The sequence below is a fragment of the Streptomyces sp. NPDC093598 genome (assembly GCF_044764825.1).
Taxonomy (GTDB): Bacteria; Actinomycetota; Actinomycetes; order Streptomycetales; family Streptomycetaceae; genus Streptomyces.
On record NZ_JBIWIV010000016.1, the window covers coordinates 1 to 57,671 of the forward strand.

The 57,671-nt window shown below is 70.6% G+C and carries 48 protein-coding genes and 1 pseudogene (1 of these 49 running past the window's edge); 35 read left to right on the top strand and 14 right to left on the bottom strand.

Going from position 1 to position 57,671, the window contains the following annotated elements; genetic code table 11:
- Positions 1-142: 142 nt before the first annotated feature.
- The 3 genes and pseudogenes from ACIRDU_RS31895 to ACIRDU_RS31905 form a co-directional block, all read right to left on the bottom strand.
- Positions 143-2,416, bottom strand: coding sequence for a helix-hairpin-helix domain-containing protein (locus tag ACIRDU_RS31895; protein ID WP_403585979.1), 2,274 nt, complete (start codon positions 2,414-2,416; stop codon positions 143-145).
- A complete protein-coding gene (locus ACIRDU_RS31900; protein ID WP_403585982.1) occupies positions 2,413-3,399 on the bottom strand; it encodes an aldo/keto reductase in 987 nt (328 codons plus the stop codon). The genes ACIRDU_RS31895 and ACIRDU_RS31900 overlap by 4 nt, the downstream gene beginning before the upstream one ends.
- 60 nt (positions 3,400-3,459) lie before the next feature.
- A pseudogene (locus ACIRDU_RS31905) lies at positions 3,460-4,560 on the bottom strand (polysaccharide lyase family 1 protein); the annotation flags it as partial.
- A 209-nt stretch (positions 4,561-4,769) separates the two neighbouring features.
- Between ACIRDU_RS31905 and ACIRDU_RS31910 the strand changes: the two are divergent.
- Positions 4,770-5,825 (top strand): LLM class F420-dependent oxidoreductase, encoded by a 1,056-nt coding sequence (locus tag ACIRDU_RS31910; RefSeq protein ID WP_362048448.1) that lies wholly within the window; start codon positions 4,770-4,772, stop codon positions 5,823-5,825.
- A gap of 262 nt (positions 5,826-6,087) precedes the next feature.
- Positions 6,088-6,876 carry a ferritin-like domain-containing protein gene (locus ACIRDU_RS31915; RefSeq protein ID WP_403585985.1) on the top strand — a complete coding sequence of 263 codons (789 nt, stop codon included), beginning with the start codon at positions 6,088-6,090 and terminating at the stop codon, positions 6,874-6,876.
- Positions 6,877-6,886: 10 nt separating this feature from the next.
- On the opposite strand, the gene corA is transcribed toward ACIRDU_RS31915, so the two are convergent.
- Positions 6,887-7,882 (bottom strand): magnesium/cobalt transporter CorA, encoded by a 996-nt coding sequence (gene corA, locus ACIRDU_RS31920; protein WP_403585988.1) that lies wholly within the window; start codon positions 7,880-7,882, stop codon positions 6,887-6,889.
- A gap of 61 nt (positions 7,883-7,943) precedes the next feature.
- Between corA and ACIRDU_RS31925 the strand changes: the two genes are divergently transcribed.
- The 4 genes from ACIRDU_RS31925 (at position 7,944) to mshC (ending at position 11,414) form a co-directional block, all read left to right on the top strand.
- Positions 7,944-8,630 carry a histidine phosphatase family protein gene (locus ACIRDU_RS31925; RefSeq protein WP_403585991.1) on the top strand — a complete coding sequence of 229 codons (687 nt, stop codon included), beginning with the start codon at positions 7,944-7,946 and terminating at the stop codon, positions 8,628-8,630.
- Between the two features lie 78 nt (positions 8,631-8,708).
- Positions 8,709-9,296 (top strand): DUF3090 domain-containing protein, encoded by a 588-nt coding sequence (locus ACIRDU_RS31930; RefSeq protein ID WP_033311881.1) that lies wholly within the window; start codon positions 8,709-8,711, stop codon positions 9,294-9,296.
- Positions 9,260-10,090: an SCO1664 family protein gene (locus ACIRDU_RS31935; protein WP_403585993.1), complete on the top strand. Its 831-nt coding sequence runs from the start codon at positions 9,260-9,262 to the stop codon at positions 10,088-10,090. Before ACIRDU_RS31930 ends, ACIRDU_RS31935 begins: the two co-directional genes overlap by 37 nt.
- 94 nt (positions 10,091-10,184) lie before the next feature.
- Positions 10,185-11,414 (top strand): cysteine--1-D-myo-inosityl 2-amino-2-deoxy-alpha-D-glucopyranoside ligase, encoded by a 1,230-nt coding sequence (gene mshC / locus ACIRDU_RS31940; RefSeq protein ID WP_403585996.1) that lies wholly within the window; start codon positions 10,185-10,187, stop codon positions 11,412-11,414.
- A 65-nt stretch (positions 11,415-11,479) separates the two neighbouring features.
- Here the strand turns inward: mshC and ACIRDU_RS31945 are convergent, their stop codons facing one another.
- The 6 genes from ACIRDU_RS31945 to ACIRDU_RS31970 form a co-directional block, all read right to left on the bottom strand.
- Positions 11,480-12,463 carry a PAC2 family protein gene (locus ACIRDU_RS31945; protein ID WP_403585998.1) on the bottom strand — a complete coding sequence of 328 codons (984 nt, stop codon included), beginning with the start codon at positions 12,461-12,463 and terminating at the stop codon, positions 11,480-11,482.
- Positions 12,464-12,621: 158 nt separating this feature from the next.
- Entirely contained in the window at positions 12,622-13,293 is a 672-nt protein-coding gene (locus ACIRDU_RS31950) for a FadR/GntR family transcriptional regulator (RefSeq protein WP_403586001.1), read from the bottom strand.
- 126 nt (positions 13,294-13,419) lie between these two features.
- Positions 13,420-15,036, bottom strand: a complete 1,617-nt coding sequence (locus ACIRDU_RS31955; RefSeq protein WP_403586004.1) for an FAD-dependent oxidoreductase — start codon at positions 15,034-15,036, stop codon at positions 13,420-13,422.
- A gap of 8 nt (positions 15,037-15,044) precedes the next feature.
- A complete protein-coding gene (gene glpK / locus ACIRDU_RS31960) occupies positions 15,045-16,583 on the bottom strand; it encodes a glycerol kinase GlpK (RefSeq protein WP_403586006.1) in 1,539 nt (512 codons plus the stop codon).
- 84 nt (positions 16,584-16,667) lie between these two features.
- On the bottom strand, positions 16,668-17,462 hold the full coding sequence (locus tag ACIRDU_RS31965) for an MIP/aquaporin family protein (RefSeq protein ID WP_403586008.1): 795 nt from the start codon (positions 17,460-17,462) through the stop codon (positions 16,668-16,670).
- A gap of 262 nt (positions 17,463-17,724) precedes the next feature.
- Positions 17,725-18,489, bottom strand: coding sequence for an IclR family transcriptional regulator (locus ACIRDU_RS31970; protein ID WP_403586010.1), 765 nt, complete (start codon positions 18,487-18,489; stop codon positions 17,725-17,727).
- A gap of 303 nt (positions 18,490-18,792) precedes the next feature.
- Between ACIRDU_RS31970 and metH the strand changes: the two genes are divergently transcribed.
- The 4 genes from metH (at position 18,793) to ACIRDU_RS31990 (ending at position 26,838) form a co-directional block, all read left to right on the top strand.
- A complete protein-coding gene (metH, locus tag ACIRDU_RS31975; RefSeq protein ID WP_403586012.1) occupies positions 18,793-22,308 on the top strand; it encodes a methionine synthase in 3,516 nt (1,171 codons plus the stop codon).
- A 123-nt stretch (positions 22,309-22,431) separates the two neighbouring features.
- A complete protein-coding gene (locus tag ACIRDU_RS31980) occupies positions 22,432-23,133 on the top strand; it encodes an HAD family hydrolase (protein ID WP_403586014.1) in 702 nt (233 codons plus the stop codon).
- 409 nt (positions 23,134-23,542) lie between these two features.
- Positions 23,543-25,147, top strand: a complete 1,605-nt coding sequence (locus ACIRDU_RS31985; RefSeq protein WP_403586016.1) for an ABC transporter substrate-binding protein — start codon at positions 23,543-23,545, stop codon at positions 25,145-25,147.
- Between the two features lie 107 nt (positions 25,148-25,254).
- A complete protein-coding gene (locus ACIRDU_RS31990; RefSeq protein ID WP_403586018.1) occupies positions 25,255-26,838 on the top strand; it encodes an ABC transporter substrate-binding protein in 1,584 nt (527 codons plus the stop codon).
- A gap of 87 nt (positions 26,839-26,925) precedes the next feature.
- Here the strand turns inward: ACIRDU_RS31990 and ACIRDU_RS31995 are convergent, their stop codons facing one another.
- Together ACIRDU_RS31995 and ACIRDU_RS32000 are read right to left on the bottom strand one after the other, a co-directional pair.
- On the bottom strand, positions 26,926-27,597 hold the full coding sequence (locus ACIRDU_RS31995) for a response regulator transcription factor (protein WP_020141342.1): 672 nt from the start codon (positions 27,595-27,597) through the stop codon (positions 26,926-26,928).
- A gap of 54 nt (positions 27,598-27,651) precedes the next feature.
- Positions 27,652-28,623: a RecB family exonuclease gene (locus ACIRDU_RS32000; protein ID WP_403586021.1), complete on the bottom strand. Its 972-nt coding sequence runs from the start codon at positions 28,621-28,623 to the stop codon at positions 27,652-27,654.
- A gap of 199 nt (positions 28,624-28,822) precedes the next feature.
- Between ACIRDU_RS32000 and ACIRDU_RS32005 the strand changes: the two genes are divergently transcribed.
- From ACIRDU_RS32005 to ACIRDU_RS32015, 3 genes are all read left to right on the top strand, one after another.
- Positions 28,823-30,544: a site-2 protease family protein gene (locus ACIRDU_RS32005; protein ID WP_403586024.1), complete on the top strand. Its 1,722-nt coding sequence runs from the start codon at positions 28,823-28,825 to the stop codon at positions 30,542-30,544.
- Positions 30,545-30,776: 232 nt separating this feature from the next.
- Positions 30,777-31,679 (top strand): tRNA (adenine-N1)-methyltransferase, encoded by a 903-nt coding sequence (locus tag ACIRDU_RS32010; protein ID WP_403586026.1) that lies wholly within the window; start codon positions 30,777-30,779, stop codon positions 31,677-31,679.
- A gap of 318 nt (positions 31,680-31,997) precedes the next feature.
- Positions 31,998-32,576: a hypothetical protein gene (locus ACIRDU_RS32015; RefSeq protein ID WP_403586029.1), complete on the top strand. Its 579-nt coding sequence runs from the start codon at positions 31,998-32,000 to the stop codon at positions 32,574-32,576.
- A gap of 59 nt (positions 32,577-32,635) precedes the next feature.
- Here the strand turns inward: ACIRDU_RS32015 and ACIRDU_RS32020 are convergent, their stop codons facing one another.
- Positions 32,636-32,941, bottom strand: coding sequence for a ferredoxin (locus tag ACIRDU_RS32020; RefSeq protein WP_403586031.1), 306 nt, complete (start codon positions 32,939-32,941; stop codon positions 32,636-32,638).
- A 245-nt stretch (positions 32,942-33,186) separates the two neighbouring features.
- Here ACIRDU_RS32020 and arc point away from each other — a divergent pair, with 245 nt between their 5' ends.
- From arc to prcA, 5 genes are all read left to right on the top strand, one after another.
- A complete protein-coding gene (gene arc / locus ACIRDU_RS32025; RefSeq protein WP_403586033.1) occupies positions 33,187-34,953 on the top strand; it encodes a proteasome ATPase in 1,767 nt (588 codons plus the stop codon).
- Positions 34,954-35,187: 234 nt separating this feature from the next.
- Complete coding sequence (gene dop, locus ACIRDU_RS32030) at positions 35,188-36,699, top strand: depupylase/deamidase Dop (protein WP_403586036.1); 1,512 nt, start codon at positions 35,188-35,190, stop codon at positions 36,697-36,699.
- A 178-nt stretch (positions 36,700-36,877) separates the two neighbouring features.
- A complete protein-coding gene (locus ACIRDU_RS32035) occupies positions 36,878-37,096 on the top strand; it encodes a ubiquitin-like protein Pup (protein WP_031108679.1) in 219 nt (72 codons plus the stop codon).
- A 336-nt stretch (positions 37,097-37,432) separates the two neighbouring features.
- Entirely contained in the window at positions 37,433-38,278 is an 846-nt protein-coding gene (prcB, locus tag ACIRDU_RS32040; RefSeq protein WP_402615431.1) for a proteasome subunit beta, read from the top strand.
- Positions 38,279-38,346: 68 nt separating this feature from the next.
- Positions 38,347-39,090: a proteasome subunit alpha gene (prcA, locus tag ACIRDU_RS32045; RefSeq protein WP_403586039.1), complete on the top strand. Its 744-nt coding sequence runs from the start codon at positions 38,347-38,349 to the stop codon at positions 39,088-39,090.
- A 397-nt stretch (positions 39,091-39,487) separates the two neighbouring features.
- Here the strand turns inward: prcA and ACIRDU_RS32050 are convergent, their stop codons facing one another.
- Complete coding sequence (locus ACIRDU_RS32050; RefSeq protein ID WP_403586042.1) at positions 39,488-40,540, bottom strand: LacI family DNA-binding transcriptional regulator; 1,053 nt, start codon at positions 40,538-40,540, stop codon at positions 39,488-39,490.
- Between the two features lie 55 nt (positions 40,541-40,595).
- On the opposite strand from ACIRDU_RS32050, the gene ACIRDU_RS32055 reads away from it, so the two are divergent.
- The 17 genes from ACIRDU_RS32055 to ACIRDU_RS32135 form a co-directional block, all read left to right on the top strand.
- On the top strand, positions 40,596-41,855 hold the full coding sequence (locus tag ACIRDU_RS32055) for an MFS transporter (protein WP_403586044.1): 1,260 nt from the start codon (positions 40,596-40,598) through the stop codon (positions 41,853-41,855).
- A 9-nt stretch (positions 41,856-41,864) separates the two neighbouring features.
- A complete protein-coding gene (pafA, locus tag ACIRDU_RS32060) occupies positions 41,865-43,226 on the top strand; it encodes a Pup--protein ligase (RefSeq protein ID WP_403586046.1) in 1,362 nt (453 codons plus the stop codon).
- 193 nt (positions 43,227-43,419) lie between these two features.
- Positions 43,420-44,400, top strand: coding sequence for an FKBP-type peptidyl-prolyl cis-trans isomerase (locus tag ACIRDU_RS32065; RefSeq protein WP_403586049.1), 981 nt, complete (start codon positions 43,420-43,422; stop codon positions 44,398-44,400).
- A 56-nt stretch (positions 44,401-44,456) separates the two neighbouring features.
- Positions 44,457-44,828 (top strand): FKBP-type peptidyl-prolyl cis-trans isomerase, encoded by a 372-nt coding sequence (locus tag ACIRDU_RS32070; protein WP_403586052.1) that lies wholly within the window; start codon positions 44,457-44,459, stop codon positions 44,826-44,828.
- Between the two features lie 129 nt (positions 44,829-44,957).
- The gene (locus tag ACIRDU_RS32075; RefSeq protein WP_403586055.1) at positions 44,958-45,935 is read left to right on the top strand and encodes a helix-turn-helix transcriptional regulator; all 978 of its coding nucleotides are present in this window, start codon (positions 44,958-44,960) and stop codon (positions 45,933-45,935) included.
- Between the two features lie 17 nt (positions 45,936-45,952).
- Positions 45,953-47,023 (top strand): helix-turn-helix transcriptional regulator, encoded by a 1,071-nt coding sequence (locus ACIRDU_RS32080; RefSeq protein WP_403586057.1) that lies wholly within the window; start codon positions 45,953-45,955, stop codon positions 47,021-47,023.
- A gap of 64 nt (positions 47,024-47,087) precedes the next feature.
- Positions 47,088-47,384 carry a hypothetical protein gene (locus ACIRDU_RS32085; protein ID WP_403586060.1) on the top strand — a complete coding sequence of 99 codons (297 nt, stop codon included), beginning with the start codon at positions 47,088-47,090 and terminating at the stop codon, positions 47,382-47,384.
- A gap of 45 nt (positions 47,385-47,429) precedes the next feature.
- Positions 47,430-47,624, top strand: a complete 195-nt coding sequence (locus ACIRDU_RS32090; protein ID WP_403586062.1) for a hypothetical protein — start codon at positions 47,430-47,432, stop codon at positions 47,622-47,624.
- 259 nt (positions 47,625-47,883) lie between these two features.
- On the top strand, positions 47,884-48,165 hold the full coding sequence (gene tatA, locus ACIRDU_RS32095; RefSeq protein ID WP_403586064.1) for a Sec-independent protein translocase subunit TatA: 282 nt from the start codon (positions 47,884-47,886) through the stop codon (positions 48,163-48,165).
- A 47-nt stretch (positions 48,166-48,212) separates the two neighbouring features.
- Positions 48,213-49,175: a twin-arginine translocase subunit TatC gene (gene tatC, locus ACIRDU_RS32100; protein WP_403586066.1), complete on the top strand. Its 963-nt coding sequence runs from the start codon at positions 48,213-48,215 to the stop codon at positions 49,173-49,175.
- A 31-nt stretch (positions 49,176-49,206) separates the two neighbouring features.
- Positions 49,207-50,097, top strand: a complete 891-nt coding sequence (locus tag ACIRDU_RS32105) for a diacylglycerol kinase (protein ID WP_403586069.1) — start codon at positions 49,207-49,209, stop codon at positions 50,095-50,097.
- 40 nt (positions 50,098-50,137) lie between these two features.
- Positions 50,138-52,987 carry a DEAD/DEAH box helicase gene (locus tag ACIRDU_RS32110; protein WP_403586071.1) on the top strand — a complete coding sequence of 950 codons (2,850 nt, stop codon included), beginning with the start codon at positions 50,138-50,140 and terminating at the stop codon, positions 52,985-52,987.
- Positions 52,988-53,361: 374 nt separating this feature from the next.
- Positions 53,362-55,002 (top strand): sensor histidine kinase, encoded by a 1,641-nt coding sequence (locus tag ACIRDU_RS32115; protein ID WP_403586074.1) that lies wholly within the window; start codon positions 53,362-53,364, stop codon positions 55,000-55,002.
- The gene (locus tag ACIRDU_RS32120) at positions 54,999-55,406 is read left to right on the top strand and encodes a roadblock/LC7 domain-containing protein (protein WP_390990839.1); all 408 of its coding nucleotides are present in this window, start codon (positions 54,999-55,001) and stop codon (positions 55,404-55,406) included. The genes ACIRDU_RS32115 and ACIRDU_RS32120 overlap by 4 nt, the downstream gene beginning before the upstream one ends.
- On the top strand, positions 55,403-55,801 hold the full coding sequence (locus ACIRDU_RS32125; protein ID WP_403586076.1) for a DUF742 domain-containing protein: 399 nt from the start codon (positions 55,403-55,405) through the stop codon (positions 55,799-55,801). Before ACIRDU_RS32120 ends, ACIRDU_RS32125 begins: the two co-directional genes overlap by 4 nt.
- Positions 55,782-56,402, top strand: a complete 621-nt coding sequence (locus ACIRDU_RS32130; RefSeq protein ID WP_403586078.1) for a GTP-binding protein — start codon at positions 55,782-55,784, stop codon at positions 56,400-56,402. Before ACIRDU_RS32125 ends, ACIRDU_RS32130 begins: the two co-directional genes overlap by 20 nt.
- A 62-nt stretch (positions 56,403-56,464) precedes the next feature.
- Positions 56,465-57,671, top strand: the 5' portion of a protein-coding gene (locus ACIRDU_RS32135; protein ID WP_403586081.1) for a cytochrome P450. It continues 329 nt past the right edge of the window; only the first 1,207 of its 1,536 coding nucleotides appear in the window; the start codon lies at positions 56,465-56,467; the stop codon falls past the right edge of the window.

Here is a 57,671-nt window from a genome sequence, read left to right on the forward strand (position 1 = left end):
GGCCCCCGCCCCGCCCCCCCCCCCGCGGCCCCCCCCCCCCCCCCCCCCCCCCCCCGGGCGCCCCCCCCCCCCCGCCCCCCCCCCCCCCCGCCCCCCGGGGGGGGGGGCCCCCCCCCCCCCCCCCCCCCCCCCCCCACCCCCGTCACGCGGCGCTGATCTGCGGCGCGAGCAGCACCGGGAGCCGGGTCGTCCGCGGCTTCGCCGGAACCTCGGCCACAGCCCGGGGGAGTGCCTGTTCCACGCCGTGCACCACGGACAGATGCCGGTCGGCCCGCCCGAACGCCGTGTACACCCACGGCCGGCTGAGCGCCTGCGCCGCATCGCCGGGCAGCACCACGACCACCGCGGGCCACCGGCTCCCCACCGCCTGGTGTGCGGTCAGCGCCCACCCGTGCCGCACCAACTGCTCCACCCGCTCCTTCGGCACGACGACGGCCTCGCCCTCACACGACAGGTGCAGCCCCTCGGCGTCCGCCTTCACCACACGGCCCGGCAGCGCACGCCCCGGCACGGGCGAGTAGACGATCCGGTCACCGGGGTCGAAGCCGCCGAAGCGGCCCGGGCCCGGGTTGAGCCGTTCCTTCAGCGCCGCGTTCAGCGCACGCGTCCCCACGGCGCCGCCGTGCCCCGGCGTGATCACCTGGGTGTCCTCGGCCGGTACACCGATCGCCCGTGGCACCGAGTCCACCACGAGCTGCACCGTCCGGTGCACGGCCTCGCCCGCGTCGCGCACCGGCACGATCACGACCTCCTTGCCGGGGGCCTCGACCTGGTTCAGCTCGCCGATGCCGATGCCGGAGACCAGCTCGCCCAGTGGCCCCGGATCCGGCCGACGCGAGGCCACTTGGGGGCAGATCCGCGCAGCGAGCAGATCCGCGAACACCCGGCCCGGCCCCACGGACCACAGCACCGCCGGGTCCCCGGCCAGGACCAGCCGCGCCCCGTCCGGCAGGGACTCCGTCAGCAGAGCCGCCGTCTCGACATCCAGCTGCGGTGCGTCGAGCACGACGAGCAGATCGAGGTCGAGGGCCCCGTCCGTGTCCCGGCCGGGCCCTTCGAGGCCGGCGAGCAGCCCGGAGACGGTGACGACGGGGGAGCCGTCGGGTGTCTCGTCCGCTTGCCCGGGGACGTCCGCTGCCTGGCCGGACCGCCGCAGCAGATGCGCGAAACGGTTGCGGCCGATCGGGCCGTGCGTGGCCGCCCAGGCCCGCAGCCCGAGGGACCGCGCGGCGTTCAGCAGGGCCGCGGGCTCCGCCAGGGACGCCTCGCCGCCGGTGTGCAGCACCAGGCCCTGACCGGCGACCGCGCGGATCAGCTCGGCCGCCGACCCCTGGACCGCGGCGGCGGCCCGCTCCCAGTCCTCGGCCGAACCGTCCTGCTTGGGCACCGAGTTGACCAGCCGGGCCAGCCCGTCGGCCAGGCTCTCCTCCGCCAGCGCGTACCGCTCCAGCCCGACCAGGACACGGACCGGACGCTCCTCGTCCTCCTCGGCGCCTTCCTCGTCGCTCCGGGCCGGGGCACCGGTTGTGTCCTCCAGGGCGTCCTGGAAGACCAGCGCCTCCCCCTCCGCGATCGCGTCCTGCACGGCACTGTCGGGCTCCGGCACGCCCCGCTGGGCCAGGGCCGCGAGGAGCGCCGGCATCTCCAGGGCGGTGTGCCCGGCCAGCGCCGCCTGCTCCAGGAGCCAGCCGGTGACGGCCCGGCCGCGCCGCTCGTCGTCCGGGCCGCACTCGGCGCCGAGCAGGGCCCGCGCGAAACCGTCGGCCTGCTCGGGCCGCACGCCGGGGATCCGCAGCAACTGCCAGGGGTCGGCGCGCAGCTGCTCGTCCGCACCCTCGCCGAGTGCGGCGACGATCTGCGGTGCGAGCACCTCCGGGGCGCCGCCCTCGACGAGTACCTGCCGCACGGCCTGTACCGCCCCCGGCGCGGGGGCCGCCGAGGCGGCGACGGGCTCGGGCGCCACCGGCTGCGGCCGCCGTTGCGGCTCGGGGGCGGAGCGGCGGGGGGCGGGCCGGGGTTCTTCGAACACCGTGGCCACCGGCTTCTCGCCGCTCTCGACGGCCCGTACGGCCGCGAGCAGATCGGCGGCCTTGCCGCTCAGCTTGGTGCCGCTCTCGATCGGCGCCGTCTTCCCCGCCTTGCGCTGCTCGATGCGCTCCCGCTCGGCCTGCTGGGCCCGCAGCTCGGCCTCGGCCTCGGACACCTGCCCGGCACCGGCTTCAGCACCTTCGGCGCCCGCGTCAGCACCCTCTGCGCTCGCGTCAGCACCTTCGGCGTCCGCGTCAGCGCCCTCGGTGCCGGGCCCCTGTCCGGCGCCGCCTGCACCACTGTCGGTCTCGGCCGCACCGGCCGGTGTGCTTTCGGCGCCCGGCGTCCCCGGCTCGGCGTCCTCCGTGGTCTCGGGCTCCGTGCTCACAGCGTGCTCCAGTCGTGATCGGGATAGCGGTGCACGGGCGCCGACACATCGTCGAGCGCCCGGCAGATCTCGTCAGGAAGACTAAGGGTCTCCACTGACAACGCCGCCGTGAGCTGCTGCGCGTTGCGCGCGCCGACGATCGGGGCGGCCACCCCCGGCCGGTCGCGGACCCACGCCAGGGCCACCTGGAGCGGCGTCACCGCCAGCCCGTCGGCCGCGGTCGCCACGGCGTCCACGATGCGGCCCGCCGTGTCGTCGAGGTACGGCGCGACGAACGGCGCGAGGTGCTCCGAGGCGGCGCGCGAGTCCGGCGGCACCGTGTCGCCCCGGTACTTGCCCGTCAGCACCCCGCGCCCGAGCGGCGAGGACGGCAGCAGGCCTATGCCCAGGTCGAGCGCGGCCGGCAGCACCTCGCGCTCGACACCGCGCTGGAGCAGGGAGTACTCCAGCTGCGTACCGGCGAGCCGGGTCCGGGCGCCGGGGGCCGCCAGCTGCCAGGCCGCGGCCTTGGCCAGCTGCCAGCCGCAGAAGTTGGAGACGGCGGCATAGCGGGCACGCCCGCTGGAGACCGCGAGGTCGAGGGCCTGGAGCGTCTCCTCCAGCGGGGTGTCCGGGTCGTACGCGTGCACGTGCCACAGGTCGACGTGGTCGGTGCCGAGCCGGGAGAGCGAGCCGTCCAGCGCCGAGAGCAGATGGCCGCGGGAGCCGTCGAAACGGCGGTCGGGGTCCGGCACGCTGCCGGCCTTGGTCGAGATGACCAGGTCACGGCGGGGCACCAGGCCGTCCATGAGCCTGCCGAGCAGGTACTCGGCCTCACCGTCGCCGTACACGTCCGCGGTGTCGACGAGGGTCCCGCCCGCTTCCCAGAACGTCTTCATGAGGTCCGCGGCGTCATGCTCGTCGGTGTCCCGCCCCCAGGTCAGGGTGCCGAGCCCGATCCGGGACACACGAAGGCCGGTGCGGCCGAGATGCCTCTGCTCCATGAACGCCGAGATTACTGGCCAGAACCTACCGTGTGGGTGGCTGCGGACCACCGATTGTCAGCACGTGCCGTCCGACACCTCCAGGCCCTTGCCGGCGCCCGCCGTTCGGTTCACCACGGCCGGCACACAGGTGGCGGCGTCCGGGCTGAACGAGTAGGGGATGCCGACGGTGGTGTTCGACTTCGGGTCGGGGCCGGCCGGATGGTTCTCGCTGCCGGGGCGGGACCAGGTCACGTTGTCGAAGACGTTGCCCCCGACCTGCCAGTAGCCGGCCTCGTCGGTGTAGAAGGTGCCCAGGACGTCCTTGGAGTCCTCGAAGTAGTTGTTGTCCACCTTGGCGCGGGCGCCGGCCCGGGAGTTGATGCCGGACTCGTTGAGGCGCACGTAGTGGTTGTTGTAGAGGTGCGCGATGCCGCCACGCAGCAGCGGGGCGCGGGAGTCGATGTTCTCGTACCGGTTGTGGTGGTAGGTGATGAAGCCGTTCGACCGGTCGCTCTCGCTGTTCCCGACGAGGCCGCCGCGGCCGGAGTTGCGCAGGACGCTGTAGGACAGGGTCACGTACTGGGTGTTTTCCTTGAGGTCGAACAGGCCGTCGAAGCCCTCCGACTCGCCGCCCGACGCCTCCAGGGTGGTGTGATCGATCCAGACGTTGCGGACGTTGCGCTCGACGCCGATGGCGTCGCCGCCGTTGGACGTGGGGGAGCCCGACTTCTTGACGTTCCGGACGGTCACGTTCTGGACGATGATGTTCTTCGATTCGCGGATGTGGATGCCCAGTTGATCGAAGACGGCACCACTGCCGACTCCGACGAGGGTCACGTTGCTGACCTTCTTGAGCTCGATCACGCCGTCGGCGGTGTCGCAGCTGCCGCCGGACACCTTCTTGGTGTTGCCGTGGTCGATGGTCCCCGTGACCTCGATGATGATCGGGGTGCTGGTGCTGGCCCGGCCGCACAGGGCCTGGTGGATCGCCGTTCCCGTCGTCGCCCGGACCGTCCGGCCTCCGGCGCCGCCGGTGGTACCGCCGTTCTGGGTCGCGTAGCCGGTGGCGCTGCCGGTCGCCGCCGATGCCTCGGGCATCGACACGAGCGTGCCGGTCGCGGCGGCGAGGGCCATCGTGGCCAGTGCCGCGTGCAGTCTCAGGGGGAGTGCTCGCTTCATCGTTGCCTCTCCGTACGTCCGCTGACGGTGGGTGATGGAAAGCGCTTTCCAGCGAACGTACGAATGTGCCGTGGACGCGTCAATGGTCGCGTCCATGATTTCTGTTCACGCATCTAAACGACGGGGCGACTATGACCCGTGTACCCCGCCCCCGCCCCCGCGCTAAGGTGCCCGCACAGGCACGTTACTGATCAGTAAGGGGAATCGGCATGCAGCTCGGTATCAACCTCGGCTACTGGGGTGCCGGAATGGACGCGGACAATCTGGCCGTCGCCCAGGAGGCCGACCGGCTCGGATACGCCGTCTGCTGGGCCGCCGAGGCCTACGGCTCCGACGCCGCCACCGTACTGAGCTGGGTCGCCGCCCAGACCGAGCGCATCGACGTCGGCTCCGCCATCTTCCAGATCCCGGCCCGCCAGCCCGCCATGACGGCCATGACGGCCGCCACCCTCGACTCCCTCTCCGGCGGCCGCTTCCGCCTCGGCCTCGGTGTCTCGGGCCCGCAGGTCTCCGAGGGCTGGTACGGCGTCAAGTTCGACAAGCCGCTCGCCCGCACCCGCGAGTACGTCGAGATCGTCCGCAAGGCCATGACCCGCGAGCGCCTGTCCTACGAGGGACAGCACTGGACGCTGCCCCTGCCCGGCGGCCCGGGCAAGCCGATCAAGCTGACCGTGCACCCGCAGCGCGAGCACATCCCGCTGTACATCGCCGCGATCGGCCCGAAGAACCTCGAGCAGACCGGCGAGATCGCCGACGGCGCCCTGCTGATCTTCCCGTCCGCCGAGCACCTCGAGGACACGACGATCACGCACCTGCGCGCCGGGCGCGAGAAGGCCGGCAAGACCCTCGACGGGTTCGACGTCTGCCCGACCCTGCCGCTCGCCGTCGGCGACGACAAGGACGTGGCCGCGCTCGCCGACACCTTCCGCCCCTACACCGCGCTGTACGTCGGCGGCATGGGCAGCCCCAAGCAGAACTTCTACAACCAGCTCGCCCGGCGCATGGGCTACGAGCAGGAAGCCGCCGAGATCCAGAGCAAGTACCTCTCCGGCGACAAGCAGGGCGCCGCGGCCGCCGTGCCGCACGACCTGATCGACAAGACGACCCTGCTCGGTTCCGTGGACCGCATCGCGGACCGGATGAAGGCCTACGCCGCGGCCGGGGTCACCACCCTGTCCCTCGCGCCGGCGGGCTTCACGCTCGACGAGCGGCTCGCCTCCCTGAGGGCCGGGACGGAGGCCCTGGAGCGCGCCGGGCTCGCCTAGAGCTTTCAGCGGCCGTGGTGGGGGCTCGGGGGTCCACCCCGCCACGGCCGTCACGCGGAACAACGCGCCGGGCCGCCGGTGGTTACGGCACAGCGTCCCGGCCGGGCCCGGCGCAGATCCCCGCGTGTCCTCCATTCGGCGGAGTCGTCCCTCACATCTGTTGCAGCGCCCTCCACCCCGCACTTGACTCGTTCTTCGCGGAACCCTGCGGAATTGTGCGCAATGCCGCACTACGCCCACGCGCGCGGGAGAGGTGCCCACGATGCTTTCGGCCAAGAGTCTGTTCCAGGAGATCCTCGACAACGACGAGTCCTTCGCCCTGTTCTGCTCCATCGCCGCGAGCGGCGAGTCCCAGGGCGGCTGGGAGAACGCCCGTATCGCCGCGCTCGTGCCCGAAACCGAGCGGGAACTCGTGCCCAAGATCAGCCGGCACGGCGCCGACGAGGACAAGCACGGCCGGATCTTCGGCGCCCTGATGAAGAAGCGGGGCCTCGACCCCGTCCCGGTCCCGCCGGAGACCGACTACACCATGCTCCTGGAGAAGAACGGCATCGGCCTCGCGCACGAGCGGCTGAAGCGCGACGAGCGGCTCACGGTCCAGGACATCGTCACCTACCTCTCGCACAGCAGGGTCACCGAGCAGCGCGCCTCCGAGCAGATGGACCTGCTCCGCAAGCACTTCGCCGACCACCCCGTCATCGGCCGCGCGGTCAGGCAGATCTCCAACGACGAGGACAACCACCTCGCCTACTGCCACGAGGAACTGCTGCGCTTCGCCTACGCCGGGCACGGCCGGGCCATCCAGCGCACCCTGCGCGAGTGCGCGCTCGCCGAGATCCGGATCTACCGGGACGTCAGCCTCGCCGTCATGGCGCACATGGGCCGCATCCTCGGCTGGTCCAGGGCCAAGTCGGCGGTGCTCGCGGCGGGCATCCACGCGATGTACGCGTACGAACGCTTGGGCGGCTGGCGGCGGATGGTGTCGCTGGAGATGCCCGAGCGCCGCAACGCCCTCGGCGGCCCCGCCACCCCGGAACCCGAGTTCGCCTGAGCCGGCCCGGCTACAACCACCCGCGGCGCTTGAACAGCCGGAAGACCAGCATCTCCAGGACGGCCATCACGACGAGCAGTGCCGGATAGGACCAGACCCAGCGCAGCTCGGGCATGTGATCGAAGTTCATGCCGTAGATCCCCGCGATCATCGTGGGGATCGCGGCCATGGCCGCCCACGCGGAGATCTTCCGCATGTCGTCGTTCTGCCGGACGCTCATCTGCGCCAGATGCGCCGAGAGGATGTCCGACACCAGCCGGTCCAGGTTCTCCACGGAGTCGTTGACGCGCGTGAGGTGGTCGTTGACGTCGCGGAAGAACGGCCGGGCCCGGTCGTCCACGAACGGCACGGTCACACCGGCCGACGCCGTGCCCGCCAGCCGGCTCATCGGCGGGGCCAGCGGCCCGGTCGCCCGGCGGAACTCCAGGACCTGCCGCTTGAAGTCGTAGATCCGGGACGCCGTGTTCCGTGAGCCCCCGCCGTCCGGCGAGAACACCTCCGCCTCCAGACCCTCAAGGTCGGTCTGCAATTCGGTCGCCACGTCCAGGTAGTGGTCGACGGTCGCGTCGGCGACCGCGTACAGCACGGCCGTGGGGCCTTTGACGAGCAGGTCCGGCTCCTGCTCCAGCCGATGGCGCACCGCCTTGAGCGGGGAGCCCTCGCCGTGCCGGACGGTCACGACGAACGAGTCGCCCAGGAAGATCATGATCTCGCCGGAGGACACGGTGTCGCTCTGCGGCTCGTACGCCACCGGCTTGAGCACCACGAAGAGCGAGTCGTCGTACACCTCCAGCTTGGGCCGCTGGTGGGCCTTGAGGGCGTCCTCGACGGCCAGCGGGTGCAGCCCGAATTCCTGGGTCACATGGTCGAATTCGCCCTCCGTCGGCTCGTGGAGCCCGATCCACACGAATCCGCCCGCCGTGCGGGCCTCACCCAGGGCGTCGGAGAGGTCCTCGGGCCCTTCCGTCCGCTGTCCGTCGCGGTAGATGGCACAGTCGACGATCACGAAGCGAGTCTCCCGTCACTCGAACGACACCGCACGCGCGCGTGCGCCTACGCTGGAGCGCATGCCCACGCTGATCCTGGTCAGGCACGGACGCTCCACCGCCAACACCGAGGGACTGCTCGCCGGCTGGACGCCCGGCGTGGCCCTCGACGAGCGCGGCGCCGCGCAGGCCGCCGCGCTTCCCGGGCGGCTGGCCGAACTGCCCCTCGCCGAAATCGTCACCAGCCCGCTCCAGCGCTGCCAGGAAACGCTCCGGCCGCTGCTCGACGCCCGGCCGGACCTGAGCCCGCACACCGACGAGCGCATCGGCGAGTGCCACTACGGCGACTGGTCCGGACGCAAGCTCGCCGAGCTCAAGGACGAACCCCTGATGGAGGTGGTGCAGGCGCACCCCTCCGCGGCGGCGTTCCCCGGCGGGGAGTCCATGCGGGCCATGCAGACGCGTGCGGCCGAGGCCGTACGCGAGTGGAACGCGCGCGTGGAGCGTGACCACGGCGCCGACGCCGTCTACCTCATGTGTTCGCACGGCGACATCATCAAGTCGCTGGTCGCCGACGCACTCGGACTTCACCTGGACCTCTTCCAGCGGATTTCCGTCGAACCGTGTTCCATCACCGCGATCCGCTACACACGACTGCGGCCGTTTCTCGTCCGGCTCGGCGACACCGGCGACTTCACGTCCCTGGCGCCGCGCGAGGAACCGCCGGGCGGCGAGGCCGAAGTCGGGGGTGGTGCGGGCGCACCGTGATCGTTCGCCGCAGTAGGGTGAAGCGGTCGCAGCAGTGCCGTGCTCACACGGCTCCCACGATTCCAATGGAGACAGGACGTGTCCCGTCAGGTGTTCCTCTACGACCATCCGGAGCGTTTCGTGGCCGGTACGGTCGGACTGCCCGGGCGCCGTTCGTTCTTCCTCCAGGCCTCCGCCGGCTCCCGGGTGACCAGCGTGGCCCTGGAGAAGACCCAGGTCGCAGCGCTCGCCGAACGCATGGACGAACTGCTCGACGAGGTCGTACGCCGTAGCGGCGGCAGCGCCCACGTTCCCGCGGTCGCACCCTCGGACACCGACACCGCCCCGCTGGACACCCCCATCGAGGAGGAGTTCCGGGTCGGCACCATGGCGCTCGCCTGGGACGGCGACGAGCAGCTCATGATCGTCGAGGCGCAGGCGCTCGTGGAGCTCGACGCGGAATCCGAGGAGGACCTCGCCGAGGCCGAGGAGCGGCTGCTCCAGGACGAGGAGAACGGGCCCCCGATGCTGCGGGTCCGGCTCACCGGCGCGCAGGCCAGGGCCTTCGCCAAGCGCGCCCTCGACGTCGTCAACGCCGGGCGGCCGCCGTGCCCGTTGTGCAGCCTCCCGCTCGACCCGGAAGGACACGTATGTCCGCGCCAGAACGGATACCGCCGCGGAGCGTGACGCCCCCACCGGACGCCGCCGAGCTGCTCGCCCGGGGCGAACTGACCGTCCGCGGACGCATCCGTGAGGCCTCCAACGCGGCCCTGTACTGCACGGTGTCGTACGACGGCCGGGACGCGGCCTGCATCTACAAGCCGGTCGCGGGGGAAAGGCCCCTGTGGGACTTCCCCGACGGGACGTTGGCCCAGCGCGAGGTCGCCGCGTACGAGGTCTCCGAGGCGACCGGCTGGGGCCTCGTGCCGCCCACCGTGCTGCGCGAGGGCCCCTACGGCGAGGGCATGTGCCAGCTGTGGGTCGAGGTGACGCCCGAGGCGGAACTGCTCGCCCTGGTCGACGGCGAGGAACCCGGGCCCGGCTGGAAGGCGATCGGCTTCGCCGAGGTCGGCGAGGGACGCACCGCGCTGCTCGTGCACGCCGACGACGAGCGGCTGCGGCGGCTCGCGGTCCTCGACGCGGTGATCAACAACGCCGACCGCAAGGGCGGTCACCTGCTGCCCACCGGTGCGGGGCGGCTGTACGGGATCGACCACGGGGTCACGTTCAACGCCGAGAACAAGCTGCGGACGCTGCTGTGGGGGTGGGCGGGGGAGCCCCTCACCCAGGAGGCCGTGGACGTCCTCGAAGGCCTCAGGAAGGGGTTGGCGGAGGGCGGGACGCTCACCGCGCGGCTCGCACCGCTGATCACCGGCGCCGAGATCGACGCCACCCGCGCGCGAGTCGGCGCACTGCTCGCCTCGGGGACCCACCCGGAGCCGAGCGGTGAGTGGCCGGCGATTCCCTGGCCACCCGTGTAGCGCCACAGTCTCCCGGATTTCGCAAGAGCGCCTTCTCGGCCGTCCGGCCCGCTCCCATTCGTATATGGAACTTCAGTCCGGTTAGGCTCAGGGCATGCATGCCTGGCCCGCTTCCGAGGTCCCCGCCCTGCCTGGTCAGGGCCGCGACCTGAGGATCCACGACACCGCGACCGGTGGTCTCGTCACCCTCGCCCCCGGTCCCGTCGCCCGTATCTACGTCTGCGGCATCACCCCGTACGACGCCACGCACCTGGGACACGCGGCGACCTACAACGCGTTCGACCTCGTGCAGCGCGTGTGGCTCGACACCAAGCGGCAGGTTCACTACGTCCAGAACGTCACCGACGTCGACGATCCGCTCCTGGAGCGGGCGCAGCGCGACGGCCTCGACTGGGCAGCGCTCGCCGAGAAGGAGACGGCCCTCTTCCGCGAGGACATGACGGCCCTGCGGATGCTGCCGCCGCGGCAGTACATAGGCGCTGTCGAGGCCATACCGGGGATCGTCCCGCTCGTCGAGCGGCTCCGGGACGCCGGCGCGGCCTATGAACTCGACGGGGACGTCTACTTCTCCGTGGAGTCCGACCCGCACTTCGGCAAGGTCTCGAACCTCGACGCCGCGGCGATGCGGCTGCTGTCCGCCGAGCGCGGCGGCGACCCGGACCGCCCAGGCAAGAAGAACCCGCTCGACCCGATGCTGTGGATGGCGGCCCGCGAGGGCGAGCCCAACTGGGACGGCGGATCGCTCGGACGCGGCCGGCCCGGCTGGCACATCGAGTGCGTGGCCATCGCCCTCGACCACCTCGGCATGGGCTTCGACATCCAGGGCGGCGGCTCCGACCTCGCCTTCCCGCACCATGAGATGGGCGCCTCGCACGCCCAGGCCCTCACCGGCGAGTTCCCCATGGCCAAGGCGTATGTGCACGCCGGCATGGTCGCCCTGCACGGCGAGAAGATGTCCAAGTCCAAGGGCAACCTGGTCTTCGTCTCCAGGCTGCGGCACGACGGCGTCGACCCGGCCGCCATCCGGCTCGCGCTGCTCGCGCACCACTACCGCGCCGACTGGGAGTGGACCGACCAGGTCCTCCAGGACGCCGTCGCACGGCTCGGCCGCTGGCGGGCCGCCGTGTCCCGGCCCGACGGGCCTGCCGCGGAAACGCTCGTCGAGGAGATGCGCGAGGCCCTCGCCGACGACCTGGACGCCCCGGCCGCGCTCACCGCGGTCGACCGCTGGGTCGCGCTTCAGGAGCAGAGCGGCGGCACGGACATCGGCGCGCCCGGGGTGGTCTCCCGGGCCGTGGACGCGCTGCTGGGCGTGGCCCTGTAAGCCGAGAAGCGAGCAGAGGGGCGTCTCCCGGCCGGGAGACGCCCCTCTGGCGTTCGTGACGTGCCTCAGTCCTCCGACGACTCCTCGTCGTCCGTGCCCGGCTTGGGCGGCTTCGGCGGGCGGGTGCGGCCGCCGGGGCTGTCCCGCAGGTATGACGTGCTGTCGCTGCCGTCCGCCGTGGCGTGGCCGCCGGGGGCGGGCGGTCCGCCCCCGTCACGGCGCCGCAGATAGCGCTCGAACTCCCGGGCGATCGCCTCGCCCGACGCCTCCGGCAGCTCGGCGGTGTCCCGGGCCTCCTCCAGCGACTGCACGTACTCGGCGACCTCGCTGTCCTCGGCGGCCAGCTGGTCCACGCCCACCTGCCAGGCGCGGGCGTCCTCGGGCAGCTCGCCCAGCGGGATGCGCACGTCGATCAGGTCCTCCAGGCGGTTCAGGAGGGCCAGCGTGGCCTTCGGGTTCGGCGGCTGCGACACGTAGTGCGGCACCGCCGCCCACAGAGAGACGGCCGGGACGCCCGCGTGCGTGCAGGCTTCCTGGAGGACGCCGACGATGCCCGTGGGGCCCTCGTACTTGGTCTCCTCCAGGTCCATGCGGCGCGCCAGGTCCGGGTCGGACGTCGTGCCGCTGATCGGAACCGGACGGGTGTGCGGGGTGTCGCCGAGCAGGGCGCCCAGGACGACCACCAGTTCCACACCCAGTTCGTGTGCGAAGCCGAGCAGTTCGTTGCAGAACGAACGCCACCGCATGGACGGTTCGATGCCCCGCACGAGGACGAGATCCCGCGGCTTGTCACCGCCGACCCGGACCACCGACAGCCTGGTCGTGGGCCAGGTGATCTTGCGGACGCCCGCTTCCATGAACACCGTGGGGCGGTTGACCTGGAAGTCGTAGTAGTCCTCGGCGTCCAGCGCCGCGAACACCTCGCCCTTCCATTCCCTGTCCAGATGCGCGACCGCGGTGGAGGCGGCGTCGCCGGCATCGTTCCAGCCCTCGAACGCGGCCACCATGACCGGGTCGATCAGCTCGGGAACCCCCTCGAGCTCGATCACCCAGCGCCTCCTTCCGACGTGCCCTCGCTTGACCACCCAACCTTACGGCGTGCCGCGGGGGCGCCCGCAGCCCCCTTGCAGGGGGAGTGCCCCCATCACTGCCCCGCGATCCGTCCCTGAACACCCCTCATTCATCCGAGCGGTCCGTGAAACCCCGGTCACAGCGTGGAGCGCAGCCACTGCTCCACGCTCGCGATGTGCACGGTCGCCCACGAGCGCGCCGCCTCGGCGTCCCGGTCGCGCAGGGCGGCGAGGATCGCCCGGTGTTCACGCAGCGTGCGGGCGACGGCGTCCTCCTGGGTGAGACCGCGCCAGATCCTGGCCCGGGTGGTGGGACCCGAAAGACCGTCGAGCAGCGAACAGAGCACGGAGTTGCCCGAGCTGTGCACGATGCCCCGGTGGAACTCCAGGTCGCAGGCGACCAGATCCTCCACGGACGGGGTCTCGCCGAGCTTGTCCAGCTGGGCCGTCAGCGCGTCCAGCTGCTGCTCGCTGATCCGCACGGCCGCCATCGCGGTCGCGGCCGGCTCCAGGATGCGGCGGACGGCCAGGAACTCCAGGACGGTGTCGTCGCGGTGGAAGTCGACGACGAAACTCAGCGCCTCCAGCAGGAGTTGCGGGTCGAGGCTGGTGACGTACGTGCCGTCGCCCTGCCGTACGTCCAGGATCCGGATCAGCGACAGGGCGCGCACCGCCTCCCGCAAGGAGTTGCGGGACAGCCCGAGCTCGGCGGCGAGTTCGCTCTCCTTGGGCAGCCGGTCGCCCGGGCGCAGTGCGCCGGAGACGATCATTCCCTTGATCTTCTCGATCGCCTCGTCGGTGACTGCCATGGCCGGCCTCCTGTGCGCTTAGACCTCCGACGTATCAGGTCATTATGCGGGCGCGGGAACGCGGAAGGGGCGGCTCCGTCGGCGTGGAACCGCCCCTTCCGGAAACGGGGTCCCCCGTGCCCGTGCCTACTTCTTGTCGAGCAGGTCCTGCACCTTGGCGCGGACGTCGTCCGTGGCCAGGCCCCGGATCGTCAGCGTCGTACGGCGGCGCAGCACGTCGTCCTGCGTCTCGGCCCACTCGTGGTCCCGGGCCCAGACGACCTGCGCCCAGATCTCCGGGGCGTCGGGGTGGACGCGCTCGGCGAGCTCGGGGCTCTCGTTGGCCAGCCGGGCGATGTCGAAGGCCAGCGAGCCGTAGTGCGTGGCCAGGTGCTTGGCCGTGTCGGCGGCCATGCGCGGGCCCGGGGCCGGCCGGTCGGTGAGCAGCCGGTGGGCGACCGCGCGCGGGTTGGCGATGCCGGGCAGCGGCAGCTTCTTCGGCAGCGCGCTGATCGGCTCGAAGTCGTCGCCCAGCGGGTGGCCCGGCAGCGCCTCCAGCTTCTTCATGATCGTGCGGCCGATGTGGCGGAAGGTGGTCCACTTGCCGCCCGCGACGGACAGCATGCCGCCCCGGCCCTCGGTCACGACCGTCTCGCGCTTGGCCTTGGAGGTGTCGCCGGGGCCGCCCGGCAGCACCCGCAGACCCGCGAAGGCGTAGGTGATGAGGTCACGGTCCAGCTGCTGGTCGCGGACCGAGAAGGCGGCTTCGTCGAGGATCTGGGCTATGTCCTTCTCGGTGACGGCCACATCCGCCGGGTCGCCCTCGAACTCCTCGTCGGTGGTGCCGAGCAGCAGCATGTCCTCCCAGGGGAGGGCGAAGGTGATGCGGTACTTGTCGATCGGGGTCGCGAGCGCGGCCTTCCAGGGGGAGGTGCGCTTGAGAACCAGGTGCGCGCCCTTCGACAGGCGGATGGACGGCGCCGCGTTCGGGTCCTCCATCTTCCGCAGGTGGTCGACCCACGGGCCGGTCGCGTTCAGTACCAGCCGGGCGCTGACGCCGAACTCGTCGCCGGACAGGCGGTCCTTCAGTTCGGCGCCGGTGACACGGCCCTGGGTGAAGCGCAGGCCCGTCACCTCGGCGTGGTTGAGGACGACCGCGCCCGCCTCGACGGCCCCGCGGACCGTCATCAGCGCCATACGGGCGTCGTTCATCTGGTCGTCGCCGTAGACGGCCACGGCCTTGAGGTTCTCGGTGCGCAGCTCGGGCACGTCCTGCGCGGCCTTGGCCGGCGAGAGCAGGTGCCCCACGCCGTCGCCGAACGCGGAGAGCGCGGAGTAGGCGAAGACGCCCGCGCCGAGCTTCGCCGCGCCGTGCGGCCCGCCCTTGTACACGGGGAGGTAGAACGTGAGCGGGTTCGCCAGGTGGGGAGCCACCTGACGGGAGACCGCACGGCGCTCGAAGTGGTTCTCCGCCACCAGCTTCACCGCGCCGGTCTGCAGGTAGCGCAGGCCGCCGTGGAGCAGCTTGGAGGAGGCGGAGGACGTGGCACCGGCGAAGTCGCCGGCGTCCACCAGAGCCACCCTGAGGCCGGACTGCGCGGCGTGCCAGGCGGTGGAGATGCCCAGGATGCCGCCGCCGATCACGAGAAGGTCGTACGACGCCTTGGAGAGCTGCTCCCTGGTCTCGGCTCGGCTCGGGTTCGAGCCGGAGGCCGGGTGCGTCCCCAGGGCAGGCACGGACTGCAGGGTGGACTTGGTGGTCATGCTGTTTCTTACTCCTCGTCCTCGAGCCAGCCCATGGTCCGCTCGACGGCCTTGAGCCAGTTCTTGTACTCACGGGCGCGGGTCTCCGCGTCCATGCGGGGGGTCCACTCGGCGGCCCGCCGCCAGTTGGCGCGCAGGTCGTCGGTGCTGTTCCAGAAGCCGACGGCGAGACCGGCGGCGTAGGCGGCGCCGAGGCAGGTGGTCTCGGCGACCATCGGGCGCACCACGGGGGCGTCCACGAAGTCCGCGAGGGTCTGCATCAGCAGGTTGTTGGAGGTCATGCCGCCGTCGACCTTCAGGGCGGCGAGCTCCACGCCGGAGTCCTTCGTCATGGCGTCGGCGATCTCCCGCGTCTGCCAGGCGGTCGCCTCCAGGACGGCACGCGCGAGGTGCGCCTTGGTGACGTACCGGGTGAGGCCGGCGATCACACCGCGGGCGTCGGAGCGCCAGTACGGGGCGAACAGGCCGGAGAAGGCCGGCACGAAGTAGGCGCCGCCGTTGTCCTCCACCGACAGGGCGAGCGTCTCGATCTCGGCGGCGGTGGAGATCAGTCCCATCTGGTCGCGCATCCACTGCACCAGCGAACCGGTGACGGCGATCGAGCCCTCCAGGGCGTAGACCGTCTTCTGGTCGCCGATCTTGTAGCCGACGGTGGTCAGCAGGCCGCTGTAGGAGTTGATGATCTTGTCACCGGTGTTCATCACCATGAAGGTGCCGGTGCCGTAGGTCGACTTCGTCTCGCCCTCGGCGAAACAGGTCTGGCCGAACAGGGCCGCCTGCTGGTCGCCGAGCGCGGAGGCGACCGGGATGCCGCCGAGCAGGTCGCCCAGCTTGCCGCCGGTGATCTCGCCGTAGACCTCGGCGGAGGAGCGGATCTCGGGCAGGATCTGCTTCGGGACGCCGATGGACTCGCAGATCTTGTCGTCCCACTGCATGGTGTGCAGGTTCATGAGCATGGTGCGCGAGGCGTTGGTGACGTCCGTGACGTGCTTGCCGCCGTCGGTGCCGCCGGTCAGGTTCCAGATGACCCAGGTGTCCATGGTGCCGAAGAGGATGTCGCCGGCCTCGGCGCGCTCCTTCAGCCCGTCGACGTTGTCGAGGAGCCAGCGGGCCTTGGGGCCGGCGAAGTAGGAGGCCAGCGGCAGGCCCGTCTCGCGGCGGAAGCGGTCCTGGCCGACATTGCGCCCGAGCTCGCGGCAGAGGGCGTCGGTGCGGGTGTCCTGCCAGACGATGGCGTTGTGGACGGGCTCGCCGGTGTTCTTGTCCCACAGCACGGTCGTCTCGCGCTGGTTGGTGATGCCGATGGCCTTGATGTCGTCCCGGGTGATGCCGGCCTTGGCGATGGCCCCGGCGACGACCTCCTGGACGTTGGTCCAGATCTCGGTGGCGTTGTGCTCGACCCAGCCCGGCTTCGGGAAGATCTGCTCGTGCTCCTTCTGGTCGACGGAGACGATCCGGCCGTCCCGGTCGAAGACGATGCAGCGGCTGGAGGTGGTGCCCTGGTCGATGGCGGCGATGAAGGGGCCGGCGGTGTGCGCGTCGGTCACTGTGTGCTCCTGGTAATTCCGGGTTTATGGGGCTTTACGTACGGCGCGTGCTGGAAGTTTCCCGACAGGGGCGGGGAATCGCTCCTAGGCGAATGCGACGTTGTAGATGCCTGCCGCGATGGCGCCGCCGATCAGCGGACCCACCACGGGGACCCAGGCGTAGCCCCAGTCGGAGCCGCCCTTGTTGGGCAGCGGCAGCAGGGCGTGCACGATGCGCGGACCGAGGTCACGGGCCGGGTTGATGGCGTAACCCGTCGGGCCGCCGAGGGACAGGCCGATGGAGACCACGACGAGCGCGGTGATCAGGGCGCCCAGGGTGCCCAGTCCGTTGCCCTTGTCGTTCAGGCCCTGGGTCAGCACGGCGAGCACCAGCACCACGGTGCCGATGATCTCCGTGGCGACGTTCTGCCAGGCGACCCGGACCTCGGGGCCGGTGGAGAAGACGCCCAGCACGGGGCCGGCGCCCTTCTCCTGGGCTTCCACGGCCTTGGCCGCGGTGTCCTGCGCGCCCGGGCCGCCGACGATCTCGCGGTCGGTGAGGTGCGCGTGGAACTGACCGTAGTAAGCGATCCAGACCAGGGCCGCGCCGATCATGGCACCCAGGACCTGGCCGGCCCAGTAGACCGGGACGTTCTTCCAGTCGCCGTCCTTGATCGCGAGCGCGAGGGTGACGGCCGGGTTCAGATGGGCACCGGACAGCGGTGCCGAGGTGTAGACGGCCGTGAGCACCGCGAAGCCCCACCCGAAGGTGATGGCGAGCCAGCCGGCGTTACGTGCCTTGGAGGCCTTCAGCGTGACGGCGGCACAGACGCCGCCGCCGAGGAGGATGAGTATGGCGGTACCGATGGTCTCGCCGATGAAGATGTCGGAGCTGGACACCCGCGACTCCTTTGTCCTACGTCCAGGGAAGTTCGATACCGGCCTGGCGTTGTCACACTCTAGCGCGTATTGCCGGTAGCTGTTCGACAATGTCGACCGATGGACGGGAGTCTTGCTTCGGGGTTACGAGCACGTCAAGGGCTCTGTTGTCGAAAATACGATCGTTACTGATCGCCGCGGGTTCATGGATCTTTGACGCGGGTGAGCGCGGACATGCCGAGGACCGGAACGCCGTCCGGCGTCCCGGTCCGCTCGTGTGCCGTCAGAACCGCCCGGCGCCCAGGTCCCGCGAGACCGCGCGGGCGCAGTCCCGCACCGCCGCGATCAGCTCGGGCCGCAGCTCGCCTTCCCGGCACAGCCGCTCCACGGCGCCGGTGATGCCCACCGAGCCGACCGGCATGCGCCGCCGGTCGTGGATGGGGGCGGCCAGGGAGGCGACGCCCTCCCAGGTCTCCTCCACGTCCGCCGCGTACCCCCGCGCGCGCGTGACGTCGAGGATGTGCTCGAAGCCCTCCGGCTCGCACACGGTCCGGTCCGTGAACGCCTTGCGGTCGGCCTCCAGGGCCTCGCTGTGGGCCACCGGGTCGTAGGCGGACAGCACCTTGCCCAGGGCCGTGGAGTGCAGCGGCTGCATGGCCCCGATCTCCAGCACCTGCCGGCTGTCGTCGGGCCGGAAGACGTGGTGCACGATCAGCACGCCCTGCTGGTGCAGAACGCCCAGGTAGACGCTCTCGCCGCTGGAGCGGGCCAGATCGTCGGTCCACACCAGGGCGCGCGCCCGCAGCTCGTGCACATCGAGGTAGGTGGTGCCCAGGCGCAGCAGCTCCGCGCCCAGCTGGTAGCGCCCGGAGGCGTCGTCCTGCTCCACGAAGCCCTCCTGCTGGAGGGTGCGCAGGATGCCGTGGGCGGTGCCTTTGGCCAGGCCCAGCGACGAGGCGATGTCGGACAGGCCGAGCCGCCGCTCGCCGCCGGCCAGCAGCCGCAGCATCGCGGCCGCCCGCTCGAGCGACTGGATGTTCCGTGCCATCGCCGTACTGCCTCCGTCCCCTTCGACCGCCGACAAGCGGCACCACAGCCCTCGTTCGGCAATGTCGAACACTACCGGTCGATGCCGACCTCTCGCTAATGCCAGGCAGCCATTTGTTGCGTGGCCGGCGACCGATGCGCCGCCCGGCGGCCGACCCGGGCCCCGCCGGAGTCCGCCCCGTGGACGCGCTGCCCATCCAAGCCCACTCCCGGTTACGCTGGCGCGGTGCGCCCTTCCCGGATGCCCTCCGGCTGTCCGGGAACCGCAAAGCCGACAGCCGTCGCACCCGAGGGAGCCCTTTTCATGGCCTCGTTGCCGCCGACCCCTTCCGCAGACAGCCGGGCCCGTGTGTCCGCGCTCCGAGAAGCCCTGGCCACCCGCGTGGTCGTGGCCGACGGAGCCATGGGCACCATGCTCCAGGCGCAGGACCCCACGCTCGAGGACTTCGAGAATCTCGAGGGCTGCAACGAGATCCTCAACCTGACCCGGCCGGACATCGTCCGTTCGGTCCACGACGCCTACTTCGCGGTGGGCGTGGACTGCGTGGAGACCAACACGTTCGGTGCCAACCACACCGCCGCCGCAGAGTACGAGATCTCCGACCGGGTGCACGAGCTGTCCGAGGCGGGCGCCCGGATCGCCCGCGAGGTGGCCGACGAGTACGCCGCCCGGGACGGCCGCCCGCGCTGGGTGCTCGGCTCGGTCGGACCCGGCACCAAGCTGCCCACGCTCGGCCACGTCGGCTATGCCACCATCCGCGACGGCTACCAGGCCAACGCCGAGGGTCTTCTCGCCGGCGGCGCGGACGCGCTGCTCGTGGAGACCACACAGGACCTGCTCCAGACGAAGGCCTCCGTCCTGGGCGCCCGCCGGGCCATGGAGGCCGTCGGCGTCGAGGTGCCCCTGCTGTGCTCGATGGCCTTCGAGACCACCGGCACCATGCTGCTCGGTTCCGAGATCGGCGCGGCGCTGACCGCGCTGGAGCCCCTCGGCATCGACATGATCGGCCTGAACTGCTCCACCGGCCCGGCCGAGATGAGCGAGCACCTGCGCTACCTGACGCGCCACTCGCGCATCCCGCTGCTGTGCATGCCGAACGCCGGCCTGCCGATCCTCACCAAGGACGGCGCGCACTTCCCGCTCGACCCCGAGGGCCTGGCCGACGCCCAGCAGAACTTCGTCCGGGACTACGGCCTCTCCCTCGTCGGCGGCTGCTGCGGCACCACCCCCGAGCACCTGCGCCAGTTGGTCGAGCGGGTCCGGGACGTCACCCCGACCGAGCGCGACCCGCAGCCCGAGCCGGGCGCCGCCTCCCTCTACCAGTCGGTGCCGTTCCGGCAGGACACCTCCTACCTGGCCATCGGCGAGCGCACCAACGCCAACGGCTCCAAGAAGTTCCGCGAGGCCATGCTGGAGGGCCGCTGGGACGACTGCGTGGAGATGGCCCGCGACCAGATCCGCGAGGGCGCGCACATGCTCGACCTGTGCGTGGACTACGTCGGCCGCGACGGTGTCGCCGACATGGAGGAGCTGGCCGGCCGCTTCGCCACCGCCTCCACGCTGCCGATCGTGCTGGACTCCACCGAGGTCGACGTCATCCGGGCCGGCCTGGAGAAGCTCGGCGGCCGCGCGGTGATCAACTCGGTGAACTACGAGGACGGCGACGGCCCCGAGTCCCGCTTCGCCCAGGTCACCGCCCTCGCCAAGGAGCACGGCGCCGCCCTCATCGCGCTGACCATCGACGAGGAGGGCCAGGCCCGCACCGCCGAGAAGAAGGTCGAGATCGCCGAACGGCTCATCGACGACCTGACCGGCAACTGGGGCATCCACGAGGAGGACATCCTCGTCGACTGCCTGACCTTCACCATCTGCACCGGCCAGGAGGAGTCCCGCAAGGACGGCATCGCCACCATCGAGGGCATCCGCGAGCTGAAGCGGCGCCACCCGAAGGTGCAGACCACGCTCGGCCTGTCCAACATCTCCTTCGGCCTCAACCCGGCCGCGCGCATCCTGCTGAACTCCGTCTTCCTCGACGAGTGCGTCAAGGCGGGCCTGGACTCGGCGATCGTGCACGCGTCGAAGATCCTGCCGATCGCCCGCTTCAGCGAGGAGGAGGTCCAGACCGCCCTGGACCTCATCCACGACCGCCGCGCCGAGGGCTACGACCCGCTCCAGAAGCTCATGCAGCTGTTCGAGGGCGCCACCGCCAAGTCCCTCAAGGCCGGCAAGGCCGAGGAACTGGCCGCCCTGCCGCTGGACGAACGCCTGAAGCGGCGCATCATCGACGGCGAGAAGAACGGCCTCGAGAGCGACCTCGACGAGGCCCTCCAGGAGCGGCCCGCGCTCGACATCGTCAACGAGACCCTCCTGGACGGCATGAAGGTCGTCGGCGAACTGTTCGGCTCCGGCCAGATGCAGCTGCCGTTCGTCCTCCAGTCCGCCGAGGTCATGAAGACGGCCGTCGCCCACCTCGAACCGCACATGGAGAAGACCGACGAGGCCGGCAAGGGCACCATCGTGCTCGCCACCGTCCGCGGCGACGTGCACGACATCGGAAAGAACCTCGTCGACATCATCCTGTCCAACAACGGCTACAACGTCGTCAACCTGGGCATCAAGCAGCCGGTCTCCGCGATCCTGGACGCCGCCGAGGAGCACAAGGCCGACGTCATCGGCATGTCCGGTCTCCTGGTCAAGTCCACCGTGATCATGAAGGAGAACCTGGAGGAGCTGAACCAGCGCGGCCTGGCGGCGAACTTCCCGGTCATCCTCGGCGGCGCCGCCCTCACCCGGGCCTACGTCGAGCAGGACCTGCACGAGATCTACGAGGGCGAGGTCCGCTACGCCCGCGACGCCTTCGAGGGCCTGCGGCTGATGGACGCCCTCATCGGCGTCAAGCGGGGCGTGCCCGGCGCGAAGCTGCCCGAGCTCAAGCAGCGCCGGGTCCGGGCCACCGCCCCGGCCGCCGTGGAGGAGCGCCCCGAGGAGGGGCACGTCCGCTCCGACGTCGCCACCGACAACCCCGTCCCCGAGCCGCCCTTCCGCGGCACCCGCGTGATCAAGGGCATCCAGCTCAAGGAGTACGCGAGCTGGCTCGACGAGGGCGCCCTGTTCAAGGGCCAATGGGGCCTGAAGCAGGCCCGCACCGGCGAGGGTCCCTCGTACGAGGAGCTCGTCGAGAGCGAGGGCCGGCCCCGGCTGCGCGGCCTGCTGGACCGGCTCCAGACGGAGAACCTGCTGGAGGCGGCCGTGGTCTACGGCTACTTCCCGTGCGTCTCCAAGGACGACGACCTGATCATCCTGGACGAGCAGGGCAACGAGCGCACCCGCTTCACCTTCCCGCGCCAGCGCCGGGGCCGGCGCCTGTGCCTGGCCGACTTCTTCCGCCCGGAGGAGTCCGGCGAGATCGACGTCGTCGGCCTCCAGGTCGTCACCGTCGGCTCGCGCATCGGTGAGCGGACCGCACGGCTCTTCGAGGCCAACGCCTACCGCGACTACCTCGAACTGCACGGGCTGTCCGTGCAGTTGGCCGAGGCGCTCGCCGAGTACTGGCACGCGCGCGTGCGTTCCGAACTCGGCTTCGCCGGCGAGGACCCGGACGGCATGCAGGGCATGTTCGAGCTGAAGTACCGCGGCGCCCGCTTCTCCCTCGGCTACGGCGCCTGCCCCAACCTGGAGGACCGGGCCAAGATCGCCGACCTGCTCCAGCCGGAGCGGATCGGCGTCCAGCTGTCCGAGGAGTTCCAGCTGCACCCCGAGCAGTCCACGGACGCCATCGTGATCCACCACCCGGAGGCGAAGTACTTCAACGCCCGCTGAGCCCCTCCCGGGCGCCCGGGCCAAAAGAAGCGTTTCGTCCGCGCACGACGTAGACTGGTCGGTCCACCGCAGGCCGGTTCCCTCCTGGGAACCGGCCTGAACGTCCCTCAAGGAGGTACGTGGATGACCAGTACGGTCCCCGCGCTCGGCACCCTTACGGCCGAAGGTTCAGCTCTGCAAGCCGTGCTGCTCGACATGGACGGCACCCTGGTGGACACGGAGGGCTTCTGGTGGGACGTCGAGGTCGAGGTCTTCGCCTCCCTCGGCCACACGCTCGACGAGTCCTGGCGCCATGTCGTGGTCGGCGGCCCCATGACCCGCAGCGCGGGCTTCCTCATCGAGGCCACCGGTGCCGACATCACCCTCGACGAACTCACGGTGCTCCTGAACGACGGCTTCGAGGCCCGTATCGACCGCGCCCTGCCGCTGATGCCGGGCGCGGGGCGACTGCTGGCCGAGCTGTACGAGTACGAGATCCCCACGGCCCTGGTCTCCGCCTCGCACCGGCGCATCATCGACCGGGTGCTGACCTCGCTGGGCGCGCACCACTTCGCCCTCACGGTGGCCGGTGACGAGGTCCCACGCACCAAGCCCCACCCCGATCCGTACCTGGCGGCCGCCTCCGGCCTCGGTGCGGACCCGGCCCGGTGCGCCGTCATCGAGGACACCGCCACCGGGGTCGCCGCCGCCGAGGCCGCGGGCTGCCGGGTCGTCGCCGTGCCGTCCGTGGCCCCCATCGCCCCGGCCCTCCGCCGTACGGTCGTCACCTCCCTGGAAGAGGTCGACCTGACATTTCTGCACGGGCTGATGACGGAAATGCGCTAGGCGTTCACCCAGCGTGCAGCGGCGATAGAGCGACAATTCCGAAGACGAATTCGAACCCCTCCGGATGAGCGAATTCCCGTACCTCTGAACCCGTTTACGCGTGTGACGTTCCCCACGCGACCCGGGGTCGACAGGGGATCGGGCATGTGCTGCGCACCCCCTCCGGGGGGCCGCAGGCGTGCCCTTGTGTCCCGATTGATGGAACGCTGTACCAAAGCTTCCGCTGTCGGGTTTTCGGTCTGTCCGCACCCGGTTCCGCAGCGTGATGGGTGCTCAACTCCGGTGGCTGCGAACCTTCCTGCCGGCCCCGACTAATCTCGTCGCGAGAACATCGCCCCACCCCCGTGATCCGCTGCGCCACCCCTGCATGCCGGGTACACGGAGTCGACAGCTCTGGAGAAACTCGAGCATGAACCGCAAGACTTTGGTGCTGCCGGCCGTGATCGGCCTGCTCGCGCCGGTGCTCGCCGCCTGCGGCGGGTCCGACAGCGGGAGCGGCGACAGCGGCGCGATCGTCGTCGGCACCACGGACCGGTTCACCGCCTCGAAGGACGCCCCCGCGCCCCTCGACCCGGCGTACGCCTACGACGTCGGCACCTGGAACATCCTGCGCCAGACCGTGCAGACCCTGATGATCCAGCCGCGTGGCGAGGGCGAACCCGTGCCCGAGGCCGCCGAGCGATGCGGCTTCACCGACACCGGCAACGAGCGCTACGCCTGCACCCTGCGCGACGGCCTGAAGTTCGCAGGCGGCGACGCCGTCACCGCGGCCGACGTGAAGTACTCCATCGACCGCGCCCGCTCCCTCAAGGCCGACAGCGGTGTGTTCGCCCTGCTGTCCACCATCGACACCGTCGAGACGCAGGGCGACCGCGAGGTCATCTTCCACCTCAAGACCGCCGACGCGACCTTCCCGTACAAGCTGTCGACCCCGGTCGCCGGCATCGTCGACCCCGACGACTACCCGAAGAACAAGCTGCGCGACGGCTTTGACCTGGAGGGCTCCGGCCCGTACACCCTCAAGGCCGATGTCGAGAACGGCGAGCTGGTCAAGGCCGAGTTCACCAAGAACCCCGACTACAAGGGGGCCCTGGAGGTGAACAACGACAAGGTCGACATGATCTCGTTCAAGGACGCCGACGCCATGGGCAAGGCGCTGGACAAGGGCGACATCGACCTGATGACCCGAACCATGTCGCCGGATCAGATCCGCAAGCTCTCGGGCGACGCGGACACCGGCGTCGACCTCGTCGAGATGCCCGGCCTCGAAATCCGCTACCTGGGCTTCAACACCGACGCCCCGACGGTGAAGTCCAAGGCCGTGCGCCAGGCGATGGCCCAGGTCGTCAACCGCAGCGCGCTGGTCTCCAAGGTCTACGGCTCCCAGGCCGAGCCGCTGTACTCGCTGGTCCCGGCCAGCGTCACCGGCCACTCCAACTCGTTCTTCAACAAGTACGGCGAGCCGAACATCACCAAGGCCCGTTCCCTGCTCAACCAGGCGAACATCACCACCCCGGTGAAGCTGACGCTGCACTACACGACCGACCACTACGGCCCGGCCACCAAGAAGGAGTTCGAGGTCCTGCGCGACCAGCTGAACTCCAGCGGCCTGTTCGAGGTCGGCATCAAGGGCACCCCCTGGGACACGTTCCGCCCGGCCGAGAAGAAGGGCGAGTACGACGTCTACGGCATGGGCTGGTTCCCGGACTTCCCGGACGCCGACAACTTCCTCGCGCCGTTCCTCGACGCGGACAACACCCTCGGCTCGCCGTACGACAACAAGCAGATCCGCGACACCCTGATCCCCGAGTCCCGCCGTGAGGCGGACCGGCTGTCCGCCTCCTCCAGCCTGACGGACATTCAGGACATCGTCGCCGGTGACGTGCCGGTGCTGCCGCTGTGGCAGGGCAAGCAGTACGTCGCCGCGCGCGACGACATCACGGGTACCGCGTACGCGCTCAACTCCGCCTCGACGCTCCAGCTGTGGGAGCTCGGGCGGGGCGTGAGCGGCTGACGGACCCGCTGGATCCCCGGGGCCTGTGACCGCGGCCCCGGGGAGCCGTGCCCCGGAGCCAGGGACACGCTCCGGGTGTTCTCGAGAACCGACGACAAGGCACACACGTGAACATACGCAACCAGTGGCCGGTCCTGCCCATCGTGGCGGGGCTCGCCTCCGGACTGCTGACCGGCTGTGGCACGGAGAGCGGAGACTCCGCGGGGGACAGTGCCAACGTGGTGGTGGGGATGTCCGACGACGTCCTGGCCACGGACCCGGCCTCCGGCTACGACCCCGGCTCCTGGCTGTTGTTCAACAACGTCTTCCAGTCCCTGATGAGCTTCCCCAAGGGCGCCACGGAACCGCAGCCGGAGGCCGCCGAGAGCTGTGCCTTCACCGACACGCAGACCACGGTCTACAAGTGCACGCTGAAGGACGGCCTCAAGTTCAGCAACGGTGACGAACTCACCTCGAAGGACGTCAAGTTCTCCTTCGACCGCATGCTGAAGATCAACGACCCCGACGGGCCCGCGATCATGTTCCCGATGCTGGAGAAGGTCGAGACGCCGGACGAGAAGACGGTCGTCTTCCGCCTCAACACGGCCGACGCCACCTTCCCGAGCAAGATCGCCTCCGGCGCCGGCTCCATCGTCGACCACAGCCAGTACGACGCGGACGGGCTCCGCAAGGACGGCGAGGCGGTCGGCTCCGGCCCCTACCAGCTCGACTCGTTCGACGACGGACAGGCGGTCTTCTCCGTCAACGAGAACTACAAGGGCACCGCCGAGGTGAACAACACCGGCGTGACGCTCAAGTTCTTCGACGGCGACCAGACGGCGCTGAAGCAGGCCATCCAGAACGGCGACATCGACATCGCCTACCGCGGTCTCACCGCCGGCGACATCGCGGACACCGAGAAGGCCGACGACGGCAGTGGCGTCGAGGTCGTCGAGGGCAGCAGCGCCGAGGTCCAGCACCTGGTGTTCAACATGGACGACCCGGTCGCCGGAAAGCTCGGCGTCCGCAAGGCCATCGCCCACCTGCTCGACCGCGAGGCCCTCATCAAGGACGTCTACCAGGGCACCGCGACCCCGCTGTACTCGATCATCCCGGCCGGCATCGCGGGCCACAACACGGCCTTCTTCGACACCTACGGCGCCCGGCCCTCCAGGTCCAAGGCCCAGGCCGCGCTGCGCGAGGACGGCATCACCGGCAAGGTGAAGCTGACCCTCTGGTCGACCCCGTCCCGCTACGGCCCCGCGACCGACCAGGAGCTGAACGCCATCGCCGGGCAGCTCAACGCCAGCGGCCTGTTCGACGCCGACGTCAAGTCCGTCCCCTTCGGCCAGTACGAGAAGGACATCGCCGCCGGCAAGTACGGCGTCTACGTGAAGGGCTGGGTGCCGGACTACCCGGACGCCGACAACTTCACGGCCCCCTTCTTCGGCAAGGGCAACGTGCTGAGCAACAACTACGACAACGGCACGATCACCGGTTCGCTCATCCCGCGCACCGCCGCCCTGACCAACCGGGCCGCCACGGACAAGGAGTTCGGGGAACTCCAGGACATCGTCGCCGACGAACTCCCCGTCCTGCCGGTGTGGCAGGCCAAGCAGTACGCGGTCGTCCGCGACGGCGTCTACGGCCTGGAGTACTGCCTCGACGCCTCGACGGTGTTCCGCTTCTGGGAGCTCAGCAAGGACGCCTGACGCACAGGTGTGCCGACCCACAGGTGTGAAGAAGGGCGCCCCCTGCTCCGGCGGGGGGCGCCCTCTCGCGTATCGGCTCGCCGGCCGCTACTGCGCGCCGGGGCGCACCAGCCCGCTCTCGTAGGCATACACCGCGGCCTGCACACGGTCGCGCAGGCCCAGCTTGGTCAGCACGTGCCCGACGTGCGTCTTGACGGTCGTCTCGCTGACGAACAGGTCGGCGGCGATCTCGGCGTTGGACAGCCCGCGCGCCACCAGCTTCAGCACCTCGACCTCGCGGTCGGTGAGCGTGTGCAGTGTGTCCGGCACCGGCTCGTCACCCGACGGCAGATGGGTGGCGTACTTGTCGAGCAGCCGGCGCGTGATGCTCGGCGCGAGCATCGCCTCACCGGCGGCCACGACCCGGATGGCCTGCACCAGCTCGTTGGCGGGCGCGTCTTTGAGCAGGAACCCGCTGGCACCGGCGCGCAGCGCCTCCACCACGTACTCGTCGAGGTCGAAGGTGGTCAGCACCAGCACCTTCGCCGGGCCGTCCCGCCCGGGCCCGGTGATCTGCCGGGTCGCCTCCACACCGTCCATCCGCGGCATGCGGATGTCCATCAGAACCACATCGGGCTGTAGCGCACGCACCTGGTCGAGTGCCTGCAGTCCGTCACCGGCCTCCCCGACGACAGCGATGTCCTGCTCGGCCTCCAGGATCATCCGGAAGCCGGTACGGAGCAGCGGCTGGTCGTCGACCAGTAGGACGCGGATGGCCACGTAAGTCTCCTTCGCTAGTCCGGCCCCATTCTGCCCTGCGCGGGTCCGCCGGACTCAGCCGCCCTCACCGGCCGCCGGTTGCACCGGCAGCTCTGCCGCGCGCACCGCGAGGGGGTACGGCGGAGGAGTGCCGCCGAACTCCGGACAGTGGGCCTGGTGGTCGCACCAGCCGCACAGCTTGGTGGGGCGCGGCCGCCAGTCACCCGTCTCGGTGGCCAGCCGGATCGCCTCCCACAGCGCCAGCAGCTTGCGCTCGACCCGCTCGAGATCCGCGAGGACCGGGTCGTACGTCAGCACCTGGCCGCTACCGAGGTAGACCAGCTGGAGCCGCCGGGGGATCACGTTCTTCAGCCGCCACACCACCAGGGCGTAGAACTTCATCTGGAACAGCGCGCCCTCGGAGTACTCGGGCCTGGGGGCCTTTCCCGTCTTGTAGTCGACGATCCGGACCTCGCCCGTGGGAGCCACGTCGACCCGGTCGATGATGCCGCGCAGCCGCAGCCCCGACTCCAGCTCGGCCTCGACGAACAGCTCCCGCTCGGCCGGCTCCAGCCGGCTGGGGTCCTCCAGGGTGAACCAGCGCTCGACGAGCTGCTCCGCCTCGCCCAGCCAGCGCGCCAGCCGCTCGCCCTGCGGATCATCCGCGAACAGCTCCACGACCTCCGGCCGCGTCTCGCGCAGCCGGTCCCACTGGCCGGGGATCAGCGACTTCGCCCGGGGCACCGTGCGCTCGGCGGCCGGGGCGTCGAAGAGCCGCTCCAGAACCGCGTGCACGAGGGTGCCCCGGGTCGCCGCCTCGCTCGGCTTCTCCGGCAGCCGGTCGATGACCCGGAAGCGGTAGAGCAGCGGGCACTGCATGAAGTCACTGGCACGCGAGGGGGACAGCGAGGCGGGCGCTATGGCGGTGGGCCCGCTCGGGGCGGCCGTCTCCACTGCTGTCGTCGCGGGCCCGGCCGGTACCGGCGGATCCACCGCCGCGGCCGGGCTGCTGTCGGGCTGCGCCGCGCCCTCGGTGCTCGTCTCCATGCCCCAGACCATACGGCCCGCCACTGACAGTGACCCAGCCGCGGTCGCGCCCCGCGCGACGTCAGAAGCCGTGAGAGGAGGGGAGGTACGGGAAACACCGGGGGTGCCGGGGCGGAACGCGCCTCGACGGACGCATACCATCGACTCGAGACCCTCCCGTCCGGCAGGCGCGGGAGACGCTTCGATCGAGGGGACACCGGTGGACGAGAGCGGCGGGCGCGGGCGGCCGCAGTCCGGCAACGACGAGTCGGCCGAGCGCCACGCGGGGGCTCCGGCCCGGGCCGCCGACCCGACCCCCGCCGACGAACAGCCCACGGACGAGCGGCGTTTCACACCTGAGCAGCCCACCCCGGAAGCTCACACGCCGGAATCGGACCCGACCGCGCCGGAGGGGACCGCCGAGGCCCCCGAGGACCACGCGGCACCGGCCCCGGACTCCGCCGCCGGCGGTTCGCCCGACCCGCGGACTCCGGACGCCGCCCGCGAGGAGCCCGCCGGCCCGCCCCCGTCACCCGCGGGTGACGGGCAGGCCGCCGACGCCCACGCCGACGGCCCGCACCCGGCGCCCGCCCAGGGCGAGCACGACCGAGGCCGCCCCACGGAGAGCGACACGCACCCCGACCGCGCCTACGCCAGCGGCCCCCACTCGGCCCCTGCCACCGGCCGGCCCGAGGCGGACCACCCGGGCCACCACGCCGAGCCCTCCGCCCCCGGCGACCGCCCCCTCGCCCACTCCGCCGACGGCAAGGGCCCCGCCCCTCAGCGGCCCGAGCCCCGCGGCGGACTGCTCATGGGGCGGCCCTTCGGGGTGCCCGTGTACGTCGCGCCGAGCTGGTTCCTCGTCGCCGCGCTGATCACCTGGGTGTTCGGCGGCCAGCTGGAGCGCGTACTGCCCGAGCTCGGTGCCGCCCGCTACCTGGTCTCCCTGTTCTTCGCGGTCGCCTTCTACGCCTCCGTACTCGTCCACGAACTGGCCCACACGGTCGCCGCCCTCCGCTTCAAGCTCCCGGTCCGCCGCATCCAGCTCCAGTTCTTCGGCGGCGTCTCCGAGATCGAGAAGGAGGCCGAGACACCCGGCCGGGAGTTCGTGCTGGCCTTCGTCGGGCCCCTGCTCTCCCTCGTCCTCGCCGGTGTCTTCTACGCCGCCGTGCAGACCGTGGAACCGGGCACCGTCCCGGGCGTCCTGCTCGCGGGCCTGATGATCTCCAACCTCATCGTGGCCGCGTTCAACCTCCTGCCCGGCCTGCCCCTCGACGGCGGCCGCATGCTCCGCGCCGTCGTCTGGAAGCTCACCGGCAAGCCGATGACGGGCACCATCGCCGCCGCCTGGGTCGGCCGCGCCCTCGCCGTCTCCGTCCTCATCGGACTGCCCCTGCTGACCCAGTCCGGTGCCCTCGGCACCGACGCCGTCGACAACGTCGGCATGGACACCGTCCTCGACGCCCTGCTCGCCGCCATCCTCGCCGCGATCATCTGGACCGGCGCCGGCAACAGCCTGCGCATGGCCCGCCTGCGCGAGCACCTCCCCGAGCTGCGCGCCCGCACGCTCACCCGCCGCGCGGTCCCCGTCGAGACCGACACCCCGCTCTCGGAGGCCCTGCGCCGCGCCAACGCCGCCGGAGCCCGCGCCCTGGTCGTCGTCGACGCCGACGGCAAGCCCCTCTCCCTCGTCCGCGAGGCCGCCATCGTCGGCGTGCCCGAGCACCGCCGCCCCTGGGTCGCCGTCAGCGGTCTAGCCCAGGACCTCACCGACGGCATGCGCGTCTCGGCGGAACTGTCGGGAGAGGAACTCCTGGACGCCCTGCGCGCCACCCCGGCCACCGAGTACCTGGTCGTGGAGGAGACCGGCGAGATCTACGGCGTCCTGTCGGCGGCCGACGTGGAGCGCGCCTTCGTCAAGGCGATGGCGAGGCCGTCCTAGGGGGTGTCCGCAAAGTCGCGTCGTTCGCCCGGAGGGCGGGGCCCGCGGCGTTCGGTGCGTGCTCTCGGCGTGCCGGGCCGGGCACCCGCGTACTGGTTGTACTCGGGTGTTCGCCCGGTGCGGCGAGAGTGCGTGCCGGGCGTCGGCGGGGCAGGCGGGACTTTGCGGACACCCTCTAGGGCCTGTCGCCCTGGTGGTCGGTGGCCCTCTCCGGGGCCGGTAGGCTGGTCACATGTCCGAACCGACCGGTGCCGCCCGCAGGCGCGGGCCCTTCAAGGTCGGGGACCAGGTTCAGCTGACCGACCCCAAGGGCCGCCACTACACGTTCACGCTCGAGGCCGGGAAGAACTTCCACACCCACAAGGGTTCCTTCCCGCACGACGAGCTGATCGGCGCTCCCGAGGGCAGCGTTGTCCGCACCACGGGGAACGTCGCCTACCTCGCGCTGCGCCCCCTGCTCCCCGACTACGTCCTGTCCATGCCCCGCGGCGCCGCCGTGGTCTACCCCAAGGACGCGGGGCAGATCCTCGCCTTCGCCGACATCTTCCCCGGCGCGCGCGTCGTGGAGGCGGGCGTCGGCTCCGGCTCGCTCAGCAGCTTCCTGCTGCGGGCCATCGGCGACGAGGGCATGCTGCACAGCTATGAGCGCCGTGCGGACTTCGCCGAGATCGCCCAGGCCAACGTGGAGCGCTACTTCGGCGGCCCGCACCCCGCCTGGCAGCTCACCGTCGGCGACCTCCAGGACAACCTGTCCGACGCCGACGTCGACCGCGTCATCCTCGACATGCTCGCCCCCTGGGAGTGCCTGGAGGCCGTCTCCAAGGCGCTCGTCCCCGGCGGCATCCTGTGCTGCTACGTGGCGACCACCACCCAGCTCGCCCGGACCGTCGAGTCCATCCGGGAGATCGGCTGCTTCAACGAGCCGAGCGCCTGGGAGTCGATGATCCGCAACTGGCACATCGAGGGCCTGGCCGTCCGCCCGGACCACCGGATGATCGGCCACACCGGCTTCCTGCTCACCGCCCGCCGCCTCGCCGACGGCGTCGAGCCGCCCATGCGCCGCCGCCGTCCCGCCAAGGGTGCCTACGGTGAGGACTACGCCGGCCCCAACGCCGACGGCGGCACCGCCCGCTGAGCCGGTCCGACACCGCATCCAACGCACAGGCGCCGTGGCGCAGTTCCCGGATCCGTACCGGAACTCCGCCGCGGCGCCTTTCCGTTGCCGCCCCGGGTGAACCCTCACGGACGCCGTTGACCTGCCGCGAAGCCCGCAACCGCCCCTGTGGCGCCGTGGCAGGGGCCGTGCCCGCACGGCCCCGCTGACACAGCGGCAGGAGCCGTAACCCTTCTGCCTTCCCCGGCACAGGTCGTGCACACCCCGCCGTTCCCTCTCGGTGTGACGTGTGGCACCATGCTGGCCACCCCACCGGCACAGCCTCAGGAGACACTCCTAGTGCAGTCTTCCGCCGTCCCGGAGCTCGCCCACACCCACACCCGCCCCATCCACTGGCTCGCCACCGCGACGGCCGTCGCGGGCGTGGTGGCCTTCTCCTCGGTCCTGCAGCCCGGCGCGGCGACGGCGGCTCAGCCGGCCGCCCCCGAGACCAAGAGCGCTCCGGCGCACATGACTCCGCCCGACCCGACCGCGGTGACGTTCCCCGTCGAGTGCGGCCCGGTGAAGGCCGTGGTGACGAAGCGGGCTTCCGGGGACCTCGACGGCGACGGCAGGCCCGAGACGGTGGCCGTGGTCCACTGCGACTCCCCGATGGGCACCCCGCCGGACGGCGTGTACGTCCTCACGCACGGCACCGACGGCGGCAAACCGCGGATCGTGGCCACCCTGCTCGACCCCGAGGACGGCACCACCGTCACCGACTTCGCCGTCCGCGACGGCGCCGTCACGGCCACGCTCCTCGGCTACTCGTCGGCCGATGTGCCGCGTTGCTGCCCCGACGAGAAGAGCGACGCGAAATGGCGTTGGCAGAACGGCTCGTTCGTCCGCTCGACGTCGGCCGGAGCCCGCAGCGTCTGAGACGTGTGGGCCGGCGCGTGTGAGATATCAGACAGTAGTCACGGAACGTAGAGAAGTGGTCACTCCGTGTCCGGTCCGTAGACCTCGGCCCTGTCCGAAACCCGACGTACGTGGATGCACTCGCCCGGACACTCCTTCGCGGAGTCGATCACGTCCGTGAGGAGCGGCAGCGGAACGGGCGTTGTCGCACCCTTGTCCTGGAGCAACTCGTCGTCGGCGCTCTTCACATAGGCCAGACCGTCGATGTCCAGCTCGAACACCTCGGGCGCGTACTGGGCGCAGATGCCGTCGCCGGTACACAGGTCCTGGTCGATCCAGACCTCCAGCTCCTCGCCGTCGGCCCCGGCCACCTGCTGCACGCTCATCTCTCCTGCCGTTTCTCCGCCGAGCCGCATCGGGAATCCGGCCAGCTCCGGCGGGTGTTGAACAGTTCGACCCTACCCCCGGCTGGGTTCCAATCATGTTCGCTGGGTATTCCCCTGGCGTGAGGGAGAGCGCAAGGGTGAAGATCGGACACACCCCGACCGTCTTTGTGATCTAGGGGTTTCAATCGACACCCGCCCAGGTAGGGTCTGGAAGCGTCCAGCTCCCCTTGGAGGAGGTGAGGACCGTGGCAGCCCACGACGACGACATGAACCGCGGCATCCGCCCGGGACGCGGGTCCGACGACCCGGCCGGGCAGATCGCCTACCTTGAGCAGGAGATCGCCGTCCTGCGACGCAAGCTCGCCGACTCTCCGCGACACACGAGGATTCTCGAAGAGCGGATCGTCGAGCTGCAGACCAATCTGGCCGGCGTGTCCGCGCAGAACGAGCGACTCGCCAACACGCTCCGTGAGGCCCGTGACCAGATCGTGGCCCTCAAGGAGGAAGTCGACCGGCTCGCACAGCCGCCGGCCGGCTTCGGTGTCTTCCTGACGGCCAACGAGGACGGCACCGCCGACATCTTCACCGGCGGCCGCAAGCTCAGGGTGAACGTCAGCCCCAGCGTCGAGCTCGAGGAGCTCCGGCGCGGCCAGGAAGTAATGCTCAACGAAGCGCTCAACGTGGTCGAGGCCATGGAGTTCGAGCGCGTCGGTGACATCGTCACCCTCAAGGAGATCCTCGAGGACGGCGAGCGGGCCCTGGTGCTCGGACACACCGACGAGGAGCGGGTGGTACGGCTCGCCGAGCCGCTGCTGGACGTCACCATCCGCCCCGGCGACGCCCTCCTGCTCGAACCCCGCTCCGGGTACGTCTACGAGGTCGTGCCGAAGAGCGAGGTCGAGGAACTCGTCCTCGAAGAGGTCCCCGACATCGGCTACGAGCAGATCGGCGGTCTCGGCGGCCAGATCGAGGCCATCCGCGACGCGGTCGAGCTGCCGTACCTCTACCCCGACCTGTTCAAGGAGCACGAGCTGCGCCCGCCCAAGGGCGTCCTGCTCTACGGTCCTCCCGGATGCGGCAAGACGCTCATCGCCAAGGCCGTCGCCAACTCGCTGGCCAAGAAGGTCGCCGAGGTCACCGGCCAGGCCGCCGGCAAGAGCTTCTTCCTCAACATCAAGGGCCCCGAGCTCCTGAACAAGTACGTCGGCGAGACCGAGCGGCAGATCCGCCTGGTCTTCCAGCGCGCACGCGAGAAGGCCAGCGAGGGCACCCCCGTCATCGTCTTCTTCGACGAGATGGAGTCCCTGTTCCGCACCCGTGGCTCCGGTGTCAGCTCGGACGTGGAGAACACCATCGTCCCGCAGCTGCTCGCCGAGATCGACGGTGTGGAGGGCCTGCAGAACGTGGTCGTGATCGGTGCCTCCAACCGCGAGGACATGATCGACCCCGCCATCCTGCGGCCCGGCCGCCTGGACGTGAAAATCAAGATCGAGCGTCCCGACGCCGAGGCCGCGAAGGACATCTTCGGCAAGTACCTCACCGAGCGCCTCCCGCTGCACGCCGACGACCTCGGTGAGCACGGCGGCAGCAAGGCCACCACCGTCCAGAGCATGATCCAGACAGCGGTGGAACACATGTACACCGAATCCGAGGAGAACCGCTTCCTGGAGGTCACGTACGCCAACGGTGACAAGGAAGTCCTCTACTTCAAGGACTTCAACTCCGGCGCCATGATCGAGAACATCGTCGGCCGCGCCAAGAAGATGGCGATCAAGGACTTCCTCGAGAAGAACCAGAAGGGCCTCCGCGTCTCCCACCTCCTCCAGGCCTGCGTGGACGAGTTTAAGGAGAACGAGGACCTGCCGAACACCACCAACCCGGACGACTGGGCCCGAATCTCCGGAAAGAAGGGCGAACGGATCGTGTACATCCGTACGCTCATCACCGGAAAGCAGGGCGCGGACACCGGACGCTCCATCGACACGGTGGCGAACACCGGTCAGTACCTGTAAAAGGCAGGGCGGCTGCGGGTGCCCTCGGCGGGTACCCGCAGCCGACTGTTTTTCAGGCCACGGCTGGAGCAACGCAATGACGCAAATGATCTCCCCACCAGCGCAAAGGCGTTCTAGGCTCTTGCGTACCGCCGAGTCGCGCAGTGCGGGGACGGGCACCGCACACGCAACCGAGCGCCAGCGGTATCTGAGTGGCGCCCACGACCGAGGGCGCCGCCGGGCAAGGAGGGCCGCATGACCGTACGGCGAGTAATGGGCATCGAGACGGAGTACGGGATCTCCGTCCCCGGCCACCCCAACGCCAATGCCATGCTCACCTCGTCCCAGATCGTGAACGCCTACGCGGCGGCGATGCACCGGGCCCGCCGGGCCCGCTGGGACTTCGAGGAGGAGAATCCGCTGCGGGACGCGCGAGGCTTCGACCTCGCCCGCGAGGCCGCCGACTCCAGCCAGCTCACCGACGAGGACATCGGTCTGGCCAACGTGATCCTCACCAACGGTGCACGGCTCTACGTCGACCACGCACACCCCGAGTACAGCTCCCCCGAGGTGACCAATCCCCGGGACGCCGTGCTCTGGGACAAGGCCGGCGAGCTGATCATGGCCGAGGCCGCGGAACGGGCCGCTCAGCTGCCCGGTGCCCAGCCGATCCACCTGTACAAGAACAACACCGACAACAAGGGCGCGTCCTACGGCACGCACGAGAACTACCTGATGAAGCGGGAGACCGCCTTCTCGGACATCGTGCGCCACCTGACGCCGTTCTTCGTCTCCCGTCAGGTCTTCGCCGGAGCGGGTCGCGTCGGCATCGGCCAGGACGGGCACGAGCACGGCTTCCAGCTCAGCCAGCGAGCCGATTACTTCGAGGTCGAGGTCGGCCTCGAGACGACGCTCAAGCGCCCGATCATCAACACCCGCGACGAGCCGCACGCGGACGCCGAGAAGTACCGGCGCCTGCATGTGATCATCGGCGACGCGAACCTGTCGGAGATCTCGACCTATCTCAAGCTGGGCACGACGTCGCTGGTGCTGTCGATGATCGAGGACGGTTTCATCGCCGTCGACCTGGCCGTCGACCAGCCCGTCCGCACGCTCCACCAGGTCTCGCACGACCCCTCCCTGAAGCGACTGGTCACGCTCCGCAGCGGCCGTACGCTCACGGCGGTCCAGTTGCAGATGGAGTACTACGAGCTGGCGCGCAAGTACGTGGAGGAGCGGTTCGGGGCCGACGCCGACGACCAGACCAAGGACGTCCTGTCCCGCTGGGAGGACACCCTCACCCGTCTGGAGCACGACCCGATGAGTCTGGCCGGTGAGCTGGACTGGGTCGCCAAGCGGGAGCTCATGGAGGGCTACCGGCGCCGGGACAGCCTCGACTGGGACGCGGCGCGGCTGCACCTGGTCGACCTCCAGTACGCCGACGTTCGGCCCGAGAAGGGCCTGTACAACCGTCTGGTGGCCCGCGGGCGCATGAAGCGGCTGCTGACCGACGCGGACGTCGAGCGGGCCCGTACGGTGCCGCCGGAGGACACCCGCGCCTACTTCCGCGGCCGCTGCCTGGAGCAGTACGCCGACGACGTCGCGGCGGCCTCCTGGGACTCGGTGATCTTCGACCTGCCGGGCCGGGACTCGCTGCAGCGCGTCCCAACCCTGGAACCGCTTCGCGGAACGCGTAATCACGTCAAGGAGCTCCTGGACCGCTGCCGCACCGCGGAAGACCTGGTCAGGGTCCTGTCGGGCGGGTGACCGCGTTGAGCGGGTACTCGTCGGGAACCGGCCGGACAGGGTGGAAAACCCCTGGTCCGGGAATCATCGAGGTGGCCCCCGTACGTTGGAGCAACTGCGGGGCCGTTGTCAGACCCGGCGAGTAGGGTCTGATCTTGACCGAGCAACTGTGTCGGGCGAACCGAGCGGGGTGAGGGATATGGCGACCAAGGACACCGGCGGCGGACAGCAGAAGGCCACCCGGTCCACCGAGGAGGTCGAGGAGCAGGCGCAGGACGCGCAGGGTTCCGAGGACCTCAAGGAGCGTCAGGAGAAGCTGAGCGACGACGTGGACTCGGTTCTGGACGAGATCGACGACGTACTCGAGGAGAACGCCGAGGACTTCGTGCGGTCCTTCGTTCAAAAGGGTGGCCAGTAAGGCGCCTGAACCTTCGTTCCGAAGGTGAACGGTGTGCGTGGAGGACGGACGAGCCGAGCGCGGAGCGCTGCGCGCGGGGCCGGTACCTGACGTGGTGCCCTCGTGTGCGGCGCTCCGGGCGTCAGGTGGCGTCCGGAGCGCCGGCCCGCCCGGAACGCGCGGTCGGCAAGTGCGGCGTCGCTCCGGCGGAGTTGGTTCCGCCGAGCATGTGGATCACCGCCGAAGGACGGGTAGGGTCCGAGGCATACCGAGCTCCCGGTCGCAACCGGACCGGGGTTGTTCCAAGGATCGGCCCGACGTCACAGGGCGGGCTGTCGCATACGTGGAAGGAATCGCGTGGAAGCCAACACTCGTAGCACCGGGCGTCTACCGGCTGCCTTCCTGACGCCAGGGTCCTCCTCTTTCATGGACTTCCTGTCCGAGCACCAGCCGGAGATCCTGCCCGGCAACCGGCAACTGCCCCCCACTCAGGGCGTGATCGAGGCCCCGCACGGGACCACGATCGTCGCCGTGACGTTCCCCGGCGGTGTGGTCCTCGCCGGTGACCGGCGGGCCACCATGGGCAACGTCATCGCGCAGCGGGACATCGAGAAGGTCTTCCCGGCCGATGAGTACTCGGCCGTGGGCATCGCCGGCACGGCGGGCCTGGCCGTGGAGATGGTGAAGCTGTTCCAGCTGGAGCTGGAGCACTTCGAGAAGGTCGAGGGCGCGCAGCTGTCCCTGGAGGGCAAGGCGAACCGGCTGTCGACGATGATCCGTTCCAACCTCGGCATGGCCATGCAGGGCCTGGCCGTGGTGCCGCTGTTCGCCGGGTACGACGTGGACCGCGGCAAGGGCCGCATCTTCTCCTACGACGTCACCGGTGGCCGCTCCGAGGAGCTGAACTACGCGGCCACGGGCTCCGGGTCGATCTTCGCGCGCGGCGCCATGAAGAAGCTCTTCCGGGACGACCTCAGCGAGTCCGAGGCCACCACGCTGGTGATCCAGGCGCTCTACGACGCGGCAGACGACGACTCGGCGACCGGCGGTCCCGATGTCGCCCGCCGGATCTATCCCATCGTCACCGTGATCACCGACGACGGCTTCCGCCGGCTCACCGAGACCGAGGCGTCCGAGATCGCGCGCTCGATTCTCGAGCGGCGGCTGGAGCAGCCCGACGGGCCGCGGGCCGCGCTGCTGTAAGCGGCGGTCGTCTTCGTGAGGGTGGTCCTGTGAACCGACGGAATCTTCAAGAGAGGGACGGATAACCGGTGTCGACGCCGTTCTATGTCTCACCCCAGCAGGCCATGGCCGACCGGGCGGAGTACGCCCGGAAGGGCATCGCCCGTGGTCGCAGCCTGGTCGTGCTGCAGTTCACCGACGGCATCGTGTTCGTCGGCGAGAACCCGTCCCGTGCGCTGCACAAGTTCAGCGAGATCTACGACCGGATCGGCTTCGCGGCCGCCGGCAAGTACAACGAGTACGAAAACCTGCGGATCGGCGGGGTGCGCTACGCCGACCTGCGGGGTTACACCTACGACCGGGACGATGTGACGGCCCGGGGCCTGGCGAACGTGTACGCGCAGACGCTGGGCACGATCTTCTCCAGCGCCGCCGAGAAGCCGTACGAGGTGGAGCTGGTCGTCGCCGAGGTCGGGGAGACGCCCGAGGGCGACCAGATCTACCGGCTGCCGCATGACGGCTCCATCGTGGACGAGCACGGCTCGGTCGCGGTGGGCGGCAACGCCGAGCAGATCAGCAGCTACCTGGACCAGCGCCACGAGGAGGGCATGACGCTCGCGGAGGCGCTGAAGCTCGCGGTCCAGGCGCTGTCCCGCGACACCAACGGCAGCGAGCGGGAGATCCCCGCGGAGCGGCTGGAGGTGGCGGTGCTGGACCGCACGCGACCGCAGAAGCGCAAGTTCAAGCGGATCAGCGGGCGCCAGCTGTCCCGGCTGCTCGGCGCGGATGCCGCCGGCGGTGACGAGGAGGGGGCGTCGGAGGACGCCGAGTAGTTCTGACCTGGTGTGACGCGCCCTGGTCGGCGGTGTTGTGGCCGGGGCGCGTCGTCGTGTACGGGTGGCTCGTCGTGGTGCCTTCCCGTCGGTGGTGGGTCGGGGCCGCGCCGGGGGGTGTCCGTCCTCGGAACGGCGCGATGGACCCCCACACCGACTGACTGGCGTTGACGCGCCAACCGCTGCGGGCGGACACCCCCCGACACGGCCCCTTGCGTCGTCCGGCGGGTGCGGCTGCGGGTCGCCTGTCCCGCCCCGCTGCGGGCATGCGTGCCGCCAAGGGCGGCACGGGTGGGCGATGGTGGCCCCTGCTCGAGCGAAGCCGAGAGCTTGGGGGAGGCACCCCGCTCCGCCGGGTTGCGGACCCAGCCGGGCCCTGCGGCAACGGCCGGTGCCGCTAGCGAGGGGGTGCTGTGGAGCCTCGCAGGACCAGCTGGACCGGGATGTCGCCGCTCTCCGGTGCACGGTCCTCCAGGACCGCCAGCAGCGCCCGCATGCCCCGCTCGCCGAACAGCTCCGCGTTCAGGTGGACCGTCGTCAGTTCCGGGTCCATGGCGGTGGCCAGGGCCAGGTCGTCGACGCCCGTGACCGACAGGTCGTCCGGGATGCGCAGGCCCAGGCGGCGGGCCGCCTTGTAGGTGCCGGCCGCGAGCTGGTCGTCGTCGCAGATCACGGCGGTGGGACGAGGGCCGGGGGCCGAGAGGGCCGCTTCGGCGGCGGTCACCGCCCCCTCGATGGAGATGGGGGAGTGGGCCGTGCGCACCGATGTGCCCGGTACCTCGTCCAGTCGCGCCGACAGTTCCCGGGCGCGTACCTCGAAGGTCCAGGAGGGGACGTCGGCCGCCAGGTGGAGGAAGCGGCGGTGGCCCAGGGACAGCAGATGCGCTGTGGCCTGGCGGATGCCGTCGGCGATGTCCAGGTTCACCGTCGCCGCCCCCAGGCTGCCCTCCGGGTCGCTGTCCAGCATCACCAACGGCAGCGCCTCGCCACGGATCGCGGTCAGGGCGTCCGCGGCCATGGAGGAGGCGATGACGCCGTCCAGCGCGGACTGCGCGGAGGCGAAGGGGTCGCGGGCGGGGCCGATGCCCTCGGGGGAGGGGTAGAGGACCACGCCGAAGCCGTGCTCGGCGGCGACGCGGGCCGCGCCCGTGTAGACACCGGCGAAGAACTCCGTGGTGAGCGCCGGGACGACCAGGAGAACCGTGCGGGTGCGGCCCAGGCGCAGGTTGCGGGCGGCCAGGTTCGGGCGGTAGCCCAGGTCGCGGGCGGCCGCGCGGACGCGCTCGGCGGTCGCCTCCGAGACGCGGCCGCGCCATTTGTCGCCGAGGACCAGGGAGACGGCGGCCTGGGAGACGCCGGCGGCCTGCGCGACGTCCCGGCTCGTGGGGCGGGTGCTGCCTCGTGCCACCGTCGGCATGCTCCTTCGTCTGGACGCGTGAACAGCGGACATGGTACGTATGGAAGCCGACGTTATACGTAAAACCTAGGTGCAGGACGGCGGGAACATGGCCACGGGATACCTGGAAATCCTTCGGGCGCGACACGCAGCCCGGCTGCTCGTCGGCACACTGGTCGGCCGGCTGCCCAACGCCACGGCCGCCATCGCGATCGTGCTGTTCGTCCGGGCGGAGGGCGGCACCTACAGCCTGGCGGGGGCACTGGCGGCCGTCTACGGCGTCGCCAACGCCGTCGGGCAGCCCGTGCTGGGCAGGATCGTGGACCTGCGCGGGCAGCCCCGTGTGCAGCTGCCCGCGGTCGTCCTGTCCGCCCTCGCGATGGCCGTCTTCGCCTTCTCCGGTATCGGGTCGCTGCCGCTCGCGTACGCCGCCGTGGCCGGCGCCGGGCTCTTCACGCCGCCCCTGGAGGGCGGGCTGCGGGCGCTGTGGCCCTCCGTGCTGCGGCGGGAGGACCAGGTGCACACGGCGTACGCCATGGACGCCGTGGCCCAGGAGGTGATGTTCACCGTCGGGCCGCTGCTCGTGACGCTGTGCGTGTCCCTGTGGTCGGCCCAGGCCGCCCTTCTCGTGCTGAACGTCGTCGGGGTGCTGGGAGCGCTGTCCGTGGTGGTGTCGGAGCCCTCGCGTGCCTGGCGGTCGGCGCCGCGCGAGGCGCACTGGCTCGGTGCGCTGCGCTCACCGGGGCTGCTGGCGCTGCTGGCGGCGTTCCTGTTCATCGGGATGGCGCTCGGCTCCATCACGGTCGCCTCGGTGCCCTACGCGGACGACCACGGCGGGGACGCGGTGTACGGCTGGCTGATGGCGGCCCTGGGCTTCGGGGCGCTGGTCGGCGGCGCCGCCTACGGGGCCCGGCAGTGGGCCGGTGAGCCCGCGCGGCGACTGCGGGTGCTGGTGGCCCTTCTGGTGGTGTGTTACCTCCCGCTGATGCTCATGCCGGACGCCGTGCCCATGGTGGCGCTCACCGCGCTCGCCGGGGTCTTCCTCGCGCCCGCCATCGCCTGCGCGTTCGTCCTGGTCGACCGGCACGCCCCGCGCGGCACGGTCACCGAGGCGTTCTCCTGGCTGGTGACGACGTTCACCGTGGGCCACTCGGTCGGAACGGGCGTGGCCGGGCCCGTGGTCGAGACGGGCGGGGCCCTGTGGGGCTTCGCCGTGCCGGCGGTCGCCAGTGGCGTGTCCCTGCTGGTTTTGGCCGCCACGGGAAGGGTAGTCGCAGCTCCCGGCCAGACAGCGGTCGTTGCGGCCGGTTCGGAAAATGATCCAAACCGTGCCGTCGAACCCCGTTTCAGTTCAGGGGATCGGGCGTAATGTTCCCTCATGGACCGCCGCATTTTCGGGCTGGAGAACGAGTACGGCGTCACGTGCACGTTCAGGGGACAGCGCCGCCTGTCTCCTGACGAGGTGGCGCGGTACCTCTTCCGCCGTGTCGTGTCATGGGGCCGCAGCAGCAATGTCTTTCTGCGAAACGGCGCCCGCCTCTATCTCGACGTGGGATCGCATCCGGAATACGCGACACCGGAATGCGACAACGTGACCGAACTGGTCACCCACGACAAAGCAGGCGAGCGCATTCTCGAAGGACTCCTGGTGGACGCCGAACGACGCCTGCACGAGGAGGGAATCGCGGGCGACGTCTACCTCTTCAAGAACAACACCGACTCGGCGGGCAACTCCTACGGCTGCCACGAGAACTATCTGGTCGCCCGGCACGGGGAGTTCTCCCGGCTCGCGGACATTCTCATTCCGTTCCTGGTCACACGGCAGTTGCTGTGCGGTGCCGGCAAGGTGCTGCAGACGCCGCGCGGTGCCGTGTACTGCGTCAGCCAGCGGGCCGAGCACATCTGGGAGGGCGTCTCCTCGGCGACGACCCGCTCCCGGCCCATCATCAACACGCGTGACGAGCCGCACGCGGACGCCGAGCGCTACCGCCGCCTGCACGTCATCGTGGGCGACTCCAACATGTCCGAGACGACCATGCTGCTCAAGGTCGGCGCCACCGACCTGGTGCTGCGCATGATCGAGGCGGGCACGGTGATGCGGGACCTCACCCTGGAGAACCCGATCCGGGCGATCCGCGAGGTCAGCCACGACATCACCGGCCGCCGCAAGGTCCGCCTGGCCAGCGGGCGCGAAGCCTCCGCCCTGGAGGTGCAGCGCGAGTACTACGAGAAGGCCCTGGACTTCTGCGAGCGCCGGGGCATCCGCACCGGCATCGTCGAGCAGGTCCTGGAGCTGTGGGGCCGCACACTGGACGCGATCGAGTCCGAGGACCTCGACCGCATCGGCACCGAGATCGACTGGGTCATGAAGTACAAGCTCATCGAGCGGTACCGGGCCAAGCACAACATGACCATGTCGCATCCGCGGGTCGCGCAGATAGACCTCGCCTACCACGACATCCATCGTCGTCGTGGTCTGTACTACCTGCTCGAGAAGAAGGGCCAGGCGGCCCGTATCTGCAACGACTTGAAGATCTTCGAGGGCAAGTCCGTTCCGCCGCAGACCACTCGTGCCCGGCTGCGCGGCGACTTCATCCGGCGGGCCCAGGAACAGCGCCGTGACTTCACGGTCGACTGGGTTCACCTCAAGCTCAACGACCAGGCCCAGCGGACCGTGCTGTGCAAGGACCCGTTCCGTTCCGTGGACGACCGGGTGGAGAAGCTGATCGCCGGAATGTGAGCCGGTGCCGGCCAGTCCGAGAAGCCGATGCCCGGAGGTTTTGTCACCTCCGGGCATCGGCCTTTTCCCGCCCGGATCCGGCCGTCCCCGGAGCGGCCCGGGCGACGCCGTGTCGCGCGGTGAGGCGAGTGAGGAGCGGGTACGCCGTAGAGTGGCGGCCATTGCCCCCACACCACCGATCCCAGTTGGACTGATGAACTACAACACGAAACGACGTGTGGCCGCGCTGCTGGCCGTTCCCGCCCTGTTGTTCACCGCCGCGTGCGGATCGGACGACGGGAACAACGGCGACGCGGCGGGAGGCGTCGCCGAGGTCAAGGGGAAGGTCGGGGCGAAGCCCGAGATCTCCGTGCCCAAGGACGGCAAGCCGTCCGACAAGACCGTGGTCAAGACGGTCTCGGCGGGCAGCGGAACCCCGATCGAGGGCTCGGACTTCGTCCGCCTGGACTGGACCGTCGAGAAGTGGGGCGGTGGCCAGGAGCTCGGGGGTACCTGGGCCGCAGGAGCGACGGGTGACAAGGCGCCCCGTCGGCAGTCCATCGAGCAGATCGGCAAGCCCAGCCAGCAGCTCCCCGAGAAGGTCCTGGACGCGGTGAAGGGCAAGAAGCCCGGCAGCCGGATCCTGGTCCAGGGCACCGCGGGCGACCTGATCGGCCAGAGCCTGAACACCTCCTCCGGGATCGCCGCCAAGGACGTGCTGATCTGGGTGGTCGACCCGGTCGGTGCCGCGAGCGTCGACGCCAAGGCCGAGGTCAAGGGCGAGCAGGCGCCCTCCGAGGCCGGCATGCCCGAGGTGAAGTCCCCGTCGCAGAAGGCCGCGGTCATCACCGTCCCCAAGGGCGAAAAGGCTCCCAAGGATCTCAAGGAGCAGGTCCTGGTCAAGGGCGACGGCAAGAAGGTCGAGGCCGGTCAGGGACTCATCGCCCAGTACACCGGGGTGAAGTGGGAGGACGGCAAGAAGTTCGACTCCTCCTGGGACCACGGCGGTGCCACCGCCTTCCAGATCGGCAACGGCTCCGTGGTGGCAGGCTGGGACAAGGGCCTCGTCGGCAAGCACGTGGGCGACCGGGTGCTGCTGGTGATCCCGCCCTCGCTCGGCTACGGCGCGAGCCCGAGCAGTGAGCTGGCCAAGAACACCCTGGTCTTCACGGTGGACATCCTCGGCACGGTCTGACCCGGCCGGTCTGTGAGACTGTTCCCGACGCAGGTCACGTAACAAGGAGAGATGAAGTGAGCATCGACAAGCCCGAGATCGACTTCCCGGGCGGCGAGCCCCCGGCGGACCTCGAGATCAAGGACATCTGGGAGGGCGACGGCCCGGTCGCGCAGGCCGGCCAGACCGTCACCGTGCACTACGTCGGTGTCGCCTTCAGCACGGGCGAGGAGTTCGACGCCAGCTGGAACCGCGGCACCCCGTTCCGCTTCCCGCTGGGCGGCGGCCGGGTCATCAAGGGCTGGGACCAGGGCGTGCAGGGCATGAAGGTCGGCGGCCGCCGCCAGCTGACCATCCCCGCCCACCTCGCCTACGGCAACCAGAGCCCGACCCCTCTGATCAAGCCCGGTGAGACGCTGATCTTCGTGGTCGACCTGCTCGGGGTCTGAGCAGGATCCGAACGGACTCGATCATGTGGGGCCCATGCCTGTCCGGGCATGGGCCCTCGGCTTTTGCCGTGCCACCGTGTGGCGGTACGGTCATCGCTCGTAAGCACCATAGGGAGGCGAAGCGCGTCGATGGCCATTGCCAAGGCGGAGCGGCTGATGAATCTGGCGCTGTGTCTGCTCGGGACACGGCGACCGCTCAGCAAGCGTGAGCTGCGCGACTCCATCGAGGCCTACGTCGAGGCCTTCGGGCCGGGCAACGGCGCGACCGGCTCCGATGATTCCTTCAACCGCATGTTCGAGCGCGACAAGGACGACCTGCGCGAGCTCGGGCTGGTCATCGAGACCGTCGAGAGCCTCGACGGCGACATCGGCTATCTGGCCCGCCGCGACAGCAACCGCCTCCCGCCCATCACCCTGGACGCCGAGGAGGCCGCCGCCCTCGGGCTCGCCGCCAAGGTGTGGCAGCAGGCCCGGCTCGCCGGAGCGGCCAGCGGCGCCCTGCAGAAGCTGCGCGCGGCGGGGCTCCCCGAGGACGTCGACCCGTACGGGTCGCACGGCGCGCTGGAGCCGCGCATCCCCGTGCACGAGGCGGCGTTCGAGCCGCTGATGCTGGCCTGCCGGGACCGCCGGCCCGTCGCCTTCGACTACCGCAAGGCCACCGCCGCCCACCCCGAGCAGCGGCACGTGGAGCCGTGGGCGCTGGAGTGCTGGCGGGGCCACTGGTATCTGGCGGGCTGGGACCGCGACCGGGGTGCCGAGCGGGTCTTCCGGCTCTCCCGGATCACCGGCAAGGTCCGCTCGCGCGGCGGCCGCTACACCGCTGACGTGCCGGACGTCGTCACCGTCCGGGAGACCGTCGCGAGCTGGGCCGGGGAGATCGCCGACCGCTCGGCGCGGATCCGGCTGCGCTCGGGCGCGGGGTACCCCCTTCGGGCGAAGGCCACCTCCGTCCGGGAACTCGGCGACGGCTGGGACGAGTTGGAGATTCCGTACGGCCACGGGCTGGACGCCTGGCTGGTGGAGTTCGGGCCGGACGTGGTGGTCCTGGAGCCCGCCGAGCTGCGGGCCGACGTGGTGGACCGGCTGCGAGCCGTGGCCAAGGGCTGAGGGGGAGCGGAAAGACAGTGGCAGGCAAACCGGTCAGGCCCGTGAACGCCATCGACCAGACCCGGCGGATGCTCTCGCTGGTGACGTATCTGAGGGAGCGCCCGGGAGCCCGGGTCGAGGACGTGGCGCGTGCCTTCGGCATCAGTGAGGACGAGCTGGTCTCCGACCTCGACGTCCTGCCCATGTGCGGCACCAGCTTCCGCGGCGGCGACCTGCTCGACATCGACACCGACGGCGAGCGCATCTGGTGGCACAACCCGGCCGCCCTCGCGGCGGAAGCGGCCGAGCCGCTCAGACTCGCCGCCGACGAGGCCACCGCCCTGCTCGTCGCCGCCCGGGCGGTGTCCACGCTGCCCGGACTGCGCGAGAGCGACCGGCAGGCGCTGCTGCGCGCGACGGCCAAGGTGGAGACCGCGGCCGGTGAGGCGGCGGGCGCCAGCTCGCGGCTGTCGGTGACCTTCGAGTCCGAGGGCGGTGTCTTCGCTGACGTCGACCGGGCGATCGCCGAGCGCCGCCGGCTGTGGATCCGCTACTACTCGCCCGCGCGCGACGAGGTCACCGAGCGGGAGATCGACCCCATCCGCCTGGTCAGTGTCGGGCACACGTATGTCGAGGCCTGGTGCCGCCGCTCCGAGGCGCGCCGCACCTTCCGGCTCGACCGGGTCGCCGAGATCAAGATCCTGGACGAGCCGTCTGCGCCGCCCGAGATCGAGCTGCGGGACCTCTCGGAGGCGCTGGTGCAGCCCGCGGCCGAGGACCCGGAGGTCGTGGTCGAGGTCGGCCCCGGCGGCCGCTGGGTCGCGGAGTACTACCCGCACGACAGTGCGGATGAGCTCCCGGACGGCGGGCTGCGTATCACTCTGCGGACCCCCGACCCTGCGTCGCTCCGGCGCCTGGCGCTGCGGCTCGGGCGGGACGGCCGGATCGTCTCGCCGCCGGAGCTCGCGGACAGCGCCCGGCAGGCGGCCCGCGAGGCGCTGGCGGCGTACGACGGGATCGAGACGGTGGAGACGGCTCGCGCCGTGGAGAGCGCCGAGGTGGGCGGGCCGCACGCGGTCCCGGACGGGCCGGGCGGCGGACCCGAGTGAGCCGCGGGTGCCCACCGGGGCCCGTGCTCCGGAGGCGAACGACCCCAGAAAGAGGAGCGAGGGCTTGAGCGAGTCGGCGACGTCCGGTGGTGTCGGGGGCATGACGGTGGAGTCCGCGTTCGCCGGGATGAGAAGCGTGACCCCGGTGGTGTTCAGGGCGGGCTGCCCGGACTGCCGGGAGCGCTTCGAGCTCGCCGCGGGCGCCCTGCGGCTGGCCATCGGCGCCACCAGCCGCACCACCTTCTACTCCTTCACTTGCCCCGAGTGCGGCGCGTCCGTCCGCAAGCCGGCGGGGGAGCGGATCGTGGAGCTGCTCACCGGCGGCGGTGTCCGGACCCTCAGGCTGCACTCCACCGTCTAGAGGGTCGGGGCGTTCGCCCGGCCGGGAAGGTCTAGGCTCGGCGTCATGTTCTGGCCGATGTTCGCGGTTGCTGTGGGTTTCGTGGGTCTCGTCGTGCTCGGGGTGCTCGCGGTGCGGGTCTTCGTCGAGGCACAGCGCCTGGGCAGGCAGGTCACGGACTCGGCCCGCCGTATCAACCGGGCGTCCGAGGACCTGGAGCGGGCCGCGGAGAGCGCCGCCCGTTCCGTCGACGCTCTGTGAGCTGTCCGGCGGGCGGCTGTGAGTCGCGCTTTGGGACACTTCGCCCTGTCACGTGGGCGGTTCGTACAGGTACTCTGCTGGTCGCGGCCCGGTTAACGAGGCACTGGTCGCGGACGGGAGTACGCACAGGGGATGCAGAGGGATTGCCTCACGTTCACCCCCGAGCGTTACGATCGCTGCCAGCACGATCGTTCGGACGTATGTCCGACCGGTCGGACAGCACCCCACCACAGCCGCCTCGGTGAGAAGGTAAAGACTTATGTTCGGAAGGCTCGGAGCCCCCGAGATCATTCTCATCCTCGTCGTCATCATCCTGCTGTTCGGCGCGAAGAAGCTTCCGGACATGGCTCGGTCGCTCGGCAAGTCGGCCCGCATCCTCAAGAGCGAGGCCAAGGCGATGAAGGACGAGAACAAGTCCTCCACGACCCCGGCGGGCCCGCCCAACAACGACGAGCCCTCGCCGCGCACCATCCAGGCAGCGCCCGGCGACGTGACCAGCTCGCGCCCGGTCAACGAGCCCACGGACACGACCAAGCGCTGACGCAGGGCCGGTGACCTCCGGCCTGCCGCACGAGATGGGAACGTGGGTTGCTGAAGTCTGCCCGCAAGCAGGAGAGGGATCCCGAGGGGCGTATGCCCCTCGCGGAGCACCTCCGCGAGCTCCGCAACCGGCTCGCCAAGGCGATGCTGGCGATCGTCGTCGTCACGGTCGGCGCCGCCTTCTTCTACAACGACATCATCAACTTGATCACCAAGCCGATCCTCGACTCGGTCGGCTGTGACAAGACCTTCGCCGAGCTGGCCAAGTCGCAGGCCGGCACGAAGCCCTGTGCGCAGATCACCATCAACGGCCTGCTCACCCCCTTCACGCTGGCGCTGAAGGTGTCGCTGATGGCCGGTGTCGTGCTGGCCTCGCCGGCCTGGCTCTACCAGCTGTGGGCCTTCGTCGCGCCGGGACTGCACCGGCACGAGCGGAAGTACGCCTACGCCTTCGTCGCCACGGGCGCCCCGCTGTTCATCGTCGGCGCCTACTTCGCCTACACAGTGCTCCCCACCACGGCGAAGGTGCTCCTGGAGTTCACCCCGGGCGGCACGTCCAACCTCCTTCCGCTGGACGACCTGCTCGACCTGGTCATGCGGATGGTGCTCGTCTTCGGCCTCTCCTTCGAGCTGCCGCTGCTGCTGGTCATGCTCAACCTCACCGGGGTGCTCACCGGCAAGCGCATGCTCGGCTGGTGGCGCGGCATGATCATGGGCATCACGGTGTTCGCGGCCATCGCCACGCCCAGCACCGACCCGCTGACCATGCTTGCGCTCGCGGCACCGATCTGGATCCTGTACTTCGCAGCCGTCGCCTTCTCCCTGGTCAACGATCGCCGCAAGGCTCGACGCGAGGCCCTCGGCCCCGCCGACGACGAGGCCTCCGAGCTGGATCTCACCCCCGACGACATCGGCGAGATCGAGCCCGTGACCACCGGCCGGGCCGCCCTGCCCGAGCAGGCCAGCTCGGACCGCTCGGACCGGGTCAACGGTTATGACGACGTGACCTGAAGATCGGCGGGCAGATCGTAGGGTCGGTCGCGTGACCAGCGAGATCACCCTCTTCGTCAACCCCACCGCGGGCCGCGGCCGGGGCGCCCGCGCGGCGCAGCCGGCCGCTTCCGCGTTGCGGGCGGCCGGCTTCTCGGTCCGTACGGTCCTCGGAGAGGACGCCGCGGACGCCCTCGCACGCGCGCGTGCCGCCGTCGAGGGCGGCACGGGAGCGCTGATCGCCGTCGGCGGTGACGGGATGGCGAGCCTCGCGCTGCGGGCGGTCGCGGGCACCCGCACCCCGCTCGGCCTGGTCGCCGTCGGCACCGGCAACGACTTCGCCCGTGCCCTCGGCCTGCCCGTGCGCGAGCCGGCCGCCGCCGGCCGCATGATCGCCGACGCCCTCAAGTGCGACCGGATCCGCGACATCGACCTCGGGCAGGTGGGCGGCCGCTGGTTCGGCACGGTCCTCGCCTCCGGCTTCGATTCCCGCGTCAACGACCGGGGCAACCGCATGCGATGGCCCACCGGCCGCCTCAAGTACGACCTGGCGATGATCGCCGAACTCGCCGGGTTGCGGCCCGTCCCGTACCGGATCCGGCTCGACGACAGCGAGGTCCGCGAGGTCGAGGCGACCCTCGTGGCCGTCGGCAACGGCTCCTCCTACGGCGGCGGCATGCGGATCTGCCCGGACGCCGACCTGACGGACGGGCTGTTCGACATCACCGTCGTCGGGGACTGCAGCCGGACGACGCTGCTGAAGGTGTTCCCGACGGTGTACCGCGGGACGCACGTCGGCCATCCGAAGGTGACGGTGCTGCGGGCCGCCCGGGTCGAGATCGCCGCCGAGGGCATCACCGGCTACGCCGACGGGGAGCCGCTCGGCCCGCTGCCGCTGAGTGTGCGCTGCGTACGCGGGGGCGTGCGGGTCGTCGGCCCCTGAGCTGCGCGGATCCGAGGTTTCACAGGAACGGATCCGGATAATGATCGTCCTGTTGTCAGTGCGGCCCGGTACGCTCGAAAGCACGATGACAGAGGACCTCTCACCGGCCGAGCGGTACGCGGCAGCCCGCCTGCGGGCAGCCGAGCAGGCCACCGCGCTCGCGGGCTTCCGCGAGATGTACGACTTCGGCCTCGACCCCTTCCAGATCGAGGCCTGCCAGGCGCTCGAGGCGGGGAAGGGCGTACTGGTCGCCGCGCCCACCGGCTCCGGCAAGACGATCGTCGGCGAGTTCGCCGTCCACCTCGCCCTCCGACAGGGCAAGAAGTGCTTCTACACGACACCCATCAAGGCGCTGTCGAACCAGAAGTACGCCGACCTGTGCCGCCGCTACGGCACGGACAAGGTGGGCCTGCTCACCGGCGACAACAGCGTCAATTCCGACGCACCCGTGGTCGTGATGACCACCGAGGTGCTGAGGAACATGCTGTACGCCGGTTCCCAGACCCTCCTGGGCCTCGGCTACGTGGTCATGGACGAGGTGCACTACCTCTCCGACCGGTTCCGGGGCGCCGTATGGGAAGAGGTGATCATTCACCTCCCCGAGTCGGTCACGCTCGTCTCGCTCTCGGCGACCGTGTCGAACGCCGAGGAGTTCGGCGACTGGCTCGACACGGTCCGCGGCGACACCGAGGTGATCGTCTCCGAACACCGGCCCGTGCCGCTGTTCCAGCACGTGCTGGCCGGGCGGCGGATGTACGACCTCTTCGAGGAGGGCGAGGGCCACAAGAAGGCCGTCAACCCCGACCTCACGCGCATGGCGCGCATGGAGGCGAGCCGGCCGTCGTACCAGGACCGCCGGCGCGGCCGGTCCATGCGCGAGGCCGACCGCGAGCGCGAGCGCCGGCAGCGCTCCCGGATCTGGACGCCGAGCCGGCCCGAGGTCATCGAGCGGCTCGACGCCGAGGGGCTGTTGCCCGCCATCACCTTCATCTTCAGCCGCGCCGCCTGCGAGGCCGCCGTCCAGCAGTGCCTGTACGCGGGGCTCAGGCTCAACGACGAGGAGGCGCGCGAGCGCGTCCGCGCCCTGGTCGAGGAGCGCACGGCGTCCATCCCGACGGAGGACCTGCACGTCCTCGGCTACTACGAGTGGCTGGAGGGCCTGGAGCGCGGCATCGCCGCCCACCACGCGGGCATGCTGCCGACCTTCAAGGAGGTCGTCGAGGAACTGTTCGTACGCGGCCTGGTCAAGGCCGTGTTCGCGACCGAGACCCTCGCCCTCGGCATCAACATGCCCGCCCGTTCGGTGGTGCTGGAGAAGCTCGTCAAGTGGAACGGCGAGCAGCACGCGGACATCACCCCGGGCGAGTTCACCCAGCTGACGGGCCGTGCCGGACGGCGCGGCATCGACGTCGAGGGCCACGCCGTGGTGCTGTGGCAGCGCGGCATGAGCCCCGAGCACCTCGCGGGCCTGGCCGGCACGCGCACGTACCCGCTGCGCTCCAGCTTCAAGCCGTCGTACAACATGGCGGTCAACCTGGTCGAGCAGTTCGGGCGGCACCGCTCGCGCGAGCTGCTGGAGACATCGTTCGCGCAGTTCCAGGCGGACAAGTCGGTCGTCGGCATCTCCCGGCAGGTGCAGCGCAACGAGGAAGGACTGGAGGGCTACAAGGCCTCCATGACCTGCCACCTCGGCGACTTCGAGGAGTACGCGCGGCTGCGCCGCGAACTGAAGGACCGGGAGAACGAGATCGCCCGGCAGGGCGCGGTGGAGCGGCGCGCGGAGGCCGCCGTCGCACTGGAGAAGCTGAAGCCCGGTGACGTCATCCACGTGCCCACCGGCAAGTACGCGGGCCTGGCGCTGGTGCTGGACCCGGGCCTGCCCGCGGGCCGTTCGAACGGCCACCGCGGCTTCGAGCACCACGACGGGCCACGTCCATTGGTGCTGACCGCGGAGCGGCAGGTGAAGCGGCTGGCGGCCATGGACTTCCCGGTGCCGGTCGAGCCGCTGGAGCGGATGCGGATCCCGAAGTCCTTCAACCCCCGTTCCCCGCAGTCCCGTCGGGACCTCGCGTCGGCGCTGCGCACCAAGGCCGGGCACATCCCGGCCGAGCGGCACCGCAAGCGGCGCTCCCAGGCGGCCGACGACCGTGAGATCGCCCGGCTGCGGACGGCGCTGCGCGCGCACCCGTGCCACGGTTGCAACGACCGTGAGGACCACGCCCGTTGGGCCGAGCGGTACCACCGGCTGCTGCGCGACACCTCGCAGCTGGAGCGCCGGATCGAGGGCCGTACCAACACCATCGCCCGCACGTTCGACCGCATCGTGGCGCTGCTGACCGAGCTGGACTACCTGCGCGGCGACGAGGTCACCGAGCACGGCAAGCGGCTCGCGCGGCTGTACGGCGAGCTGGACCTGCTCGCCAGCGAGTGTCTGCGCGAGGGTGTCTGGGAGGACCTCGGCCCGGCCGAGCTGGCGGGGTGTGTCTCGGCGCTGGTGTTCGAGGCGCGGGCCGCGGACGACGCGATGGCGCCGAAGGTGCCGTCCGGGAAGGCCAAGGCCGCGCTGGGCGAGATGGTGCGGATCTGGGGGCGACTGGACGCGCTGGAGGAGGAGTTCCGGATCACCCAGACCGAAGGGGTCGGGCAGCGTGAGCCCGATCTGGGCTTCGCCTGGGCCGCGTACATGTGGGCCTCCGGGAAGGGGCTCGACGAGGTGCTGCGTGAGGCGGAGATGCCGGCGGGGGACTTCGTGCGGTGGTGCAAGCAGGTCATCGACGTGCTGGGGCAGATCGCTGCGGCCGCTCCGCAGGGGTCTTCCGTGGTGAAGAACGCCCGTAAGGCCGTCGATCTGTTGCTGCGGGGAGTGGTCGCCTACTCGTCGGTGGGGTGATCGTTTGATGCGCGGGTGCCGGTTCGCCGTGGTTGCTCGCGCAGTTCCCCGCGCCCCTGGATCAGCGTTGTACTGAAGCCCATTCACCCATCACGGTGAGTGGGTTTTCGTACGCCCGTTTGGCGCTACGCACAGTATTCGAACGATGTCGCAGCGTGCAAACGACCGAGCGTACTATCCCTTCGCGTCCGGTTTCCGGCAGTTGCTGAATATGACACGGCGATGATCCGGTCGGACTAAGCTCGCCCGCAGCGCACCGGCTTGAGATGAATTCGTGCGCTTGTTCCCCAATGTGTGGAAGATCCCGACAGCTTCATGACATACCCCCCTGCAAGTCCCCTCGAACCTCAGTCGACTCCTGTCAGAAGGCCCACATGGTGAGTGTTCAATCCCCTCCCGGTCGCCGTGAACTTCCCTACACGCGCGTACTGTTGCTGCCCGCCATAGTCATGGCCGCGGCGACGGGAGCCGCCGTCGCCCTGGTGACGGAGCCGGCCCGGGGTGCCGTCGGCTGGTGCGGCGGCATCGCCACCGCGCTGGTGATCGCGACGGCGGCCGAGGCGGTGCGCCGCGGCCGTGCCCTGCGCCAGCAGCGTGCGGAGCACGCCCGGCACACCGCGCATCTGGAACAGCGGATCGCCGCCCACGAGAACGAACTGGTCCGCTTCTCCAGGGAGATCGTCCCCGCCGCGCTCAACCTGCTGAGCACCGGAGAATCCCCCAGGGAGGTGATTCGCAAGCTCGGTCTCGCCAACCCCGCCTTCCGCGACCTCCCCGCCCCGCAGGCCGAGACGCTGCTGAAGGTTCTCAAGATCGTCGACCACGAAGTGACCATGCGTGACGCCGCCGCGCGCTCCTTCGTCAGTGTCGCCCGCCGCGTCCAGGCGATCATCCACCAGCAGGCCGAGGAACTCCGGGAGATGGAGGAGGACCACGGCCGCAACCCGGAGGTCTTCGACGACCTGCTGCGCATCGACCACGGCAACGCCCTGATCGGCCGGCTGGCCGACTCCGTCTCCGTCCTCGGCGGCGGCCGTCCCGGACGGCAGTGGCCCGAGCCGGTGTCCCTGTACAGCACCCTGCGCGGCGCCATGTCCCGCATCCTGGAGTACCGGCGCATCCAGCTGTCCTCCATCGCCAAGGTCAGCGTCAAGGGCATCTACGTCGAGCCGGTCATCCACGCCGCCGCCGAGCTCCTCGACAACGCCACGCGCTACTCGCCCCCGCAGACCAAGGTGCACGTCACCGCAACCGAGGTGCAGACCGGCGTCTGCATCGAGATCGAGGACGGCGGTGTCAACCTCAACGAGGAGGCGCGCGCCCGGATCGAGGGCATGCTGGAGGCCGCCAAGGCCGGCGTCGACCTCCAGGACATCGGCGAGCACCCGCGCCTCGGCCTGGCCGTCGTGGGCCGCCTCTGCACGGCGTACAACATGCAGGTCTCGCTGCGCGCCTCCGCGTACGGCGGCGTCCGGGCCATCCTCATCGTGCCGAGCGAGATGATCACCCACGAGCCCGGTGTCGGACTCGCCCACGGCATCGGCGCCACCGGCATCCCCATGACGGTCGGCATCCCCGAGGGCCCGAAGCGCGCGCCCAAGAGGCGCCGCCCCACCAGCCCGAAGATCCCCGCCACGGTGTCCCTGGAGGACGACGACGCCCCCGAGGTCACCGAGTGGACCGCGAACGGCCTGCCGCAGCGCCGCAGCAGGGTGAAGATGCCGCTCGCCGAGCGACTCGCCCAGCAGGCCGCCAACGAGAAGGCCGACCGGGAGGCCGCCGAACGGGGCGAGTTCAACCCCTGGGCGATCGCGGAGCCCGAGCCCGCGCCCCTGCTCGACATGAACGCCCCCGACGCGCCCGGCAAGGGCCTCGAGGCCTTCTGGGAGGGGCTCAAGCAGGGCATCGAGCCCGGCACGCACCCGACCGACTTCATCCGGAACCCGACCAAGTACCTGCACCTGATCAACGACCCGGCCCCCACCGAGGCCGACGACGAGGGGGACCTCAAGTGATCCAGCAGCGAGGCAACTTCGACTGGATGCTCAAGCAGCTCGCCGACGGCGTGCCGGGCATCGAGATGATCGTGGTGCTCTCGGCCGACGGTCTGCGCATCGCCCGCTACGGCGGCGAGCCCGACGCGGCCGACCGGGTCGCCGCGGCCTGCGCCGGCCTGCAGTCCCTCGCGGGCAGCATCTGCCAGGAACTCACCGTCGGCGACGGCGAGATGAAGCTCGTCATGATCGAGATCGACCGAGGCTACTTCTACCTGATGAGCGCCGGAGCCAACGCCTTCCTCGCGGTGCTCTCCGACGTGCGGTGCGAACCCGGCCGGATGAGCGCGATGATGCGCGACCTCGTCGTCCGGATCGGCGGCCATCTCACCAGTCCGCCCCGGCGCAACGGGCAGATCGTATGACGCCTCCCCAACGCCAGAGGCGCGACCTCGCCCCGGAGCCGCCCAAGCCCCACGAGGGCGACGGCAAACCCGGGAATCCGGAGCGGATGTACGTGGTGGCCGGTCCCGACGGTGAACGGGCCGAGCTCGACCTGGTGACGTTGATCGTGGCGCGTGCCACGGACCCGCCGCCCTCCGCCTCTCCCGAGCAGGCGGCGCTGCTCCGACTCTGCGCCGCCCCCTTGTCCGTGGCCGAGCTGTCGGCCTACCTCCACCTGCCGTTCAGCGCGATGGGCGTGCTGCTCACCGAGTTGCTGACGGCGGAACTGGTGCAGGCGCGTGCCCCGATCGTCCGCAAGGCGCGCACCGACCGTTCCCTCCTCGAAGCGGTGATGAATGGACTTCAACGGCTCTGACACCATCCCGGGCCCCCGGGCCGAGGACCAGCTGCCCCACACGGCACAGGCCGCGGCCAAGATCGTGATCGTGGGTGGCTTCGGCGTCGGCAAGACGACCATGGTCGGCTCGGTCAGCGAGATCACACCGCTGACCACCGAGGAGACCATGACGCAGGCCGGCATCGGTGTCGACGACAACTTCGGCTCCGCGTCCAAGACGGCCACCACCGTCGCCATGGACTTCGGCCGGATCAGCATCACCGACCAGCTCGTGCTGTACCTCTTCGGCACGCCCGGCCAGCAGCGCTTCTGGTTCCTGTGGAACGGCCTGTTCGAGGGCGCGCTCGGCGCGGTGGTGCTGGTCGACACCCGGCGGCTGGAGGTCAGCTTCGACGTCATGGGGCGCCTGGAGGAACGCGGCGTGCCGTTCGTGGTCGCCATCAACTCCTTCCCGGACGCCCCTCGTTACGCCATCGACGAGCTGCGCACGGCCCTCGACCTCACGCCGGACATCCCGATCATCGAGTGCGACGCGCGGCGGCGGGCCTCCAGCCGCGACGTCCTGATGACCCTCATGCGCTTCCTGCACTCCCTCGCCATGACGGGCTCGCTCACCTGATCCGTGTCCGTCCACCCCATCCCTTCCCCCCATGACACCTGGAAAGCTTCGGAGCGACCACTGTGACGCCTGAATCCCACGCCCCGACCAGTACGGACGACCTCCGGCCCGGCCCGCCCCCCGGCTGCCCCGCGCACGGCCTCGGGCCCGGGGGACTGCACCGGCTGCACGAGGCGGAGGACCTGGGAGCGCTGTACGAGCAACTGCGGGACCAGCACGGTCCTGTGGCGCCCGTGCTGCTCCACGACGACGTGCCGATGTGGATCGTCCTCGGCCACGCCGAGAACCTGCACATGGTGCGTTCGCCCTCGCAGTTCTGCCGGGACAGCCGTATCTGGACCCCGCTCAGGGAGGGCCTCGTCAAGCCCGACCACCCGCTGATGCCGCACATCGCCTGGCAGCCCATCGCCTCGCACGCCGAGGGCGACGAGCACAAGCGGCTGCGCGGCGCGGTCATGGGCGCCATCTCCACCATCGACTTCCGCAGCCTGCGCCGCTACATCAACCGCAGTACGCAGGTGATCGTCAACCGGTTCTGCGAGGCGGGCGAGGCGGAGCTCGTCGGCCAGTTCACCGAGCACCTGCCGATGGCGGTGATGTGCGAAATCCTCGGCATGCCCGACGAGTACGACGACCGGCTCGTCGAGGCCGCCCGTGACGCGCTCAAGGGCACCGAGACCGCGATCGCCAGCCACTCCTACGTCATGGACGCCCTGAGCCGGCTCACCGCCGCCCGCCGCGCCCAGCCGGAGGAGGACCTCGCCAGCTATCTGATCACCCACCCGGCCCGGCTGAGCGACGACGAGGTCAGGGAGCACCTGCGGCTGGTGCTCTTCGCCGCCTACGAGGCCACCACCAACCTGCTGTCCAACGTGCTGCTCACGGTGCTGATCGACCCGCGCTTCCGGGCCCAGCTGAACGGCGGCCAGATGACGGTGCCGGAGGCGGTGGAGCAGTCCCTGTGGAACGAGCCGCCGTTCAGCACGGTCTTCGCCTACTTCGCCAAGCAGGAGACCGAGCTGGGCGGGCAGCGCATCCGCCGCGGCGACGGGCTGCTCTTCGCGCCGCTCCCGGCCAACGTCGACCCGCGGGTGCGGCCGGACCTGAAGGCCAGCATGCAGGGCAACCGCTCCCACCTCGCCTTCGGCGGCGGCCCGCACGAGTGCCCCGGGCAGGACATCGGCCGCTCCATCGCCGACGTCGGCGTCGACGCGCTGCTGATGCGGCTGCCGGACGTCGAACTCGACTGCGACGAGGAGGAGCTGCGCT

Bases quoted from the DNA above. Each gene is read 5' to 3' on its own strand.
- ACIRDU_RS31950 (WP_403586001.1), bottom strand. From the start codon at position 13,293: ATGGCAGTCACCGACGAGGCGATCGAGAAGATCAAGGGAATGATCGTC.
- ACIRDU_RS31985 (WP_403586016.1), top strand. From the start codon at position 23,543: ATGAACCGCAAGACTTTGGTGCTGCCGGCCGTGATCGGCCTGCTCGCG.
- ACIRDU_RS31980 (WP_403586014.1), top strand. From the start codon at position 22,432: ATGACCAGTACGGTCCCCGCGCTCGGCACCCTTACGGCCGAAGGTTCA.
- ACIRDU_RS32090 (WP_403586062.1), top strand. From the start codon at position 47,430: ATGTTCTGGCCGATGTTCGCGGTTGCTGTGGGTTTCGTGGGTCTCGTC.
- ACIRDU_RS31955 (WP_403586004.1), bottom strand. From the start codon at position 15,036: ATGACCACCAAGTCCACCCTGCAGTCCGTGCCTGCCCTGGGGACGCAC.
- mshC (WP_403585996.1), top strand. From the start codon at position 10,185: ATGCATGCCTGGCCCGCTTCCGAGGTCCCCGCCCTGCCTGGTCAGGGC.
- ACIRDU_RS31915 (WP_403585985.1), top strand. From the start codon at position 6,088: ATGCTTTCGGCCAAGAGTCTGTTCCAGGAGATCCTCGACAACGACGAG.
- ACIRDU_RS31935 (WP_403585993.1), top strand. From the start codon at position 9,260: ATGTCCGCGCCAGAACGGATACCGCCGCGGAGCGTGACGCCCCCACCG.
- ACIRDU_RS32020 (WP_403586031.1), bottom strand. From the start codon at position 32,941: ATGAGCGTGCAGCAGGTGGCCGGGGCCGACGGCGAGGAGCTGGAGGTC.
- ACIRDU_RS31900 (WP_403585982.1), bottom strand. From the start codon at position 3,399: ATGGAGCAGAGGCATCTCGGCCGCACCGGCCTTCGTGTGTCCCGGATC.
- ACIRDU_RS31910 (WP_362048448.1), top strand. From the start codon at position 4,770: ATGCAGCTCGGTATCAACCTCGGCTACTGGGGTGCCGGAATGGACGCG.
- ACIRDU_RS32075 (WP_403586055.1), top strand. From the start codon at position 44,958: ATGGCCATTGCCAAGGCGGAGCGGCTGATGAATCTGGCGCTGTGTCTG.
- ACIRDU_RS31925 (WP_403585991.1), top strand. From the start codon at position 7,944: ATGCCCACGCTGATCCTGGTCAGGCACGGACGCTCCACCGCCAACACC.
- tatA (WP_403586064.1), top strand. From the start codon at position 47,884: ATGTTCGGAAGGCTCGGAGCCCCCGAGATCATTCTCATCCTCGTCGTC.
- ACIRDU_RS32055 (WP_403586044.1), top strand. From the start codon at position 40,596: ATGGCCACGGGATACCTGGAAATCCTTCGGGCGCGACACGCAGCCCGG.
- dop (WP_403586036.1), top strand. From the start codon at position 35,188: ATGACCGTACGGCGAGTAATGGGCATCGAGACGGAGTACGGGATCTCC.
- ACIRDU_RS32125 (WP_403586076.1), top strand. From the start codon at position 55,403: ATGACGCCTCCCCAACGCCAGAGGCGCGACCTCGCCCCGGAGCCGCCC.
- metH (WP_403586012.1), top strand. From the start codon at position 18,793: ATGGCCTCGTTGCCGCCGACCCCTTCCGCAGACAGCCGGGCCCGTGTG.
- ACIRDU_RS32065 (WP_403586049.1), top strand. From the start codon at position 43,420: ATGAACTACAACACGAAACGACGTGTGGCCGCGCTGCTGGCCGTTCCC.
- ACIRDU_RS32050 (WP_403586042.1), bottom strand. From the start codon at position 40,540: ATGTCCGCTGTTCACGCGTCCAGACGAAGGAGCATGCCGACGGTGGCA.
- ACIRDU_RS32010 (WP_403586026.1), top strand. From the start codon at position 30,777: ATGTCCGAACCGACCGGTGCCGCCCGCAGGCGCGGGCCCTTCAAGGTC.
- ACIRDU_RS32035 (WP_031108679.1), top strand. From the start codon at position 36,878: ATGGCGACCAAGGACACCGGCGGCGGACAGCAGAAGGCCACCCGGTCC.
- ACIRDU_RS31970 (WP_403586010.1), bottom strand. From the start codon at position 18,489: ATGGCACGGAACATCCAGTCGCTCGAGCGGGCGGCCGCGATGCTGCGG.
- ACIRDU_RS32115 (WP_403586074.1), top strand. From the start codon at position 53,362: ATGGTGAGTGTTCAATCCCCTCCCGGTCGCCGTGAACTTCCCTACACG.
- ACIRDU_RS32130 (WP_403586078.1), top strand. From the start codon at position 55,782: ATGGACTTCAACGGCTCTGACACCATCCCGGGCCCCCGGGCCGAGGAC.
- ACIRDU_RS32110 (WP_403586071.1), top strand. From the start codon at position 50,138: ATGATCGTCCTGTTGTCAGTGCGGCCCGGTACGCTCGAAAGCACGATG.
- ACIRDU_RS32000 (WP_403586021.1), bottom strand. From the start codon at position 28,623: ATGGAGACGAGCACCGAGGGCGCGGCGCAGCCCGACAGCAGCCCGGCC.
- pafA (WP_403586046.1), top strand. From the start codon at position 41,865: ATGGACCGCCGCATTTTCGGGCTGGAGAACGAGTACGGCGTCACGTGC.